The organism is Streptomyces sp. NPDC005141 (assembly GCF_053599975.1).
This window is the reverse complement of the sequence record NZ_JBSFYW010000005.1, coordinates 106,585-163,612: the sequence shown is the minus strand read 5'-3', so window position 1 is coordinate 163,612 and position 57,028 is coordinate 106,585. Positions and strand designations below refer to the sequence as shown.

Below are 57,028 nucleotides of genomic sequence, written 5' to 3'. Positions count from 1 at the left end.
ACTCAGTCGTTGCCGTTGCCCGGCGACGGCGTGGTCTTCTGGATCTGGAGCAGGAACTCGGCGTTCGACTTCGTCTGCTTCATCTTGTCGAGCAGCAGCTCGATCGCCTGCTGCTGGTCGAGCGCGTGGAGCACGCGACGCAGCTTCCAGGTGATGGCGAGCTCGTCGCTGCCGAGCAGCAGCTCTTCCTTGCGGGTACCGGACGCGTCGACGTCCACCGCCGGGAAGACGCGCTTGTCGGCGAGCTTCCGGTCGAGCTTGAGCTCGGCGTTGCCGGTGCCCTTGAACTCCTCGAAGATGACCTCGTCCATGCGCGAGCCGGTGTCGACGAGCGCGGTGGCCAGGATGGTCAGCGAGCCGCCGTCCTCGATGTTGCGCGCGGCACCGAAGAAGCGCTTCGGCGGGTACAGCGCGGTCGAGTCGACACCACCGGACAGGATGCGGCCGGAGGCCGGGGCGGCGAGGTTGTACGCACGGCCCAGACGCGTGATCGAGTCGAGCAGCACGACCACGTCGTGGCCCAGCTCCACCAGACGCTTGGCACGCTCGATGGCGAGCTCGGCGACCGTGGTGTGGTCCTCGGCCGGACGGTCGAAGGTCGAGGAGATGACCTCGCCCTTGACCGACCGCTGCATGTCGGTGACTTCTTCCGGACGCTCGTCGACCAGGACGACCATCAGGTGGCACTCGGGGTTGTTGACGGTGATCGCGTTGGCGATCGCCTGCAGGATCATGGTCTTGCCGGTCTTCGGCGGGGCCACGATCAGACCGCGCTGACCCTTGCCGATCGGCGCGACGAGGTCGATGATCCGGGTCGTCAGCACGCCCGGGTCGGTCTCCAGGCGGAGCCGGTCCTGCGGGTACAGCGGCGTCAGCTTGTTGAACTCCGGTCGCCCGCGCCCGGATTCGGCCGCCATGCCGTTCGCCGAGTCGAGGCGGACCAGCGCGTTGAACTTCTCGCGTCGCTCGCCGTCCTTCGGCTGACGGACCGCACCGGTGACGTGGTCACCCTTGCGCAGGCCGTTCTTGCGGACCTGGGCGAGGGAGACGTACACGTCGTTGGGACCCGGAAGGTAGCCCGACGTACGGATGAACGCGTAGTTGTCGAGGATGTCGAGGATGCCCGCGACGGGGATCAGCACGTCGTCGTCGGCGACCTGCGGCTCGGCGATCTCGTCGCGTCCGCGACGCCCACGGCGGTCCCGGTAACGGCCCCGCCGGCCGCGGCGGCCGCCCTCGAAGTCGTCGTCGTCCTGCGGGCCGTTGTCGCGCGGGCCGCTGTCACGCGGACCGTTGTCACGCGGCTGCTGGCGGTCCTGACGGCCGCCGCCCTGCTGCTGACGGTCCGGACGGTCCTGGCGCTCCTGACGGTCCGGGCGCTGTTGCCCGCCGCCCTGGCCGCCCTGGCCGCCCTGCTGCTCGTCACCCTTGTTGCCGCGGCGGTCGCGGTCACGGCCGCCCCGGTCGCGGTCACGGCGCTCGCGACGCTCACGACGGCCGTCGGCACCCTCGGCGTCGCCCTGCGGCTGCGCCTCGGCCTTCGGCTCGCTCTTCGCCTCGGCGGCGACCGTCTCGGGGCTGCCCGCGTCGGCGGTGGCACGGCGACGGCGGCGCTCGGCGGGGGCGTCGTCTCCCCCACGCTCGGCTTCGCTCGCGCGGGAGGGGCCGCCGGCCGGCTGGCCGGGGATCTCGATCTGCTGCTGGGCCACGGCCTTCTCGGCGGCGACCTTCTCGGCCTTCGTCTCGGCCGGGGCGGCGGCCTCGTCGCCCGTGCGGGCCTTCGAGGTGGTCCGGCGCTTCGGCTTGGTCTCGGCGGCGTCGTCGGACGCCGTCTTGGCCGGAGCACCTCCTCCCGCCTGCGCCTCCTTGATGACCTCGATCAGCTGGCTCTTGCGCATACGCGCGGTGCCCCTGATTCCGAGGCCGGATGCGACCTGCTGCAGCTCGGCCAGCACCATGCCTTCGAGGCCGGTACCGCGGCGTCGCCTGGAGCCGGCACCGGTGGCAGGCGCGGAGGCGTCCGTGGCGGGCGCGGCAGCGGTCTCCTCGACACGTGCGCCCATCAGATCGGTGGTGTCGCTCACGAAGGGTCCTTCCCTGGAGCGGACGTCGGCCTGTCTGGCTCGGCGACCGGTTGTGCTGTCCGGCTTTGGTCCTTGCTATGTGGACCGTGCCGGGGCGGTGGTCCGCCAAAGCGGCGGAAGAAATATCTGGTGATGACGATTACGGAGCCGTGGCACTGAGGTTCGGTGTCATCGGCTCGGTCACGCCGGTTCCGGAGCGTGCTCAGCACTGCTCAGCGCATAGCACCCAATGCAAGGCACAAAGCAGTTTGGGAGGCTCCCGGAAGAATGGGTGTCCCGGACGGGGACGCGAAGCACCTCGCCATGGTGGGGTCGGGTGCAGACTTGAGGTTAACACTACCGGATCCAACAAACATTCCCCCTCTCCAAATCCGGCAACCGTGCGTCGTCAATTGACCCCGACAGGTGCGAGCGGCAATACGCACGCCCCCTGGGCGTCGAGGTCCAGACGGTTGGCGGCCCAGCTCTGACCTGCGAGATCGGCCACCTTGTCGGCCGACGCGCGGTCCGCCAGCGCGAGGACCGTGGGCCCCGCGCCGGAGATCACCGCCGGAATGCCGTCGGCGCGCAAGCGCTCCACGAGAGCCGCGCTCTCCGGCATCGCGGGAGCACGGTATTCCTGGTGCAGCCGGTCCTCTGTCGCGGGCAGCAGAAGCTCGGGGCGCCGGGTCAGGGCCTCGACGAGCAATGCGGCGCGACCCGCGTTGGCGGCGGCGTCGACATGCGGAACGGTGCGCGGCAGCAGACCGCGCGCGGTCTCGGTGAGGACGGGCTTTCCCGGTACGAAGACCACCGGAACGATGGAATCGGTGGGCTCCATCCTGATCGCCCGCGCGGCGCCGGACTCCATCCAGGAGAGCGTGAAACCGCCGAGCAGACAGGCCGCGACGTTGTCGGGATGCCCCTCGATCTCGGTCGCGAGCTCGAGGAGCGCGGTGTCGTCGAGCCTGCTGTCCCCGCCTATCGTCACCGCGCGGGCGGCGACGATGCCGGCGCAGATGGCGGCGGAGGAGGAGCCGAGACCCCTGCCGTGCGGAATGCGGTTGGCGCAGACGATCTCGAGGCCGCGCGGCTGTCCGCCCAGCAGATCGAAGGCGGTGCGCAGGGAACGTACGAGGAGATGCTTCTCGTCGCGCGGCAGCGTCTCGCTGCCCTCACCCGCGATGTCGATGTGCAGCCCGGAGTCGGCCACCCGGACGACCACGTCGTCGTACAGCCCCAGTGACAGGCCGAAGGCGTCGAAGCCCGGGCCGAGGTTGGCGCTGGTGGCGGGGACGCGCACCCGGACGGCGGCGGCGCGGAACGCTGGACCGGCCATCGCTCGATGACTCTCCTTGAGCTGCGTGATGTACGAGATTCTCGAAGAACTGCGGAATGAACTGACTGCGACGGGCGGGCACCAGGACCCGGAGGCCGCAAGGACGGCGCGGCACCGCGGCATATGCGGCGGGCGGGTTCGGTACAGCTTATCGAAGGAAGGTTCTGTGGCGACATAGGGCGCACAGGAGGCGCACGATGCGTGTCGTAAGCCCCCCGTGCACCCCCCCGTCGGGTCGCCGTGGGGGCGACCCTCCGGGGGCGGGCGGATTCCATCTGCTTTCCGACGGTTTTCCGCCCGCCTTCGGCGCGTTCTGCCACGTTCGGCGGGTTCCGCCGTGTCCGACGGGACCGGCGGCCCCGCCTGGCGGGTTCACGCCTGGCGGGTTCACGCCTGGCGGTTTTACGCCAGACCGAGCCGCTCCGCCGCCGTCGCCGCGTCCACCGGGACCGTGACCGGCTGCGGGGCGCCCGCGACGGCCCAGTCGGGGTCCTTGAGGCCGTTTCCGGTGACGGTGCAGACGATGCGCTGCCCCGGGTCGACCTTGCCCTGCTCGGCGGCCTTCAGCAGACCGGCGACGGACGCGGCGGACGCGGGCTCGACGAAGACGCCCTCCTGAGCGGCCAACAGCCGGTAGGCGCGCAGGATCTCACGGTCCGTCACCTCGTCGATGAGGCCGCCCGACTCGTCCCGCGCGGCCAGCGCGAACTTCCACGAGGCCGGGTTGCCGATCCGGATCGCGGTGGCGATCGTCGACGGGTCCTTGACCACCTCGCCGCGCACGATCGGCGCCGAACCGGACGCCTGGAATCCCCACATGCGCGGAGTGCGCCGGGCGATGCCGTCGGCGGCGTACTCGGTGTACCCCTTCCAGTACGCGGTGATGTTGCCCGCGTTGCCCACCGGAAGGACATGGATGTCGGGCGCGTCGCCGAGCATGTCCACGATCTCGAAGGCGGCGGTCTTCTGGCCCTCTATACGCACCGGGTTGACCGAATTGACCAGCGCCACCGGGTAGTTGTCGGACAGCGAGCGCGCCAGTGTCAGACAGTCGTCGAAGTTGCCGTCGACCTGGAGGATCTTGGCGCCGTGGATGAGCGCCTGGCCCATCTTGCCGAGCGCGATCTTGCCCTGCGGCACGAGGACGGCACAGACCATCCCGGCGCGTACGGCGTAAGCGGCGGCGCTCGCCGAGGTGTTGCCGGTGGAGGCGCAGATGACGGCCTTCGCGCCCTCTTCCTTCGCCCGCGTGATGGCCATGGTCATACCGCGGTCCTTGAAGGACCCGGTCGGGTTGGCGCCCTCCACCTTGAGGTGGACCTCGCAGCCCGTGCGCTCGGAGAGCACCTGCGCGGGCACGAGCGGCGTGCCGCCCTCACGGAGCGAGACGACCGGCGTGCTGTCGGACACCGGAAGCCGGTCCCGGTACTCCTCGATGATTCCGCGCCACTGGTGGGTCATTGCTGGTTACTCTCCTTCAACCCGCATGATGCTGGCGACACCCCGCACGGTGTCGAGGCTGCGCAGCGCCTCGACGGTCCCGTCCAGGGACGCGTCGGACGCACGATGAGTGACGACGACGAGGGAGGCCTCGCCGTCCTTGCCCGACTGACGCACGGTGTCGATGGACACGCCGTGCTCGGCGAAGACGGTGGCGACCTGAGCGAGAACACCCGGTTTGTCGGCCACGTCGAGGCTGATGTGGTAGCGCGTGACGACCTCGCCCATGGGCGAGACGGGCAGCTGGGTGTACGCGGAGTCGCCGGGCCCGGTGGCACCGCCGAGCCTGTTGCGGCAGACGGCCACCAGGTCGCCGAGGACGGCGGAGGCGGTCGGGGCGCCGCCCGCGCCCGGCCCGTAGAACATCAGCTGTCCGGCGGCGTCCGACTCGACGAACACGGCGTTGTATGCGCCACGCACGGAGGCCAGCGGGTGGGTCAGCGGAATCATCGCGGGATGCACGCGCGCCGTCACCGATCCCCCGTCGGCGGCCCGCTCACAGAGGGCGAGCAGCTTGATGGTGCAGCCCATCTCCTTCGCCGAGGCGAAGTCGGCGGCGGTGACCTCGGCCATGCCCTCGCGGTAGACGTCGTCGAGGCGCACGCGCGTGTGGAAGGCGATCCCGGCGAGGATGGCGGCCTTGGCGGCGGCGTCGAAGCCCTCGACATCGGCGGTCGGGTCGGCCTCGGCGTACCCGAGCGCGGTGGCCTCGTCGAGGGCTTCCTGGTAACCCGCCCCCGTGGAGTCCATCTTGTCGAGGATGAAGTTCGTGGTGCCGTTGACGATGCCCATCACCCGGTTGATCTTGTCTCCGGCGAGGGACTCGCGCAGCGGCCGGATCAGCGGGATGGCGCCGGCGACGGCTGCCTCGTAATAGAGGTCCCTGCCGTGCTGCTGCGCCGCCGCGTGCAGGGCGGCACCGTCCTGGGCGAGCAGCGCCTTGTTCGCGGAGACGACGGAGGCGCCGTGCTCGAACGCGGCGGTGATCAGCGTACGGGCGGGCTCGATGCCGCCGATGACCTCGACGACGACGTCGATGTCCCCGCGTTTGACGAGGGCGGTGGCGTCGGTGGTGACGAGATCGGGGTCGATGCCCTCGCGCACCTTGGAGGGGCGGCGGACGGCCACGCCCGCCAGCTCGACGGGGGCACCGATCCTGGCCGCGAGGTCGTCGGCGTGCGTCGTCATGATGCGCGCCACCTCTGAGCCGACAACCCCGCAGCCCAGCAGCGCCACCTTCAGCGGACGCGTACGCATCATCCGACCTCGTTTCCTCATACCGTCTTCGGTTGGACCAGTCTCACTCACCGGACGGGAGTTTCTACCCTTCGTCCGGATCGTGAGACGTCCATTTCATTTTTCTGCTAGGTGACGACAGGAGATCTTCCACCCGATACACCCGGTACTTCCGATCACCCGCCGTCACCTCCAGGCACCCGCCGTCACATCCGAGGCGCCTGACGCCTCACTTCGCCCGTCAGCCCACGTCGAGACGCAGAAGGTCCTCCTCCGTCTCGCGGCGGACGATCACCCGCGCCGCACCGTCCTTCACCGCGACGACCGGCGGACGCAGCGCGTGGTTGTAGTTGCTCGCCATGGACCGGCAGTACGCGCCGGTCGCCGGGACCGCGATGAGGTCGCCCGGGGCCAGATCGGCGGGGAGGAAGGCGTCCTTCACGACGATGTCACCACTCTCGCAGTGCTTGCCCACGACGCGCACCAGCATCGGCTCGGCGTCCGAGGTGCGCGAGACGAGAGACACGCTGTACTCGGCGTCGTACAGCGCGGTCCGGATGTTGTCGGACATGCCGCCGTCCACCGAGACGTACGTCCGCAGCCCGTCGAGCGGCTTGATCGTGCCGACCTCGTACAGCGTGAACGCGGTGGGGCCGACGATGGCGCGCCCCGGCTCCACGGAGATCCGCGGCGTACGCAGCTTCGCGGCCTCGCACTCGCGCGTCACGATCTCGCTCAGCGCCTTGGCGATCTCGTGCGGCTCGCGGGGGTCGTCGTCGCTGGTGTACGCGATACCGAGGCCACCGCCGAGGTCGATCTCGGGCAGCTCGACGCCGTGCTCGTCCCGCACCGCGGCCAGCAGCGCGACCACCCGCCGGGCGGCGACCTCGAACCCGGCCATGTCGAAGATCTGCGACCCGATGTGCGAGTGGATCCCCACGAGTTCGAGCGCGTCGAGCGCGAGCGCCCGCCGTACGGCCTCGGCGGCCTGCCCGTCGGCGAGCGCGATCCCGAACTTCTGGTCCTCGTGCGCCGTGGCGATGAACTCGTGGGTGTGCGCCTCCACGCCCACCGTCACCCGGATCTGCACCCGCTGCCGCTTGCCGAGGGACTGCGCGATGTGGGCCACCCGCACGATCTCCTGGAAGGAGTCGAGCACGATCCGCCCGACGCCGGTCTCGATGGCCGTACGGATCTCGTTCTCGGACTTGTTGTTGCCGTGGAAGGCGATGCGGTCGGCGGGCATCCCGGCGGAGAGGGCGGTCGCCAGCTCGCCCCCGGAACACACGTCCAGGTTGAGCCCCTCCTCGTGCAGCCAGCGCACGACGGCGCGCGACAGGAAGGCCTTGCCCGCGTAGAAGACGTCGGCGTCGTGCCCGAACGCGGTGCGCCAGGCACGCGCCCGCTCCCGGAAGTCGGTCTCGTCGACGAAGTACGCCGGCGTGCCGAACTCCTCGGCGAGCGCGGTGACTTCGAGCCCTCCGACGCTCACGACACCGTCGTCCGTACGGCTGACGGTGTGCGCCCACACCTTCGGGTCGAGGGCGTTGAGGTCGGCGGGCGGCGCGCTGTAGTGGCCCTCGGTGAGGACATCGGCGTGACGGGGCCCGGCGGGGTGTGCGGAACGGCTCATGTCTGTAGGGCTTTCTGCTGTGTCATCTGCTGAGTCAGAGATGTTCGGGTGCACTGATGCCGAGCAGGGACAGGCCGCCGGCCAGCACCGTCCCGGCGGCTTCGGCGAGCGCGAGCCGGGCGCGGTGGGCGGCCGAGGGTTTCTCGTCGCCGAACGGCAGAACGACGTGCTGGAAACCGAGAAGGGCATCAGCGGTGACGACCAGATGCCGCGCCAGCCGATCAGGCGCCCGATCCCGCGCGGCAACCCGCAGGACATGCGGATACTCAGCGAGAGCGACGAGGAGCTCCGCTTCGTGGGGAGGGCTGGGGAGGGCGGGGGTGGCGTTGCCCGCCGCCGAGGAGGCAGAGGGACGGCCTTCCTGGCGGGCGGCGGGGAGGTCGGCGATGGATGCGGAGGCGGGGGTGGAGGTCCCGGGGGTGGAGGTCCCGGGGGTGGAGGTGCCAACGATCGGACCGTCCGTAGGGCGGTCCGCGGGGCGCGCCCCACTGTGGGCACCGATGAAGCCGAGGGTGGCTGCGTTCCGGCGGAGGGCCCGGGTGCGGGCGTGGGCGTAGCGGACGCGGAAGAGAGGGTTGCTCTCGCGCTGGAGAAGGTGGTCGGCGCTGATCCGGGGCCGGTCGTGGGGCGCCGTGTGAAGCAGCGCCCAGCGGGCGGCGTCGGGGCCGAGGGGGGCGGGGTCCTCCGGCGCGGGCACGGGCCGGAGGTTCACGGGCTCGGCGTGGCGGACCTCGGCGCGTCCGCCCTGGGTGGCGACGATCCGTACGACGGTGTCGGCGACGACTTCGGCCCGGGTGTCGTAGGGCACGCGCAACTCGAGGACCTGCCCGGCGAGGGTGTCACCGTGCCCGTACCGCGTCCCCTGCTTCAGTACCTCTTCCACCAGTGCGGCGGACGCTCCACCACCGAGGGTGATGTTGAGGAAACCCGGGCCGGTGACGGTCACGTCGGCGACACCGGGAGCATCCGCGATGTACGGCCGGAGGACGTCCGCGACCTCCCGGGCCGGTCGCCCGGCCGGACCGGCCAGCCGGAGCGCGATGTTCGTCGCGTAGTCCCCACACCCACCCGGCCCCGGCGGGGAGACCACGGCGCCCGCGGGCACGGAGACGCCCAGTTCCCCCACGTCGACAGCACGACGCACCGCGCGCAGCACGGTACGGGAGAGCTCGACGGGAGTCACGGGACAAGCCTAGGGGAGGAGGGGGGTGGGTATGCGAGCCAGTTTGGGCGATGGTCCGGGATGTGGACGGGAGGGGTGGTGGGCGGAGCGGGTGCCGGGGTCTTTCGGGGTGGGCTCCCCGGGGGCGGGGACTCCGAGGGGTTGGGCTCAAGGGGGGCGGCTCGAGCGGTTCGGGGCCGAGCTCCGGGGCTTGGGCCTTGGACCGGAATCTGGGGCTGGACTCTGGGGCTGAGGGTTCCCAGGACAGGGGCTGCCCCGGAACGCAGGCGGCTCCGGTGGCCGCCCCTCGGTGACAGAGGGGACAGAGGGGACGGGCGCATCTCATTGATCGGCGGGTCCGGCGGAGCCCATAGCTCACCCGGGACGCCGGCCACGCCCGGTGGCCGACCTCGGCACCAGGGACCGGGCACTCCTCACCCAGCCGGTCCGGTACAGGCCGACGACCGGATCTGACCAGGTTTCTCCACACGGGTCGGGCCGGCCCGACCATCTGATGGGAGCGCTACGGCAACCAGCCCAGCGCGTAAGGCTCAATGACCGGTGCGTCCCGCACCCTCGGTCTCCTCGACGGCGCCGCCCAAGACGCCACCGCCCACCTCACTCCGCTCCATCAACTGCCTCACGAGCCGCACGAGTTCGGAAGGCTCGAAGGGCTTGGCGAGAAAGGCGTCGACACCGACGTCGAGCCCGCTCTCGACCTCGTACTGAGTACAGGCGCTGACGATGGCGATGGGGAGCTTCCGCGTCCGGGGATCCGCACGCAGCCGAGAAGCGGTTCGCAGTCCGTCCAGCCGAGGCATCACGACGTCGAGCGTGACGACATCGGGCCGAACCTGGTGAACGACGTCCAGACACTCGGCACCGTCAGCCGCGGTCACGACCTCGAGACCCTCCAGCTCGAGGTTGACCCTGATCAGCTGCCGGATGACCTTGTTGTCGTCCACAACAAGCACCCGGCCGGACGCGCCTGGCACAACTCGAGAGTAGGTCCGCGCCCACCGCCGCGTCCGGGTTTTCCCCACTTCCACCCCGTGCGGGCCCCGTTACCCACCGCAGACACACCCCGCTCCCCCAAGCGCTCCCCCACGCCCCGCAACGCCACCCGCCACGGCCAAAACACGTGGCGATCACCCCGGAAAGAGCTGGTAGGGTTCTACCCGTCGCCGCACACAACGCGCCCGACACGCCCCCGTAGCTCAGGGGATAGAGCAACGGCCTCCGGAGCCGTGTGCGCAGGTTCGAATCCTGCCGGGGGCACCTTGATTCAGGTGCCCAAAGACCCCGCCACCAGCGCTTACGCTGAGGACGGGGTCTTGGCGTATGTGCAGGCAGATGCAGCCCGAAGCGGCTCTGTGTCGGGGTCTGTGGACGAGGCGTGGACGGGATCTTGGGGCGTTCCCCCAGGTGGGCCCTACCAAAGCGACGCAGCCCCGGACGAGTACGGGGCCGCATCGCGAAGCGGTATCGGTCCCCCTAGTCGGCGGTGACCCCCCAGTAGCCGATCTGCGCAGGCCTGCCGTCGCGGTAGAGCACTGTGCAGTTTCCCTGGGCGCGGCTCGGGAAGCCCAGTTGCTCGGAATCAAGAGCTGCGTCCCACTCCTCGTAGGTGGGCCGGCCGTGAGGAGCCCACGCACGCACCTCCCCATCGGTCAGGGGCCGCATGAACGGACCGTCATCGGTGTCCGCGGCTTCGATCATGAGAGGAAAGTCGAGCACGGTGCACGTGCCGCCGGTGAATATGTACTCCTGCCACTCCGGGTCACGCCACAGTTCCTCGACGGACTGGCCCTCGAAACCGTGGTTGTCCCGCGCCAACTCGTCCTCCTGAGCCTGCCGGAACGCGGCCACCAGATCACGCTGATAAGGGCCCGTGTGGCTCCACTCGTTTCCGCCCATCCCTATCCCCTCCCCATCCGAACTGCTTGATCAGGAGCGGAGCGTAAAGGACGGCACTGACAGGGCGCCCCACCCCGGCGCCGGTCACGCCATGAAGGCTCCCCCACAGCTCATGGAAAGGCCGACACTTCACCGAGAAGAGCTGGCTGAGGCCCCAATCCACGCTTGGCGATGACGGGCGACGTCGTACACCTGCTCGATCTGTTCAGCCGTCAGCACCCCTGAGAGCGGCGCCAGTGCCGACACCTCACGCTCCCGGTACACGCGCACGCTGAGCTGCGTGGCGACCACCCTCAGATCGGTCACGCCGACGAAGACGAGCACAGGCTGCACCGGTACGGGAAATCCGCAGTAGCGCTCAAGCACTCGGGCTACCCGCTTGGCCTCAGCCTGGCTCTTGCGCGCATAGGGCGTCGGCTTTCCGTGATCGACCTTCACGGAGTCGTCGCCGACCCATACGGCCTTTTTGTGATGGTGTTTCGTATTGATGCTGAACACGCCACCGGGCCCGATCAGCAAGTGGTCCACGTCCACCTTGTCGGCCAAGAGGATGGAATGCAGGACGCGCCAGCCGTGCCGCTCCAAACGGTTCAGCTCGGCTCCCACCCTCTGCTCCCCCTCAAGGCCCTTCCGCCAGGAGTCCCATTCGGCGGGGCGCCGCAGGAGCTGTGAGACGAATCGCTTGATCAGGCCTGGTCCAGATTTGTCGAGCAGAGACTCACCGGGACAGTTGGCGGACAGGTCGTCGGCAGCCGTCAGCGGCGGCAGCATCGGGGGCGCCTCAACCTCGTGCGTCCTGGGCGTCTTCTGCGGCAGGACCGGTTCGGGGTTGTTCCGTAAGTGATCTGTCAGCACGGCGATCACGTCGTCGCAATACTCGGCGACCAGGACTGTGATGTCCCCCGTCTTCACATCCGCCCAGCCGACCGCCGTGCCATCAGGCAGGTTCGCGTACAGACGATCATGTCCGTACCGCTTCCAGCGCGTGACCTGCAGCTCCACGAGTTCCCCCTCGTCCACTCTCGGCTCGAAGCATCGCAGCAGGTAAGGCTCAAAACGAGAGAGACCCCGGACAAGATGCCCGGGGCCTTGGTGGGGTGCAGGGTGTCTCACTCGTACTCGCGCAGAAGGTCCTCGATGCGCCGGTTGGCGACGTCCTGCCGTCCGTCGAGGCACTTCGCGTAGCGGGTCAGCAGCACCTCGACGCTGTTGCCGGCACGCTCTGCGACCTCGGTCGGGTCGACGCCGGCGTTGAGCCACGTGGACAGTGCGGAGTGACGGAGGTCGTACGGCCGACTCGCGAGAGGCGAGGAAGCGGCGGCTGGCGGGAGCGCGAGGAGCCGGGCCTCTTGCCAGACGCGGTAGTAGGTCGAGGACGGGACGACCGAGCCCTTCTCGCTGAAGAAGAGGCGCCCGTCGTCCGCTGTACCGAAGGTGGCCAGGTGCTCACGGAACACGGCGACGAGGTGAGGCGGAATGGGTACCCGCCGGACGTCCTCGGTCGGCCGGTTCTTCAGCCCGCGGTCATCGTGGGTCTCCCCAGAATCGGTCCACTGCTTGCCGACCGACGGACGCGTTCGGTGAAGCACCGCCGAGCCCCAGCCCTGTTCGGGGAGGATCAGGTCTGTCTCCGCGAGGCCGACCGTTTCAGCCGGCCGAAGGCCACCGAAGTACATCGCGGCGAACAGACCCACGAGACGACGGCCGCGGGCACGCCGGTATCCACCCACGTAGGAGACGGCCGCCAGGAGGTTACGAGCCTGCTCCGGGTTGGCGACTACGCGCGGGTCCACCTGATTGGAGACCTTCGGTTTCTGCCAGCGAACCGCAGTGATGGGGTTCTCTCGCAGCTCCCCCAGGTCGACCGCGTAGTTCGTGGCATTGACGAGCGTCCGACGCTTGCGCCGCACGGTCTCCGCCGCTGCCGCTGTGCCGTCGAGCTTGAGCTTCAGCGAGTCGAGGACCGCTCGGGCCGTGGCTGGATCAGCAAGATCGGCGAGCGGCCGGGAGGCCTTGGACACCCAGTGCAGAACGTTCCGCACGTCGTCCGGGACTTCCCGATCGTCGGGCCCCGGCAACACGAAGGCCCAGTTGCGCAATGCCTTGCGGATCACCTCATCGGACGGCCGTCCGGCACGCTCGTCGAGGAGCTCCAGCGTCACGCTGGTGAGGGATTCATTGATGCCGTCCCTCGTATTGGGGGCGGCATGGGGCCACTTCATGGCCAGGTATCTGAGGGCGAAGGCGTACCAGGACACGGCCGACTTCTTCTCTTCCATCGAGGCCGGGAGGCCCGACTCGGTGTCGAACTCTTCACCGTCGCGCATCGCTCGCATGAGCTTCGTGCGGAAGTGGTCGGCGAGCGCCTTCGTGCGGAATGACTCCGAGAGCACGTTGCCGGCAACGGACCAGCGGACACCGTACGAGGGCGTTTTGGTGTCCCGCTTGCGAACCGCCCAGACCTTCACGTCAAGGGACTTCACGCCGCTGCCTCCAGCTGTCGAAGCCACGTGGTGAAGTCGCTACGCCATACCCGGAGCTCTCCGTTGGGCAGCTTGAACGCGGCCGGCCCGTATCCCAGCTCCCGCCAGCGGTAGAAGGTGCGGCGAGAGACGCCGCCCAGCTCGGCGAGGATCTGCGGGACGGTCATCAGTTCGTCTCGTCGACGGTCCACAACGAGTCTCCTTCCGTGTCCGGGGTGTCGGGTCGCCGTGAGGTGGCGAGCCAGGATTCAGCAGCAGTCAGGCCGGTGCCGGCGAAGCGCCAGTGCGAGAGGACAAGGACGGTGTCCGGATCGGGCATGGGGTGGCCGGCGAGGGCTGCGCGTTCGCGGGTGAGTGCTTCGTTGTGGTCGGCGCGTTCCTGGCGGAGGGCGCCGAGGGTGACGGAGTACGCGCGGGATTTCGTCGAGAAGTGGCCGCGGAAGCCGAACATGTGGGCCCACTTGCGCAGCCGGAGTTCTTCGAGTTCGGGGAGTGCGCCGAGGTGCCAGCAGGTGAGGATCATCTGCCGGGCGTGGTCGGTGACGTCGGTGCCGATCAGGTCGGTGATGGGGTTGCGGATCGGGCGGTCGATGGTGCCCGTCGCGCTCTCCGCGCCCTTGGTGGCGTACTTGGCGATGTAGGCGGCGACGGCCCGGCTGGTCAGGTCGGTGGTTCCGGTGAAGTCGGCGGAGCGGATCGGGCGGATGTCGAGCTGTTCGCCGAAGCGGAAGGTGTGGGCGCGCCCGTCGAGGGTTGGGCCGGGGGTCTCGGCGAGCCGGACGGCGGAGCGGATCGCGTCGGTGAGGAGTTCTGTCGTGGCCCAGACGGGCGGGGGGTCCTCGGCACCTTCGGGGCCGTCGAGGCGGATCACGGCATGGAAGTGCACGGCTCCGCGCCGCTGGTATTCGGCGACCTTGGCGTACGAGAGCTTGAGGCAGTGGCGCAGTTCGGAGCGGGTGATGTTCGCGCGCGTCGCGATCTGTTGGCGTAGGTAGGTGGTGAAGCGTGCCCACAGGGCACCGGCGTGCGCGTTCCAGAGAACGGCACCGCGGTAGTCGTAGCGCTCCGGGTTCAGCGGGGTTCCGAGGGCGGGGTCGTCGTCGGGGTGGAGGCGTCCGCAGCGGCAGCGGCCGCCGCCGGGCCGGTTGTGGACGGGGCCGAAGGACGGGGCGGTGAAGGTGGCGAAGACGCGGGGGTGTTGGGCGACGGCCGGGCCGATCCCCTTGCCACCGCTCAGACCGGCCGTGACGAGGTGGAACGTGTCCTTGCGGTAGACCTCGGCGCAGGCGGCGCAGCGGGTCGCGCGGCGGTTGTTGCAGCGGATGAGGAGCTGTCCGGCGGGAAGGTCGCGGTCGAAGATCTCGCGGACGATCTCGCCGGTTGCCGCGTGGACGTCGAGGCGGTGGCCCTCCATCCGTACGGGCCGCTCGCAGCCGCTGAGGCGCTGAACCTGGTGTGCGTAGGTGCTGAGGTCGCCGTGCTGGGCGAGGGCTGCCAGTTGGCGGATGGCTCCGGTGGGAGCCTCGGGGCGCATGTGCGGGTGCCTCCTTGGAGGGGCGGAAGTTCGGGACGGGCATCCCAGCCTGCATAGGGGGCTAGACGGCGTGGGCAGGCCGGGATGTTGCGCAGACGAGGTCAGCGGCGGTCGCTCTTGAGGATCGAGCGGATGACGACCGCGCAGACGGCCACGGAAGCGGCGGTGACGGCGACCGCGAGGAGCATGGAGACCAGGACCGCGCCGACGACCAGGACTAGGGCTCCCCCACCGGCGGCGAGGGTGAGCACGCTGCCCGGGGTGAGTTGGACCGCCGGCCGGTTGGAGGAGGGAGCCGCCGGAACCGGGGCCGGGGCATAGGCGGTGGGTTTGTAGGCCGACGGGCTGTAGATCACCGGGGGCGTGCTGGCGGGCATTGGGGCGGTGTCCGGGCGGGGGTACTTGGGGGTGAACACGGGGTGGTCCCTTCGGTGGTCAGTCGAGGAGCGTGGCGACGGCGGGGGCGAGGACGCTGTTGGCGACGAGGTAGCCGCCGAGGAGGAGCAGGGCGACCAGCCACCAGGGCGGGCGAGCAAGCTGGATGCCGAGGACGGCGACGACGAGCACGGCGAACCAGAGCGGGACGGTCATGGCAGCGGTCTCCTGTCAGGCCTTGCAGCGGTGGGTGCGGGCGGCGAGTTCGGCGGCGGCACGGCTGTCGCACTCGGTGGAGAAGTCGCAGCGGGGTGCGGTGCAAGCGGCGAGGTGGCGGTTGCGACCGCGGGCGATGTACGAGGCGACCTGCACGGGGCCGATTCGGCGGACGTTGCGGAAGCGCGGGTTCACGGTGTTCGTCCCTTCTCAGAGGTGGGCGGCAACAGCGGCAGTCATGGACGGAGGCAGGCCGAGCCGGGCACGGACGGCGTCGGGGTCTGCGGCGAGACCGGTGATGGCGCGGTGTTCCTCGGCCAGGGCATGGGCGCGGTCGACGAGGGCGGGCGGGAGGGGGACGGCCGGGGCAGGCGTCGGGGCGGGGGCAGCCGCGACTGGTTCGGGGAGTGCGGCCGGCTCCGAATCGGATTCCGGGCCGGTGACCAGGGCCGGAAGCGCGTCGCGTTCGGGCGCGTCGACCGCAGCCGGAACGTGGGCCGGTTCGGTGTCCGTCTCGGGCGTCGCCGTGGCCGTCGATGCGTCCGGGGTGCGTGGTGTGTGGGCGAGCAAGGTTCCGCCGAAAAAGGCGACGGCGGGCCAGCCGGCCACCACGACGCGGAGCGACGCGGGGACGTCGTCCAGGTCGAGGAGCCCGGCAGTGGCGATGTTGGCCCCGAGGGATGCGGCCAGGGCGATCAGGAACCACAGTCGTGGTCCCCCGGCCGGTTGTCCGGCGCGCTGCTGTTCGCGCATCCGGCGCCAGGCGGCGACGAGCAGCAGGTCGACGGAGACGGGGTAGGCCCATGCCTTCCAGCCGCCCTGTCCGGCCGCGTCGGCGAGGTCGTGGAGGTGCGAGAAGGACAGTGCACCCGCGATGACGGCTTGGACGATCACGGCGTCCACACGGGCCAACTGGGCGCGCATCGGCTCGGGTTCCTTCCTGTTCGAGGCATGGGAGGGGTAGGGATGCGGCGCGAGGCGGTCACGCCGACCGTGGGGAGGGCGGTGCGGCTACTCGGTCACCGGGCGCGCGGTGGGCACGCCGGCCGGGATGAGTCCCTTGGAGGACTCGACGGCGACGACGGACCGGAAGGCGTCGAGGCGGGGCAGTTCCGGCACCAGGGCGGCCGTGTCGCGGCAGATGGCCGCCGCCTCGTCGAGGGACAGGTGCGGAGAGCGGGCGCGGGACCAGCCGCCGGAGGAGTCGCCGACGATCGCGACGCCGGGCCGTTCGGCCGGGATGGAGGTGGCGGCGAGGGCCGCTTCCGGAGAGATGTCGGCGAGCGCCATGTTCGCCGAGGACTCGTCATTGACGCGGTGGCAGATGCGACCGGTGAGCTGGGCGCGGAGCATGGTCGCGCCCTTGCCGAGTTCGGAACCGAAGCGCTGCCCGCACACTTCGAGATAGATGCCGGCCGCACGGCCGAGCTGGGCGATCCGGATCAGCTTGGTGACCATGGCGTCGCGTCGCTTCTCGTCGTCCCGGCTCGCGGCGAGGAAGAGTTCCGCGACCTCGTCGACGACGACCACGACCGGCACCGGCCGCACCGCATCCGGCAGCCCCCACACATCCGAGGTGAGCACGGCATCCGGGCCCGCAGCAGACGAGAGCCCGATCAGACGGAACCGTGCCTCCATCTCCTCCAGTAGGACGTCAAGAAGCTCGTTCGCCCGGTCCGGCGTGTCAGCAAGCGCGGACAACCGCGGCGCGAACGGAGCCAGTTCGACACCCCATTTGCAGTCGACGCCGACGAGCACGACCCGCTGCCGGGCCAGGCCGCACACCAAGTTTCGCAGGTAGACAGACTTGCCGGACTGCGTTGCGCCGAGGATGAGTTCATGCGGCACGGCACGGAAGTCCCGTACGTGCCACCGTCCGTCATCCCGAAGCGCCAGCGGAAGGGTGAGCGGCCCGCGCTGCTTCCATCGTCGTGCGGGCTGCACGTCGGAGAGAACGTCCCAGCCGATCAGGCGCAGTTCGAGCCAGCCCGGCCTGGTCGGGCGGATGTGCACGGCGTGCGCGGCCCAGGCATGGCGCAGCCGGTCAGCCGAGGCCATGAAGTCCTCAGGAGCCTGCCCGGTCGCCATACGCAGACGCATCACAAGCCCGGACCCGGTCGGCCACGGCAGCGACCGACGAGGCGAAACGGGGGCGGCTTCCCGCCCGATCATCCGGGCCGTGGCCCGACGGACGGCCGAGGCCGGGACCGTCAGGCCGCACGCGTCCATCGTGGCCCGGTAGGTGGTGAGCACCCGCAGCGCGACGAACGGATAGCCGACCAGCCACCAGAACGCGACCGGTGCACGGCGGCGCAGGACGAGCACGGCGACGAGTGCCAGCAGGCACAGTGCCAGCGTCCAGACGGTGTCAGTCATGGCGTTCAGCCCTGCACCGAAGCCGGAGCGTTGACCATGACGGCGTCCGCCCGGTAGGCGATGCCGTGACGCATCCGCCCGCCGAACTCGCTCTCCCACGGCCGGGCGATGAGGCCAGGCAGGATGACCGGAGCCCCCATCACCAGGCCCTCACCGATGCCCTTCTCGGGAACAGTGACCTTGATCATGTCCGAACCGCCCGCCGCGATGAACACCAGCTCCAGCACCATGAGCCGGTCATTGGTCACCGGATCGATAGCGATCTCACCGGTCTGACGGTCCTTCACCTTGACCTCGGGCAGCTTGGTGACGAGGAGAGTCGCGGCCGAGACGTCTACGGGGATGACACGCATTTCGTGAACCTCACTTGGTTGGCGATGCGTTCAGCCCGCATCGCTTGGATCTGGATACCCCCCTAGACAACAGAGGGTTGGCCCGCCCTAACTGTCTAGGGGGGTTGACGACTACGTTAGACCGACGGACCGTCAACTGTCTAGGGGGGTAAACGGTCGTGTCCTCATACGCACAGGCACGTCTGCCGCGCCAGGACAGCCGCCGCAAACGAGCAGGGGGTTCCCCTGTTAGGACCATCTGCGTCCGCGGCTGCGACAGAATGCGTCTTGTTTTCACCACCATGAACACATGAGCTCGCCACGTGGTGACCAGGAACCTCTCTCGCTCGACGACGTCCAAGCCCAAATCGGCAAACGGCTCGACGACGTCGCCAAGATCCTGGCTGGCGCTCTGGTCACAGTGGCCGGCGTCATGACCACACTGGGGCTGACGAGCGATGTCGTGTTCGTCGCGCTCAACAACGAGTCGTGGCCCATCTACGTGGCCGCGCTCAGCGCCATCCTCGCCATCGTTTGCAGCATCGTCGCTCTGCTCATCCACCCGACGCGGCGGGGCAACGTGTGGGAGACCGTAGTCCTGGGTCTCGGTGTCGTCTTCTACATGGTGGCCTTGAGCGTGGCGGTCGTCGGCGCGGCCCAGGCGGCGAGTGGGAGCGGGCGTCCGACGCTCATCGATGTCAAGCTACAGGGGCAGGGATCCCATCAGAAGCTGAGCTTCAGCCTCCACGCGGACGGGGTTGAGCGGTGGGCGAGTGTCAACGTGCACGTGACCGCCGTAGACAAAGACCAGAATGATCTACCTAATCTGAAGGACCTCTACTCCGTCAGCCTCAGGCCCGACGACAAGGGCGAGATCGACCACGAGATCAGCATGGCGCTCCCGGATCTCAAGAATGCCTGGGGAATCCAGATCATCGCCGCAAATGCCGACGGGAACGACCTGTGTGAGGGGCGGTCCTCTCAAGGCCCTTCATGCGCGGTGGTCCAGTTCTCCTGACCTCGCGACGACAGAACAAGGATCACAGCAACGGCAGCTCCCAGTGAAGGACTGTGGCATCGTCTCGCGATTTACCTCGCGGCCAACGCCGCCCCGCAGGGTCAGCGGCTTCCGACGCCCTGACGCGGCGGATGAGCTCATCCGGGCCGGACGAGCCGAGAAGGGACAACACCCCCTCCCAGGTCATGAGTTCGAAGGAGTCGACGAGGCGCGTCGCACCGTCACTCAGCAGGGTCACAGACGCCAGCGGCTCCAGTGGCACCGTCCCGGTGAGGGCGTGTTCGGCCGCTTGCGAATCGGGCCCGGCGATCCAGAAGCCGCCAGGTCGGTTGCGGAGTCTTGTCAAGGAGTCGCGGTACCGGGCCAGCGCGGCAGTGTGCTCGGGCGAGCCCGTGGCCAGTTCGTCGACCTGCCCGCGAAGTCGCTTGCCGACCTCGTCCAGGCGCTGGTCAGTGACGGCAGTAGTTTTCCCGTCCTGGTCGGCGAGGAGAAGGGTCGAGTCACCGAGTACGAGGTATTCCAGAGCTCCCGCGCCGGCCCGGACGGCGACCACGGTACTGGTCGGGCTAGCCCGATAGGTCAGGTCACAATCGTCCTCGTGCAGGGACCGAACAGCCCGGATCGAGTCCGCCAGGCAGTCGGCGAGCGGCCGGGCGGGGTGCGCGGTGATGGCGCTCAGCAGCAGCCCGCCCAGCGTCGAGGAGAACCAGGCGATGCCGTGCGTGCACCCGGTTTCCGCCCCGGCCACGCCGGCCCCGTCCAGGAGAACAGCCGCCCCGGCAGCCGCGGCGGCGAAGTCCTCGTTTTCCCGCCCTGGTTCAGCAGGCAATGAGGCGAGGGCGACGTTCACTCCGTCGTCTCCTCGTCGTGCCGGTAGAGGGGAGTGAGCAGTTCGACGGACTGCGGTTCGCCGGTCTCGGGGTCGTATTCGACGCCGACCAGCGTGGAGAAGCAATACTCCCCCACCTGGCCCCACAGCGTGCTCAGGTCTGAGGCGAGCAGCTGGACGACGCCGAGGGAGCCCTCGGTGTGGATACCGGCGATGGCAAGCACCGAGCCGTTGCCGTCCGGGCGGGGCAGCCGACCGAGGTATCCGACGTCGTAGGGACGGTTCGAGTCGGTGTCCTGTCCCGCGCGGTGCGCCGTGCCGGTACGGCGGTCCACCAGCGCCCACGGTTCGCCATCGGGGTGTTCCCAGCTGAGTACTGGGTCTTGGGCGTAGAGGTCGCTCATGTCCTGGGACATGCCTGGCCCGCAGACGACGACCAGGCCGTCACGGTTGAGGTCGACTTCACCGCTCACGAGCACGTTGCCGGAGCTGACATCGAGCCCGTATGACTTGGCCAGCTCTTCCAGGCGCTTCCCGGAGTTCACGTCAGCCATGGCGACGACCGTGCGCTTCTTGTCGTCGTCCCACCGAAGAGGAGTCACGACAGTGACGGCACCCGCACCGAGGAACGCACCCTCGGGCGCCGGGCCGGTATGCCGGATCTGATGGATCCGCCCGCGGCTCAGGCCGGCCTTCTCGGCGATCTGCGCGTACGACAGCCCTTGCGAGTGGAGATCCTGAACCACACGACGGCGGAGCCGGGCGAGTTCGGTCACCTCCTGCTGCGCGTCGGCCAACCGCGTCGTGACCTCACGCAGGAGCAGGTACGGATCATCGATCGCCATGATCCGTTGCAACTCGTCCGACATGACCACACCTCCTAGAAGTACCCAGGAGTCTAGGGCCCTAGACGGAATGGGCGGGAGTCGCCTGCCCGAATGAACACCGATCACATAGAACGCGGCCCTCCGCCGAGGCACCCCCCGAGGGCTCACCCGCCACTACCCACGAGACAGCTACGGATCACCGCCGCGCGTGAGCCCATCACGTGCCGTTCCGCGCCAGCTCGGCCCAGACGCAGCGCGCGCCGGAGGGCCGGTCCTTCACTCCCCAGTCTTTGGCGCAGGCTGCAATCATCATCAGCCCGCGACCGTCCTCTTCCACTCCTCTGGCGACACTTCGAACCTGGGGCTCCTCGTCGCCGCCCTGGTCGACGACTTCGACTCGGACCAGGTCGTCACGGAAGTGGACGACCACGAGGAACCATCCGCGGTACCAGCCACTCCGCGTGTGCCGGACGGCATTGGCCGCCAGCTCCCCGACGACCAGGACGGCGTCGTCGACGAGGTCTGAAGCCTCATCCTCAAGCAGGGCGGCGACGAAGTGACGGGCCTGCGCCACCTGCCAGGCCAAGCCGGGAAACATGCGGCACCAACTTTGGGGCATGGGAACACTCCTCCTCGTCTAGGGGGCTAGACGACACAGCGAGCAGAGTATTCCCATGCATGACCGATGAGCCAGGCATCTTGAGGAATTATTCCTCTAACGGGTGGCGAAGTCTTCCATCTCTCGGAACTCCTGCATCACCCGGAGCAGGAGCTCTCGCACCTCGCGCCCGAAGATCGCAGCCCCCTCAAAGCGCCGGAAGGTCTCCTCATACGCGGCAACCTCGTCGGAGTCGCCCACAACGCACTCACCGCGGAAGGTCTCGACGACGACCGCCCTCTGATCGCACAGAGTGAACCCGTGGCGAGGCATGACCGGCACCGCCCGACGCCAGGGGATCACCCCGAGGCGCACAGTGGTCAGACTCTCGACAGCCAGCAGCCGGTCGAACTGGGCAAGCATCAGCGAGGGATTCCCCGGCCAGGTCCGCAATACAGCTTCCGTCAGCACGAACACCGAGTCGCGCCCCGGCTCATACAGGAGGCTTTGCCGCTCGACGCGGGCAGCGACAGCCCGACCGACCACCTCAGGAGTCGAGTTCGGCGCACTCGCGAAAACGTGGCGGGCGTACTCAGCACTCTGAAGCATGGCCGGCAGGACAACGCACTGGAACGAGCGAACCAGCCGAGCAGACCGCACCGCCTCATCGAGGAGTGCGCCGGCAAGAACCTCCTCATCGGACAACTCGACCGTGTCCGGCGCTGCTTCCACGGCGACCAGGAGGTCACGCACTTCGCGAGAGACCGACTCGTCGAGACCAAGAGCCAGCGACAAGCGCCCCAGGACGTCGAGGCTGGGAACCATGCGCCCATTCTCGACCTTCGACACGGTCGGCTGCCCTACGCCGGCCCGCTGAGCCAAGACGGCACCCGTCAGACCAGCCTCTGCACGAAGCCCTCGAAGACGCATCCCGAGCGCCTTCATCAGCTCTCGCCGTTCACTCCCCATACCCAGGGTTCTACACCACGGAGCAACGGTCTCCCGATGCGCCAGGGTCCATCCGTCCCGCAGGCCTCAGGAAGCGTCCTCTTCCGATCGCACCCAGGCCAGTTGCACGTCACTGAGCTGCGGGGAGAACCCGTCGGGGAACGCCATCATGAGGGGCTGAGGCCACATGTTCTCGGCCCCGTGCCGTTCGCAGTGCAGGGCGATGAGGTGCGCTCCTTCGCCACAGCCGTCATACCGGTAGAAGCGGTCATGCGGTTGGCAGAAGTACGAGAACACTGAGCAGTCGTCCTCATCCACCGGTTCGTAGAAGTCCGGATCACACACAATCTGCGTCACGGGCTCCTGTCGGTTGAACCTGGGGATGGGTCTGGGATCACGCCACAGCAGTCGAGATGGGAGCACGCGACCATCTTCCCTCCAGGCCCAGCGTTGCAACGCTGCTTGTCTTGATCACCCAGGAACACGCCAGCAGCCAGACCATGATTCAAACTTTCCCTACTGGTTCAAGGCGGCTCGCTCCGCTCACCGCGCGCGGCCCGGCCCCCGGCCGGGCCTGCGCTCCTGTCTCCGCCCCGCTCCAGCCCGGCCAGCGCCCGTGCCGCGAACAGAGGACGGAGACGCCGAACAGCGTGAGGCGCGTCGGTGAGCCATAGTCAGAGTCGATTGGCCACAAGAGCCGGACCTCTCAAAGCGGTGCCTCCGGCGGGGGCGCTCCTGCATCCAGGATGGACGGGGGCCGCACGCAAGTGCCGACCGAGTGTGGCGTGCGCGGGGAGTTCCCATCCCGTCTGCCGTCGACCCAGGCAGAGCCGAGCAGACGTGGTCCGTGGCGTCCAGGTCGTTCGTACAGTGGCGCGCTCCACCTGGACGCCACGGACCACGCCCGCTCCACTGTGTGTGGGTCGACGGCAGACGGGATGGGAACAGGTGAGTACTGGGTGGAGGAAGCGAAGGTCCGCTCCGTCACCAGGCCTTCCCTCAAGACAACGGGGTAGCGGCCCACTCAAAGGTTCGGCGTCATCACGGTGCGCGCCGCATCGCTCTCAGCATGACTCAGACCAGGCGGACCGCCGGTCAAACCAACTCCACCAATCTCGTCATACACCGAAGCAGCTCACTGCACGGTCCGCCCCCGCTCTGCCCGCACCGCAGCACGCCGGGCAAAAGCGCCGTACACCCCCTCGGACCACAGGGACACAGGTTGTAGCCTTGCCCAGGTTGCGAGTTGACGATCACTCAGCCCGGGGGGGCACAGACGATGAGGTACGAGCTCTTCGACTATCAGGAGGAGGCGAAGGCTGCCACCCTTCGGGCCCTCTCCAGCATGGCACGGGCGCACTCGGACGACCCAGAGGAAAGAGGCGCCTTCGTGCTCGCGGCGCCCACTGGCGCCGGCAAGACCGTTATAGCGACTGCAGTGATCGAGGCAGCGCTGGACGGAGACGAGACGACACCCGGCATTGAGAACTCGACTTTTCTTTGGGTGACGGACGATCCTTCCCTGAATCGACAGACGCTACAAAAGATGGTAGCCGCGTCGTCCAACCTTACCCCCAACCGACTCATCACTATTGAGAACGATTTCGATCAGGAAATTCTAGAGCCCGGCCGTGTCTACTTTTTAAACATTCAGAAACTCGGCTCTAGCACCACACTATCTAAATCCAATATCGATGGCCGCAGATACTCATTCTGGGAGACAGTCGCAAACACCGTACGGAAGCGGCCGCACGGATTCGTAGTTGTAGTAGACGAGGCCCATCGAGGACTTAGCACCGCGCGCGATAGCCGGAACACGATTGTTTCGAGGATTATCGGCGGCGCAACCAATGGCGCGTCAGGCAACCCAAAGGTTCCCGCAGTATGGGGAATCTCTGCAGTTCCGCGCCGGTTCCGTGAGGAGATGGCCCAGCGTGGGCGCACCATACGTTCTCACTCTGTGGCAGTCGAAGATGTTCGAGCCTCTGGCCTCCTTAAGGATCAGATAGTACTCGGCCACACAAAAGGCATCGAGGCGGCAGAGTCAACCCTGCTACGTCGCGCGGTCGAGAAGATTCGCGAATATGAATCTCGATGGTCAGACTACTGCAAGGAGACCGGTGACGCTCGCCTCAATCCGATCCTAGTAATTCAAATCGAAGACAAACCCTCCGCTAAGGATCTTGCGGGCATTGTCGGGACGGTGCTTGAGGAGTGGCCCAGCATCAGTGCAACGAACGTCGTGCACACCTTCGCCTCTCATGCGGCGGAAAAGGTCGGTGCTCACCATATTGCATACTGCCCGCCGGAAGATATTGAAGGCCGACAGGACATACGCGTCGTTCTTTGCAAGACAGCCATTACGACAGGGTGGGACTGCCCGAGAGCCGAAGTTCTAGTTTCAATGCGTGTCGCCAAGGACGTTGACCTCATCACGCAAATCATGGGCCGAATGGTACGAACACCACTCGCTCGACGCGTGCTGACTGATGAATCTCTCAATACGGTCTATTGCATTCTCCCTAAGTTCGACGAGAGAGCAGTCGACCAAATTGCCCAGAAGTTCGAAGAGGGCAGCGAAGATTCACTTGCGAGCGGCACCGCTGTCATTACCAGTCCGGTTGAACTCGCTCGTAACCCGATGCTAGGAGGCAACCCTCCTCATCAAGCGGCCGGCACCACTCCACTTCATGGAACGGACGACCATGATGGAGGTGATGCTCAGCAAACGGAGACGAATTTCTGGGTTGCCCAAGAGCCGACCTCCCCTCAGCCTAGTGGCCAGGAAACTCGCGTCGCTACCAGCTCGACGCACCCCCTTTCGGTGACGCCTCCGAGGAAAACGACGAGCCAAGCAGCACCAGATCTATTCGATGAGCCTGACGTCACACAAAGTATTGCACCGCAAGGCAGTGACGACGTATTCAGACTTCTGGAATCCCTGCCCTCCTACACCATTCCCAGAAGAATTCGTCGATCAGGCATTTTCAGACTCGCATCGCTTTCGGTACTCCTTGCCGAAAAACACGATGGGCGGGCGATAGAACCGAGCGCTATTCGGCAAGCAAAGAACGAGCTGTTGGCCATCATAGACACTTTCCGCGCTAATCTGGAAGTGCGCGGAGAACTCGAATCCCGAATTAATTCGGTCACCAACACACAGTTTTTCGAACGCACCGTCTCATTTGGTACTCCGACTGTTGACCCGCACGAGAGCCAGACGCTTATCGAACTGGACAACCGTGGCATTTACATGCTCATGGAGAGGGCTAAACGGCTCCTGCCTGAGGGGTTGGCCATGGAGTACGTTGGCAGGCTTGCAGACGTCGACGAAGACGTAACTGAAGCAATGATAACTACGATCGCACTGGCACAAGACCCCGAACTTCCTCGCTTGGTTGAGGAACGAGCATCGCAAATCGTAGCGACGTGGCTACAGAAGCACAGCTCCGCCATTACAAGACTCAGCGCTGTGGACCAAGAAAAGTTTGATCGCATTCGACGGGAATCCGACCGTCCCCTTCCTACGACCTTCAGCCTGCCCGAAATGCGCACTGAAGATGCAGAGGGGGCGGAATGGGAACGGCATGTCCTATCCGATTCATCTGGGCTCTTCCGGGCGACGTTCGCGGAATGGGAAGAACACGTACTGCGAGAGGAGCTCTCGCATGGCGCTGTGGCCTGGTATCGGAATCCGGCCGGCGGGCAGCATTCGCTACAGATACCGTACGTTGCAGTGGATGGAACCAAGGGCCTATCGCCGGACTTTATATTCGTTCACCGCATTCGGGGAGAACTGCGTGCCTCGCTCGTGGATCCACATGGGACGCACCTAGCCGACGCAGTACCGAAACTGCAGGGTCTGGCGGAATATGCGCAGGAGCACAAGGATGAATTCCAGCGGATTCAATCTGTCGCGAAGGTTGATGGCACCTACTTGATGATCAACCATCAAGACGCTGCCACACGTGACGCCGTGAGGGCCCACTCCGGCACAGATGCAGCTGAAATCTTCCGTATCCACGGTAGCGACTACTAAAGCCCGCGACAGGGACAGATTCCGCATGGCACACATCGATAACCTAATTGCTTCAATAACTGACCAGGCACTGCGATCGGCACTGCAAGCAGAATATAGGAAGATCGCACGCTCGCGTCGCTTCGGACTCGTATTCGACAGGCATAAGCCAGAATCTGTCCTAGTGCCCGACTTTGCTATACGACGCGGCGATAAGGTGCGGGTCCTTCGGCAGGGAACAGAAGACCGCACGGAAATCGACGATTCTGGCGTCTGGCATGTCGTGAAGGTCTCCAACGGGCAGGCGACAATAAAATCAAAGGTAGACCCATCACAGGTTACTACCATCAGTCGCGAACAACTCGTAGTCATTCGCGAATTCGGCGACCCGATCTATCCAGGATTGCGGCCCATAGGGGAGGTTGCGAAGTCTGAGACCAGACCGCACCATGCCGTAATCAACGCAGAGAACTACCATGCTCTAGAAGCGCTCCTTTACCCCTATGAGGGGCAAGTCGACTGCATTTACATCGATCCGCCTTACAACACTGGAGCGACAGACTGGAAGTACAATAATGATTACGTCGACAATAATGATACCTATCGGCACAGCAAGTGGCTCTCTTTCATGGAGAGACGACTTGGTATAGCCAAACGTCTGCTCAGCAGGGACGGCGTCCTCATCGTAACCATTGACGAGAACGAGGTCCACCATCTGGGCATGCTTCTGGAGGAAATGTTTCCCACCGCTATTCGGCAGATGGTGACCATCTGTATAAATCCGAGTGGCGCATCTGGTGAAGGTCTTTCCCGAGTCGAAGAGTACGCCTTCTTTTGTTTCCTTGGGTCGGCTAGCTCGCAGCCAATCGATTGGAACCTCATGGAGGACCGCCCGGCAGGTGACGCAAAGGCCGGGAAAAAGGGCATTCGATGGGAGTGGCTGCTCCGCGGCGGGGGCACTTGGTATCGGGCAAGCCGACCCAATCTCTGCTATCCCGTTCTGTTGGACGAAAGGGGTGAGCGCATTGTTGGTGTCGGTACCCCCTGGGAGGGTGATGACGAAAACGATCGACCGCGCTTCATCAACGGACACCAAGCCGCTTGGCCAGTCCGAAGTGACGGACGTCTTGGCATCTGGCGTGTCGATGGAACCAAGCTAATGGAATTGGTCGGTAAAGGCTACGCTTGGGTATCGGATCATGACCCGCAACGCGGTACATGGACCCTCCGGTACCTAATGAAGGGAGCTATTGCGGCTATTGAATCCGGAGAGATTGAGGTAACCGGTCGCAGTGAACGTGGCCAGGTCGAGGTTTCCGTTTCCGGGAAGAACAAGGCGACAGCAAAGACTATGTGGAAGTCTGCCCGCCATATTGCTGGCGGAGCTGGAGGAACACAATTGGTTTCAGCTCTGCTGGGCCGACGAGGCGGGTTCACATTCCCGAAGTCGGTGTACTCAGTACTCGACTGTCTTGAAATAGCCGTCGGCAATAAACCTGACGCTTTGATACTCGACTACTTCGCTGGTACCGGGACTACACTGCACGCCACGTGTCTTCTAAACAAGAAGGACGGCGGGCGACGCCGTGCGCTCCTCGTGACGAACAACGAAGTTAATGGGGAAACGGCAACATCTCTGCGTGCTGCAGGTCATCATCCTGGAGACGAGCAGTGGAAGGAAAGTGGTGTATTCTACAGCGCCACTATGCCCCGCTGCAAAGCTGCCATTACCGGATCCTTGCCGGACGGTTCCCCCATCGCGGGAGAGTACTTCGACGGTTCACTCATACGAGAGGGATTCCAAGAGAACGTTGCATTTTTTGAGCTGACCTTCGAGGATCCCGCGCTCATCTCGCTCGGGCGACGATTTGAGGCAATCGCACCGCTTCTATGGCTCAAGGCTGGTGCCCGAGGCGAGCAAATCAACGAAGTAGCCTCCTGTGGATGGTCTGTTCCTGAAAAAGCATGCTACGGCGTCTTGTTTGACTCTCAAGTATGGTCCGATTTCGTCACGGCCGTAAATAAACGCCACGCTGAAGGCAGACCGATCAGTCACGTATTCGTAGTGACAGACTCAATTGCCGAATATCAACAGGTCGTTGCAAAGGTAGACCCCTCATTGGGCTCGACACGTCTTTACGCCGACTATCTGCGGACCTTCCAAATAAATACTCCGGACCCGGACTAGCTACGCACTCCAGAGGATCCGTCGTCGCTCTCTTCAAAACGCCGTAGCCTCACAACATGCGCCAGCCGCAGCAGTTCCGCCAGATGCTCCACGGTGGTCGGCGAGACGCGGCCCAGCTCGACCAGGCTATGCCCGAACGCGTTCAAGTCTGCTCGCAGATAAGGGAAGTCCTCATCTAGGCCGACGCGGAGCAAAGCGTCGTCCCAAAGGACATCATCGGGCACCCATAGTTCGTCTAGCTGAAGGCTTCCCAGATCGAGGTGACATGACAGCCCCAGTCGCTTTTCCTAAGAGTGATCAGCGAAATCTGTGTGCGATCTTGCTTAACCCTCCAATTCGTCCGGCAATAGAAACGATCTCGCACCGTAATCTCCTTGCTGCAGTACCACTGACCGGCTGCACCCAGCTGAGACTGGCCAATCTGATCGATCTCCAGTCCAGGGACCAGAAGCAGCTGGCCAGCCTCGCTGTGACCGAGCCGGACCTCGAAAGGTCCCGTCTGCAGCTGTCAGCAGCGATCGAAGGAGCTGACGAGATTCTGTTCGCATGGGGTACCGGGAGGATCACCGGCGTTGTGGGAAAACATCTCAGGGAGCAGGCAGCATGGGTGCGTGCGCGTGTGAGCGCCCGCAGCACTTCGAAAGTCTGGATGGTCGCTGGCACACCGAGACATCCTTCACGGTGGCGGCAGTTCGTCGGTCCAGAGAAGCGACGCGTCGAGGGGAGCTCGTTCGAAGAGCGGCTGGCCAAAGTGCTGACCAGGCATGAATCAAGCCCACTCCCGTAGCAATAGGCTTCTCGCCCGTCGTTGGTGACTGAACTATTTCAACGTGACCACTGATCGGGTGACGGGGTCGGTCTCCGCAGCGCACGAGGCTCCCGTGCCGTTGAGGGAGGTGTTCGAAGTCTCATCTCACCGGCGCAGGAGCCTCGTTAATTCCCTATCCTGCCTCACTCGTCCTTCCCCACGCCCTGGTCGAGTGGGTAACCATGCTCGTCGTCACCCGCGAGGGTGACCGCCCCTGCAAGCTCCCGCCACACCGGCGTGCCCTGGTCGGACTGGTGCACCTGCGCCGGCACGACACCCTCGCCCAGATCGCGGCGGGCTTCGGTATCGCCGTCGGCACCGCACACGCCTACGCCACCGCGGTCATCGACCTGCTCGCGGACCGCGCGCCGGGCCTGCTCAAAGTCTTGCGGGAGACCGATCCGGACTTCGTCCTGCTGGACGGCACCCTCGCCGAGTGCGAGCGCGTCGGGGATGGCCGCGCGGACTACTCGGCCAAGCACCGCCGACACGGGGTGAACGTGCAAGCCGTCACCCACCCGGCAGGCAGGCTGCTGTGGATCTCGCCCGCGCTGCCAGGTCGTGCCCACGACCTCACGGCCGCCCGCACCCACCGGTTCATCCGGATCTGTGAGCGCCAGGGGGTTCCGATCCTCGCCGACCTCGCTTGCATGGCGCCGGCACCTGGGTGACGACGGCCGTCAAACGCCGACCCGGACGCGACCTGGCACCCACCCAACGGACCCTCAACCGCGCCCTGGCCCGCACACGCGCACGGGTCGAGTCCGGTGTCGCCCGCCTGAAGTCCTGGCAGATCTTCCGTCACGCGCGCTGCAGCCCCAATCGAATGACGTCAATCGCCCGAGCCATCCTCACCCTGGAACGGCACCGCTGACGACGCTCAGTGAATGGCGGACAATGCTCGTTTGGGGTATGTCTCCGGTCGCAGCAAAGTCACCACCGGCCAAGGCGCACGCTTCAGTCTTCCTCAGCCCTTTCGCCGGAGTAGTCGCCTTCGTGGTTCTGAATTGTGCTGAGGACATGAAGGGCGGTGTCCCGGAGATCACTCCAGGCCTTGGCCGGGCCAAACAACGGAGGATAGGTCACGGCCTGACCGAGCTTCTCCAACTCGTCGACAGACGTCTTGGCATCTGTCAGACAGTTGGTTAGCACCCGGCGCCCCTCCTGGATTTGCTGCTCGACCGGCACTTCGGTATCCGCAGCCGCGTCCGACGGGTCTTCGTGCTGTCCGTCGTCGCTCCCGGTCGTCGACGGCTTGGACGCGTCAGATCCGTCGTTCGCATCCGTGTCCTCTTCTCCCCGTCCGTCGTCACCGTCAGCGTCTATCGGCTCGAGCACCTGGCGGGCGCGCGCCGGATCCGAAGCGACAGCGACGTCCCACTCCAGCAATAGGACCGGCTCCCCATCTTCCCGAAGAATGCGGTCGGACGCATCTAGATCGACCACAAGGTGCTTGTACCCGTCGTTCCCCTCACTGGCTTGGTCGTTGGGCAACCCAAGCTGCTGCCTGGTTCCCGAATTTCGGGGGAGTCGACCGTCTTCAAAGCGCTGCGCTGCCAAGGCCAGCGTCCAGAAGCCAAGCTCATTGCCTTTTCGAGCTAGCCCCTCGATGATCTTGTGCACGTCCCCACGGAATGGGACCTTGCCGGGGGCCCTGGTCCGACTGACGGACGAACCCACGTTCCTGGTCAGCATTTTGTCGGCAATCAGAGCCGTGCCGCCGGCCAAGGCAAGTGTCAGACGAGCCTCACGGCTACCTTCAAGCGCCGGCTTGATCAGGGTAGTGAAGTCGTTGGTCACCATCGGGGCCCAACCGTCCGCCAGTACTTCCTTGAAGAGGACGCCTCCATTGCTCCATGCGTTGCGCGCCTGCGGTGCGGCTGACTTCTTACTGGACCGCCAGGGGTGATCAACGATAGGGCCGAGCAGCCCAGCGTAGCCCTTGTCAGTCATCCGCCGGTCGCCTTTGATCTCCTTGGCCCTGCTCCTCAACTCCTCGAAGATGGCTGGCCGGGTCAGAGTGTGCAGCAATTGGACGGCACGCCACAATCCGTTGCCAGGGATACTCTGATTCCCATACACATTGGGAGTGTCCGATGCTTGCCGGAGGCCGACTGCTAGTTCGTACACCGCATGCAGCCCATTTTCGACCGTGCTCCCCGTACTGCCGTGGAGAACGCGCTTGAGTGCGCGGGCAGCAACCTCGACGTTCTGGGCGGCAGTGTCCCACGGCTTGAACTCAACGTGAACGGACGCGAGGATCGACCTCAGGGCGTCGTCGAACACATCCTCCGCTGGCAGGGCCGTGCGCTCGTGCGCCTGGACGCCGACCGTGACATGGGTTGGCACCTGGTAGGACTGGGCAATCTGGATGGCCCGCAAGGATGGTGGATTGCCCTCCCCTGCATTGACGATCTCTTTATCGAACTCTTCGCGAAGCTGCTTGCGCCTATTCTGCCGGCCCAATGCCATCCGCTGGGTGAGCGGCTTCGCTTGCTCGCTATCAGAAATCTGATATTGCGCGAAGAGGGTATTCGCAGCCAACTTGGCCGCCTCCTCTGGCTCAGTATCGGGCCCGGCCAACACCTTCCACGCGCTGGCCAAGCGAGTGATGCCGTCGCGTGCGACGAGACCGAAGATTGACTCCGTACCATCGTCGAAGTCATAGATGATCGGATGCACGATCAGGGCCCGTGTGACCCGCCTGGAGAGGATCGATTCCTCGTAGGAGTTCCGGTACAGCGTTGCCGTGATGGTCTGCCGAACGTGGCGTTTGAGATGATTGAGGCTTTCGTACCGATAACGTAGGATCGCCTGCGAATTGCCATCCGCAGCCATGCCCAGCACCTGCGGATCGTCGACAGCCAGAAGTTCCTGCCCAGTCCGCGGCTGAATAGCTGGGAACAGCTCGGACAACCACACCCTGGAGTGAACCGACCGCAGGGTGGCGCCATCCACATGCTCCTCCAACAGCAGGCTAGCGTGGGCATCGTGTGCCTCACGCAGCTGGAGCGCGACGGTGTCAGGTGTCACCGTGGCCCGGGCCACCGCATGCCATGCGTCCTCCGGCAACGACGCCAACTTGGCATTCATGCCGGCCTTGACCAGCTTGTTGCGGCCATCCACGGCGGAGGCATCAGGCAGTTGGTGGTCGACGGTGGATACTTCGATCTGCTGGTTACCCCAGTCGACAGTGATGGGTGCGCCAGCCTCGTATGCAGGCATTGAATCCCTCCTCATAGGTGGTTGGTGTGGAAGACTGGGGTCGCGGTCCTGGCCCGCTTCGCTCGGGTTCCAGGTCCGGCCCGGCTGGGCTCCGGCTACGTTCGGGGCCCAGCCCCCGCTTCTGCGTCGCTCAACTCACAGCGCACTGGGCCCGTGGGCACCTGGGAAGGTGGAACCAAACCAGTGCCACATGAACGCGCGGGACGGCTGTTTGGCGATGGACTGGTAGGCCGAGTAGGCCAACATGTCTGCACCCTGGAGCAGGTCCAGCTCTCGCGCAGGCCGGAACACCGGGTCGCCGATGATGTGGCGCCTTTCGTCCGGGAGGGCGCGATGGGCCCGTCGCAGAGCGCCTTCAGTACCATCGCCGTCGACGATGACCACCCCGTGGATGCCGGATTTTGCGAGCTCAGCATTGAGTTGGCGCAACAAGGCGGCATAGAGGGCAGGCCGGTCGCGCCCGTAGTTATCGGTCTCTCGGTAGACAACACGAACCCGCGCGCCAGGTACCTCGGCGATCGTTCGTAGCCCGCGCAGAATGACTTCCTGGCAGTGCCGTCGATGCGTCACGCGGTCGGTGCTTCGCGAGCGGTGAACGTGACGTCCACGAGCGCCCGCGAGCTTCACCGAGTGAAGAGAGGAGTCTGCCGGAATCTCCAATCGTGCGTCTGCATCCAGCTCAGCGCGAAAGGCCCGCCATTTTCGGTTCGCGGTGTCAACGTGCGCGAGATCAATCCCCAAGGATGCGAAGCAGACCGTCGTGCGGGCGTTGCCTCCATCGTCAACGAAATAGAGGCGCAGGGGGGCAGCACTGGACTCGGCGGCCATAGGCTATCAACTCCGTGAGCACGCTCAGGTCTTCCCCGGCACCATTGCCGGGGGCCCTTCCGCACTCCTCGAAACCAAGATCACTTTCGGGAGTAGCGGGCGCGGAGTGTCCCAATGCCGCGCGCCACGTCGTACGTCAACGGCTTCGGAAGTGGTTGCCGCGTCGACCCGGAATCAAACCCCATAGGGAGGTACCATCCGCGCCAGCGACAGCCCCTGATCCACCAACTACGGGAAATCAGAGGCCCCCAGGACTATTCCTGGTCCCATACGTCACGATGCTGCCTTGCACCACGTTCAGCGCAACTGTAGCGGTCCGACTAGATGCGCATCCAACAAATCCCGTACTCCTAGGGCGAGTTGGTCAATCTTGATCACATCGAAGACAAGCTTGCCAAGTACTGCTCACTAAATGATCTACAGGCATCGGCGGTCACTCCTCAACGTTGCTGCCGTCTGGCGACACAGCTTTGAGGTCGGCGAGTTGAGCCCGAATCATGCCGGTCAGGGTGGGGTCGGAGAGCACAGCATGGCGCCACTCCGGCACCGCCGGCTGCGGGGACTGTGCCGCCGGGATGACCGTGGGTGCCAGACATGCGGTGGCTCGGGCTGCCATCTCCGCGTGCTGGACGGCCTCCGGTCGGGTACCAGGCCGACCGTGACGCGGAGGATCACGAAGGCTGTGAGGTGAGGCCGCCTATGTTCCTGTGGACTGTGCGTGGACGGGAATCGTCTTCAACCCCCGTTGAATGCTCGCGACCAGCCCAAACGCCTAAGTCACAAGCGCCCTCCGGAGCCGTGTGCGCAGGTTCGAATCCTGCCGGGGGCACTCGCCTACAACCAGCACAGATCATGCGCTGACCAGGGCGGATGCCTAGACGAGAGAGCGGGAGTCAGTCTCACTGACTCCCGCTCTTTCTTGTTGTCTCTCAGTGTTCGCGACACATCTGCGACACACCTTGGTTCAGCAACGCCCTCTTGGCCACCTGTCGCAGCGCAGATGTGCTCTCACGCTAACCGCCATGCAGGCGATTGCAGTCGAACTTGGCGGTGCTGTGGCTACCCCCGGGCAGTACGCCTTGGGCTGAGCGATCGTCTGGGCAAGCCGTCCTCGACGGCCCTGCGGGTCGCGTCGTGGCGGCTGGGCCCTCGATTGCTGTCCAGACTGCGGCTCCCAGGAGCACCAACGCCGTGACGAGAAGTAGCACGCCTGCCCACCGATACCAAAAGTGGACTTTGTCGGGCAGCTCCACATTTCGCTGGGCATTCAATTGGCCGCTATGGTCTCGCTCAACCTCAGCGGCAATCCGCTGACACGGCTCCCAGGCAAGCCCGAGGCAGGCTGCGGTACTCAGGGCGCAAATCAGAAAGGCGAGGCGCAACCATGGGGCTTGGTTGAAGATCCCAGCCGCCATATCCCCAGCGCCAAAGATGCCCAGGCCAGCTAGACCTGCACCATAGTACGTAAGGCGCCTGATCTGATACTCGGCTTGGCGTTGCAGCCAGCCCCATGTGTCATTGGACAATTGAACCTACTCGGGACCGTCCGCTTGCGGCGGGGGATGCCAGTAGCTGTTGATGAAATCAGAAAAAATATGAAGGAATCTCTCGGTTTCCTTGGATTTCAGGGGTCGCTCCCCATAGACGATCCGGGAAGTCGCGCTGACGGCTACAAGCTCGATAAATAGTTCAACGGCACGCAGCGGCACATCTTCCTCTCGCCGAAGAGCCAAAATGGCTTCATCGACGGAACGGCTAATCTCTCGCCAAGGCATCTCGATCCCATGGCGAGAGAGACGTTCAGCTGCCGCGATTAGGCCGAACCGCACAGGGTCTTCACCAACATTTCCTCCCCCACCGCCTTTAGAATCCTCCGGTAAAAAATCGCTGCCGGACTCATGCCCCGACCACCACACCATTCTGACTCCCCTGCGCAAAAATTGAAGTACCGATCACATCAGCGGCCTACTCGTCCCATCGAGTACGAACGCTGTCAGCCTCCAACAGGCAGCGCGAGGCCGCTAGCGTTGAGGTCCGAACGGATTAGTCAGGGAGGCGCCAACCGCAACAGGCCTACTCCATTGGACTTCCCGGAAAAAGACGACCTACAGGCCCTCCCTCAAGCCGTGGCCGCCCTTCGGGCCCGCACTCACAAAGTCGATCACATCGTCATCCGTCCCTAGATAGTTTCAAGGCGCAACACCTCCTCAGCGCTAGTACCGGATTCAGTCCTGCTCCGAGGGTTGTCTCAGCAAGCACCGAGCCAACCCTCGTATCAGCTACAGGTGCCTACGACACGTCGCCTTCTTCCTCAAGCGCCTTTGTAATCTTGGGTCTGCTGCACGATCGGGTGACATCTTGACCTCGCCGAGCACCGTGGACGATTTCAGCCGACGACGCTGACCGTAAAGCGACGCGACACAGCCGACGATCGCCGGTTCGGCCAAACGGCGATTCTCCGGACCATTGATGCCTCCGCCCACTCCACTCCTGTGAGGAGCACCCGTATCCATCATCTGGAAGTGGCCTGCGGCTCTCACCGTGCCTCGACTCCGGATCCCTCCCACCGCACTACTGCTACGGTCGCGTCCATGGCGCTCTCGGTCTCCACTGGTGAGGTTGTCGACCTACGCGTGCAGCCGGTTGACGAGGTTCTTGATCGCGTCGAGCGGTCTCTGCAAGTGGGGCTGCTCCCGGACACGATGGTGCGCAAGCGCCGATCCGTGGGTGCCAGAACCGACCGTGAAACCTGGGTGCGGATCGAGCGGCGCCTGCTCGACAAGATCCCCGACCAGGGGTGGAACGGCACTGAAAGCGCCGCGCGTCTGGAAGGCGTCGCCCAGCCCGAATGGCACGGATGTGTGGTCTGGCGGGCTGCGGACGGGCCGGTGATGTGGCGCGCCGACGAAACCGAGCTCCTGCCTGGCGCTCCCGTCCGAAGCGCCATCTTGAGTGAAGCCCCGGAGCTACCGGACGACTGGTGGGCGGCGTTGAACGACTCGTTGGACGCGCTGGCGGCCCAGCGCACGAGGCGGGTCGCCACACCGGACACCGACACCATCACCCAGGCCCTCATCACCGAGTCCATCCGCAGTGTCTTCTCCGGCAATTTCGATACGGCCGTCGAGCGGTGGGCGCCCGCGCACGCGGATCTGAACTGGGCCAACATGACCGCTCCGGCGTTCAGTCTCTTCGACTGGGAAGACTGGGGCAACGCGCCCCTGGGGCTGGACTCCGCCTCTCTGTGGGCGAGTTCCCTTGCTGTCCCAGCTCTGGCCGATCGTGTACGGCACGAGCGCCGGTCCGACTTCGAGAGCCGGGACGGCAAGTTGATGACGTTGTTCGCCTGCTCGAAGATCCTCGGGCCGTACGCGCACCCGGAGGACCCTCGGCTGAAGCCCGCAGAGCGCATGGCCGAGCAGGTCATCAAGGAGCTTCAGGCAGGCTGATCGCGCGAACGATCCCGAAGGAGACTCCGGTACTCCTCGATGCTTCGCTCCTCGACTTCGCCGACCAGGGCGCCGACGAGTTCGCCCAGATGGGCGGGTTCATCGGTGCCCACAGCTACGGAGTCGACCCGCGGGAGGTGATACGCGGCTCTGAAGCCCGCTTGCATGCGGGAGAGCCGGTCGCCGTCCCGGAGAAAGACGCGTGGGTCGATCCTGGCCCACACCGGGGCACTGGTGCTACCCCCGAAGGGGCTCATACCCCACACCTCGCCGTCGCCCAGGTCCCATACCTTGGTGAGGGCATCCGCGGCATCCAGTGTTCTGGCTCCGACCAGCAGGCCGGCACGGATCATGAGGACTGACGGCCTCGGCACGGTCGGGTCGATCAAACTCACCAGTGGTGACGGGTCCCAGGACGCGATGCCCCAGGCGGCGCACTGGCCCTTGGCCATGGCGTCATCGAGGGCAGCGCACGCCTCTGCCAGCACCTCCTGGCCTCGAGCGGTGGCCTCGCGGAGTGAATGTTCCGGGTTGTGCAGGAAGACCAGCTCCGGCTCCCGTCCCAGGTCCCCAGCCGCTTGTTCGACGGCCTCGCGCAGCCGTGCGGGATCCAGGGAATGTTCCGCCCCATCCGGCGCCGAGAAATAGCCGACCTTCGTGGAGACCGTGAACTTCGGCAGCAGGTCGCCGGCTGTCCGCGCCAGTACCTGATGCGAATGGAAGCCGAGGTAGCTGGTGCTGGTGTCGAGCGCCGTGACACCGAGGTCAAGCGCCCCGGTCAGGAGACGGCGTTCGTGACGAGACCGGAGCAACCCGAGGACAACTCGGGGGTCAATAGCGCGCACAGCTCCTCCTTCACCAGGATCTCGGCGACCTCCGTCACTTCGGCCCCGACGACGGCTGCGGCCCGCTCGACCTCGACCGGCCTGCCGCTCAGGAGCAGACGCAGGGCGGGCAGGGCCTTCGCCGCGAGGGTGACCTTCTTCCCCGAGGTCACGACGTCGACGGTCTCTCCGTGTTCCTGGATCCGAGGAGGGAAGTGGGTGGTGCACACCACGGCGTCGAGTGGCCCGAGCACGTCGAGGAACGCCACGTGTCGAGGCAGCGTCGTCTCCTGCTCGTACGCGGCCAGGAAGTCGGCCAAAGAACGTTCACGGGCCAGCTGAGCGGCGGCTTCGGTCAGGGCTTCGCCGCCTGTTCCCTGCCAGCGGTCGAGGTCGTGGCGGAAGATTTCGTGCTCGCGGCACCAGTCGCCCAGCCACGCGAACCAGCTCGCCCCCGTGCGCCTGGTGATGCCGAACGTGACGTGAAGGCTCTTTCCGGACCCGCTGCCGGTCCGTGTCGCCTGGTGCCAGTGGCCCCGGGGGATGTGCATGACGTCGCCGGTCCGCATCAGACCGGACCAGATGATCTCGTCGCTCGGGGTGCTGTTGGGGTCGGCGTCCCGGTACATCGGGACCGCGCGGGAAGTAGCGCGCACCTCCCACTCCTTCTCACCCGCGAGCTGAACGATGACGACATCGTGGTCGTCCCAGTGCAGAGGAAAGCCGGAGGCGTCGTTCGTCGTCAGGTACGCGTTGACCTGGACTCGCTCACGGGACCACCACTGCAGCGCCCGGCAGGCGACCTCCATCGTCGGATCGAAGACGTTGGCCTGGTCCATGATCACCGTCGCGCCTTCTCCCAGGATCCTGCCCAGGCTGCGCATGTTGACCATGGAGATGCTCTGGCCCCGGGGACTGACGCTGTCGGTGTAGTAGATGGCCGGATGAACCTCCTCGCCCTTCTGGAAGCACCGGAACTGCGGGCGGTTCAGGCTCCTGCGCATCGCGATGTCGAGCAGGCGGTTCGGGGTCATGATGCGGGAGACGAGTGCGGGGTCGTCCATGCTCCCGCGTACAAAGTCCTTGCCTAACTCCTCGGCTCCGCTCCATCCGAGCGCTGTCTCGATGGCGCTGATCAACCGATGTTCCATCGTGCGTCCTCCATGCGTTCGACCACTGCTCGGACACAGTGAGGGCCGGCACGGCCGACCGCGCCGGCCCTCACCGCTTGGTACCTACTCGCTGTCGTGCAGGTTGCCGTCGCCACCCGGCCACGGCGCGTCGCCTGAACTACCCTGGTTGTCCGACCGGAGGCTGTCGTACCGGTCGTGGACGGCGGTCAGTTCCTGCACCGCCACCAGGAGGCCCCTCCGGGCCGGAGGCGGTGTCGTGTTCTCTGCCACCTCGTGCTCCTTCCTCTTCGGTTCTCCCGCCGGGGCTCCGACGGGAGGTCGATGGCCGCCCCAGGGCCGTGGGAGAAACGCGTTGCCGTGGGGCGGCGGTCATTGGGCGCGCGATGAGCCGCGGTCCGGCGCCGGATCAGGTCAGCGGTGAATCGGCAGGACGCCTGTGCCCTCGCGCATGTTGATCTCCAGAACGCGCTGGTCCAGTTCGTACAGACACGCACGGCAGGCGTAGAGGGCCGCGTGCATACCGCTCGACCGGACGGGCCCGATCCACGACCTCGACGTCGTCACGGCCGCACCACAGCCAGCACTCACCGCGTGCCTGCCATTGGTGGCGATCCCATAGCACGTAGTCAGTGGGTTCCCTCGTGACGGGGTCGATGTCGCGGCGGGTGGGCCGAAAGACCACATCGGGATCAGGAAGCGGGTTCGCTCGTAATGCGTGCCGTCCCATCACGCGACCGCCAGAGTGAGCGACTCGGGCTCGGCTACGGCCCCGCGCTTCGGCCGGCGCGCGAACAACCTGCGCAGGACGGCGGCTCGGAGGGCAGGCGCCGCCTTGGGGAGCTCGATCTCCGCCCATACGCGCTTGCCGCAGCCGGAGGGCTCCCAGGCAGACCGCGAAGCGAGAAGACCGACCAGCGCGAGACCGCGCCCTCTCTCATCGTCGTCGTGGGCACAACTCATCTGCGGAGCCAAAGGATTGCCGTCAACGACGTCGATCACCAAACTGCCGGGGCGGTGGCCAGCGCGACGGTGACGGGCCCCTCCCCATGGACCACCGCGTTGGTGATGAGTTCGGAAGCGACAAGGCGGATGGCGTCAACCGTCTCGTCGTCCACCGGCACACCCCAGGTACGCACGTTGTCGACGATCTGGCGCCGGGCAAGGGGCACTTCCCTTTCCGTACCCGCAAGGACGAACCGATGGACGAGCGTGGGCATGGCGGACGCCTCCGAAGAGTTGGAGAGCGGCTTTGTCCCCGACGGGGACACGGGGACGAAGCCGCCGATCTGAGGAACCGTTCCTGAAGCGGACGCCCCGCGCGTGCTCCGTTGGACGGCTGACACTCAGTCAATGGCCCCAGTGGGCAAGGCGGAACGTTTCTAGGGGGTTCCTCATGGGGACGCCCTCCCCATACACGGACACACGAAGTAGCCTCCCCACTACGCCGCGAGAGGATGACGGGAGTGATGACGTGCCTGGTGAGCCGCTGGCAGTCCACCCGCTGAGCTTTCTCCGCCACACGCGTGGATGGGGCAAGGCCGAGTTCGCCCGCCTCATGCAAGCGCACGGGAGATCACTCGGAATCCCGCTGGCGACCAACCGGACAACCGTATGGAAGTGGGAGCAGGGGCAGGAGCCCGACGCGGACGCCCAAGGCGTGCTCGCCGACTTGCTGCGCGTCCCGTACGAGCAGGTCCAGGAGGAAGAGTGGCCCCGGTGGCTTCCGGTCTGGGAGATCGCGGGGCTCGCCACTCCGTGGACCGAGGCCGGTACCGTTGAAACGTTGTCCGAACTCGTGGGGAGTGGCCGCATGGACCGCCGGGGCTTTCTCACCATCACCGGCGCCGCCTTGACGGGTCTCGCGGCGAGCTGGGCGGACGCGCCCTCCGCCTTCGCCTCGGCACTCAACGGCGACCAGGTCACGGACACGATGGTCTCGACGATCGAGCAGCGCATCAGCACGCTCCGCACTCTCGACGACCAACTCGGAGGCGCCCGGCTCCTTGAGCAGGCACGCGGCGACCTCGCCTTGGTGACCGGTCTCCTCGGCACCGGCCGGTACACGGACAGGATTCGCGTCCGCCTCTACTCTCTGGCGGCCCGGGTGTCGCACCTGACCGGCTGGATGGCCTACGACGCCGGCCTGCGGTCCGCCGGACAGCACTACTACGTCGGGGCCCTGCGCAGCGCTCGAACTTCCGGCGACGACGCCTTCGGCGCCTTCATCCTCGCGGAGATGGGAGTCCAGGTCTCCGAGGCCGGACGAACCGCCGAGCGGGTCGACCTCATCTCGACCGCCATCGACAACGCGCCTCGAACTCTGTCGCCGTACACCCATTCCTTCCTCTACCTGCACAAGGCTGAGGCACTGTCACGCGACGGCGACCACCGGAACGCCGGAACGGCGCTCAACCGAGCCACGTCCCTCTGGGAGCACGGCTCGGCGGAGGAGAACCCGGACTGGCTCAACTGGTTCGGCGAGGCACAGCTGAAGTCGACCGAGGGCAAGGTCCTGTTGCGTTCCGGGCAGGTGGAGCGCGCGACGAGTTCCCTGGAGACCTCCATGGAGACCGCGGCTCCTCGGGACAAGGCCGTACGGTCCAGCCGCCTCGCGGAGGCACGGCTCGCCGGCGGCGACCTGGAGGGAGCTCTGGATGCCGCGAACTACGGCGCCGGGCTCTTGGAGAGCAGTGTCAGCTCCGTACGAGCTCTGGACCGCATGAAGGAGTTCAACGCTCGACTCGATCCGCGCAAGTCCGTCTCCGCCGTCCGCGAGTTCCGCGAGCGTCTTCAGGCGCTTTCCATCGCGGCCTGACAGCCACCGTCTCGCACTTCGAGCGCCAGCCCGCCCCGCCGGAGTGGTCGATCCAAATGCCAGGATGGACGGCATGACGACGATCGACGGCGAGGTCGAGGCTGGATTCGAACCGGTGCGTGAGGCGTTCGAGGCGAACTTCTCCCAGCACGGGGACATCGGCGCGGCGGTATGCCTGTACCAGCACGGCCGACCGGTGGTGGACCTGTGGGGTGGCATCGCCGATCCGGAAACCGGTCGTCCGTGGACACGAGACACTCTGCAACTGGTCTACTCGGCCACAAAGGGGGCGACCGCGACAGCGGCGCACATGCTGGCCCAGCGCGGCGCGTTGGACCTGGACGCGCCGGTGGCGAAGTACTGGCCGGAGTTCGCGGCGAACGGCAAGGCGGACATCCCGGTGCGCTGGCTCCTGTCCCACCAGGCCGGGTTGATCGCGCTGGACCAACCGGTCCCGCTGGACGAGGCGTTGGCCTGGCACCCGATGGCGGCCGCCCTGGCCGCGCAGCGTCCCCAGTGGACGCCCGGCACTGCGCACGGGTACCACGGTCGAACGTGGGGCTGGCTGGTCGGCGAGGTGATCCGCCGAGTGTCCGGCCGAACGCCGGGCCGCTTCTTCGCCGACGAGATCGCCGCTCCCCTCGGGCTGGACTTCTTCATCGGATTGCCAGCGGATGAACGCGACCGGGTCAGCCGCATGGTGTACCAGCGACCAGCCGTGGACCTCACCACCGTGCCCGCCGAGTCGGTTCCCGAGGAACTCCGCGAACAGGTTGCCGCCTGGCGGGATCCGGAGTCATTCAGCAACAGGGCGTACGCGGTCACCGACCCCGCCGCGATCGACTTCGACTCGCCCAAAGTGCAAGCCGCGGAGCTCCCGGCCTCCAACGGCATCAGCACCGCTCGCGGGCTGGCGCGCATGTACGCCGCACTGATCGGCGAGGTGGACGGTGTGCGTCTGCTTACGCCGGAAACCCTGGAGGCGGCGGCTAAGGAACAGGCCAGCGGGAAGGACCGGGTGATGCTGATCCCTAGCCGATTCAGCTCCGGATACATGCTGTCCACGGAGACCAACCCCATGACCAGCACAAGCGCCTTCGGCCACACCGGTAGAGGGGGTTCACTTGGCTTCGCCGACCCGGAGCACGGCATCGCCTTCGGTTACGCGATGAACCACGTCATCGGGGGCTCCGACGATCTACGTGCGACGTCGCTGATTGAGTCGGTGCGACGTTCACTGGCGCAACTGGCTGAGGTGACCGCTTGGACTCGCTCGGGGCCTCACCCGGCTCGGTGACACCCGGCCACTGCCGAGCTCACGAGATTTCAAGGTCAAGGTAGCTGTCAGTGTCAGGGTGGGACCACGGCAGCCTGTCGTAGTCGCTCACTTGCCGCGCGATGTGGGCCTTGGCTTCTGCAATCAGCTTCTCGACGTCATGGACAACGCCACCGTGAGTTCGACGACGCCCATCATGCACCGTGTCCCACTTGCCCTTCTTGCTCTGGCGGGTCGTCGCCCCCTGCTCTTTGCTACCGAAGCCCTTGAGCTTGCTGTTCCAGACCGGCGTGTATCCGACGCGTGGTGCGTTCTCTCCCAGATCGGCGTGCACGTCAGGCAGCAGGAGGGCTCGGAACCGGAACTCGGCGATCGGTAGCCCGCCCTCCATAATCGACAGGCGGTGGTCCTTGAGCCTGCCATGGAGGGGATAGCGCTCCCGAACTCTCTCCCCAGTAGCGCTGTTACTACGGGCCTGCCCTGCGTAGACGGGGACTTGAAGGCTCGCGAGCGGGAGGTACAGGTCTACGCCCACTCCACGGTAGTACACGGCGTAGAGCCCGGAGCCCTCGAACCTCGGGATCTCGCGCGTCATGGAGACCAGGGGTTGCCGCTCGAAGGACTCACAGATGGTGTTCGCGATCTGCTCGACCCGCGAGCGAGTGACGGCGGTCCGCGTCGGTGGAAGCCCTGCCGAGGATGACCGTCAACGCGTCAGCGGACACAGGGAAAGCGGAAGCGCTCGGCGGACGGACGGGCGTTAAGGGGCGGCGGTGCCTGCCTTTTGCGGAGTGACGCGCCCTGGTGAGGGATACGGCGCGGCGGATACGGTTGAGCACGCTGGTCAGCTCCTATAGCTGATGGCCCGGTCCCCCGACATCGCCCGTCGTGGGGACCGTTTTGCGTACGACCGCCCAGAGGGTGCGGCCGTTTCAGGCTGGTGGCGAGGAGCCCGAACCGATCGGCCTCCGCACCACTTCCAGGACCTCCCGCCATGACTCGGCGGAGAACGATTCCGGCACCTCCGCTTCGACTGACGTGTGTAAGGCGTGCTCCTCCAAGCGCACGGGGAGCCCGAGGGCAGACAGCCGGGCAGCGAGGGCCGCCGCGCTAACTCCCGAAGCCGGCACAGGGCAGCCTCCGTCACCGGCAATCACTTTACGTAAAGCTAGTTAATTAGATTAGAGCTAGTGGACTAGATTTTCCACATGCCTGAGCAGCCGCCCTATCTCCGTATCGCCGACGAACTCCGGCGGCGGATCGCGGAGCACGTATGGGAGCCGGGGGACCGCCTCCCGTCCCGTGCCCAGATCGGCCAGGAATTCGGGGTGGGCGAGAACGTGGTGCGCAGGGCTCAGGAGTTGCTGATCTCCCAAAGAGTGCTGGAGGGACGCGCCGGATCGGGTACGTACGTCGCCGAACCCCGGAAGCGGGTGCGGGTGGTCCGTTCGTCGGCGCGCGAACAGCCCCAAGGGTCCCCGTTCCGCACGGACATGAAGGCGCTGGGCAGACAAGGCGGCTGGGAGAGCCGGACCGACGCCAAGGTACCGGCCCCAGCGGAGATCGCGGCCCGGCTCGGCGTCGCCGAGGGCGAGCTGTGCGTTCGGACGGTGTACGAGTTCCTGGCGGACGGCAGGCCCGTACAGCTGTCGACGAGTTGGGAGCCGTACGACCTCACCGCCGGCACCCTTGTCGTCCTCCCCGAGGGAGGGCCGCACGCCGGGGCGGGCGTCGTGAACCGCATGGCCGCGATCGGTGTCACCGTCAGCCACGCCGTGGAGCAGCCGGAGCCGCGGCAGGCGACCGCCGAAGAGGCGTCACTGCTCGGCATCCAGAAAGCTGCGCTCGTTACGCACATTCGGCGGACGTACTACAGCGACCAAGGGCGGCCCATCGAGACCGCGGACATTGTGGTGCCCGCAGCGCACTGCGAGATCGTCTACGAGATCCCCGTCAATCGTTAGCGAGACGGCTCCGAGCGGGCCATGCGACCTCGGCTCGTATCGTGCACGCATGCGCTGACCCGCCCTACTCCTCCCTCACTCCTTTCTTCTACCGGGGGCAGCGCTCCTACAGGGATGTCGGCCTACCGACCACTCCCCAGCAGAGTTGGTGACCTGCGGTTGTGCCACCGAGCATCGTGGAGCAACGGTGCGCCGACAGCGGGGATATCAGCCCCGTCCACGGACAGTTTGTCGGAGGAGTTATCGCCATGTGACAGGCCAAGGCATTGGTGGTCGATGGTTTGGTCAGGGTTGCCTGATGCCGTAGTCCCCATGCGCGCCACCAACCCAGGTGGGCGCGAGATCGAATGAAAGGGGATCGTGGCGATGATTGTTGCGGATGCTTTGGACGGGGATCGATTAGCGCTCGCGGTGCTGCTGCAGTATCGGATGGCGACGACCGAGCAGATGCACCGGGTGTTGGCGCCTGAGGTACGGATCGAACAGACCCGTCGTCGGTTGGCCAAGTTGCGCGTTGAAGGGCTCGTTGAGCGAATCACGCTGCCGCAGGCTGGACGGCTACGGGCCTGGTTTCCCAGCGAGTTCGGGGTGCGGGTTGCCTTGGAGTGGCCGGAGTTGCGGGGGCGTCGCCCGCCGCGCCTGGTGTCCGATCCCACCGCTGCCCGGCTGCGCGCCGGCCACACCCTGACGGTTACCGAAACGGCGTTGTCCTTCCTTGAGGACTCTCGTCGGTGCGGAGAGGTGTGTGAACCGTTGGATTGGGTGCCCGAGGTCCACCACCCGATCGGCCATGGTGAGGCCGTCATCCCCGATGCAGTCCTGTACTACCGGCGCGCCGACGGGGCGATGTTGCGGGCGTTCGTGGAGATTGACCGAGCCACCATGGGCCCAGAACGCCTGGCGGCCAAGGTCGCCGCCTACGCCCGCCTCTATCGCTATGCGCCCACGCCCGTAACGCGCCGCTACCCCAACGATCAGGAGGCAATGGAAGGGTGGCGTCAGTTCTACCCGGTCTTTCCCCGGGTGCTGTTCGTCCTGCACGGCACTGGCCCCGTCGGCATCGAGAATCGCATACGGGCCCTGCACGCCATCACCGACGACTCAAGGGTGTCCACCTTCCTGCGGGACGTGCCCGTCCTGGCGGCCCCGTTAACTCACCTGCTCGAGCGCAGCCCCTCCGCGCCCGTATGGCGCCCCATCCACGCCCCAGAGCGCAAGCTCGACTGGAGGGGTGCAAGGCGCTCCTAGCCCGACCACGGCCTGCGCAATGCCCCAACCATGGACGCGGAGAAACAGTGCATTGCGCAGGCCCGCAGACTGCGCAGCCGCCCACCACCTGCGCACCGCACGGTCTGTGCACAGTCTGCTTGCGCAGGCGAGCACTCCATTGCGCAGCTGCCAACGCTGCACAACGGTCTGCGCATGGGAGCCAATGGCGCCCAGATGTCTCGCGCGCATAGCCGCCGGGCTGGGTTGGACAGCGCAACCTCGAATGTTCCGGACAGTTCCTTGGCCCGCTTCCAACGTTCGCTGACCAGGCTTTCGTCAGCGACGGGACGCCGAATATCGTCGGTCAGCCACAGCAGCATGCGCAATGGGTTGGCGCGGACGCCCTCGTGGTCGGGGCGACCAGGAGTCTCCCCCTGCTTCGGGGGCCGCCGCGCAAACCCGGAACGCTTTGCGGCGGCCGCAGCTGCGCCTGTGCAACGCGTCCGGGAGCCTGCGCAGTCCGTATAGGCAAGCAACTCAGCACTTTGGGGAGGCGGCCCCTCGGGTCTGCACGCTTGGCGAGGCTGCGCGCAAGACCCACCTGCCGCAGACGACCGGTCTGTCGGCAGCCTCTCCCAACTCGACGCTGGCCGACTCCCGGATGCGTTGCCGCAATGGCTGGAGCACAACAGGGGTGCCCAGCCCCTGTCAAGGACCCCCGGTTGGGCTCATGGTCGGGCCAGCCACGAACGCAACCACCGGCCTGTGTCCACATCGTGACCATGGTCGGGCCTTCACGGTCGGGAGTCTGGTCGGGGTCTGCAGGTACCCAGAGTCGCGAGCACGGATCAGCCGTACGGCGGTGACGATCCCCAAGTGGCTAACGGTTCCCAGATAGCCGACCTGGCGCGACTCACTGAGGAAGCCCTCCAGGGCCCGGGACTCGCCGACGACTCCACGACTCACGTCGACTGGCTGGGCACGCTGCTCAGTCCCCAGGCATCGAGGTCTGGGGCGAGAAGTTCGACGGGGCTCAACAACGAGGAGTACGACGTGCCCTGCCCCACGCGCGGCACCGAGAACTTCATCGTCTTCGGCGAGTGCGGCTTCTTCTCGACCACGGACGTCCATGGAGTCCTCCGCCGCGGCGGGACAAGTACCGTTGCGACCTCGGGCCCCCGCGGCGCTGGACGGGCTGGCCCAAAGGCTCCACTCCCGCGCCCTCGCAGACGGCCAGCCGGACATTGCCCGCAAAGTGACCTGCGTCTTCGGTGACGCGCAATGCGCCGAGTGCGCTGCGGTCTTCAGCGTCGAGGAAGCCATCGTCGCCCAGTGGGGCTGATGAGATCGCAGCCGTCCTCCAGCACGAGCCCTACCGATTGGTGTCATTCCGGGGACAGCTAAGCCCCTGGACAAATTTCCAGGGGCTGGCGTCGTGACAACCGCAGGCGGTTGTCTATGAACAAGGCTTGCTCAAGAACGAGTTCGGACGTTCACGTCGACGAGCAGGCCTCGGCCTCGCTCGGACGGCCGGTGGCCCGGCCTCAGGGTGTGTGGGGTCCGAGGGGCTGGAGCCGGGTGTGCAGGAGGCAGAATTCGTTGCCTTCCGGGTCGGCCAGGACGTGCCAGTTCTCGGTGCCGGTCTGGCCGACGTCGGCGGGTCTGGCGCCGAGAGCGAGCAGCCGTTCCAGCTCGGCGTCCTGGTCGCGGTCGGTGGCGTTGACGTCGATGTGCAGTCGGAGCTTCCCGGTCCGCGGGGCGCTGCTGGGGCTCAGGATGAGGGTGGGCTGCAGGCCGCCGAAGCCGGCGTCGGGCGGCCCGATCTCGATGCTTCCGTCGTCCTCCCGGCCGAGTTCGACGTAGCCGAGGACCTCGCTCCAGAACGCGGCCAGCCGGTCGGGGTCGGCGGCGTCCATGACCAACTCACTGATGCGGCATGCCATGCCGGTCAGTGTACGTAGGCAATCCGAAAGACGATCGTCGGCCGCGCGCTCGAGTCCGACGCCGTATGCGATCGAGGAGGACCGCCCTCGGCCCGGCGACTCCCAGGAGGAGTGCCGGGGTGCCGCGTGAGGCATCGGCTCTCTCGCCGAAGCCGATGGGCGACAGGCCGCAGGCCACGGACGGCTTCGGGAAGCCGTCCGAGACGCCCTCGGTACGCGGCTATCGGACGTCCACGAAGTCGCTGGTGGAGGTCACGGCCGGGGTGGTCGAAGTGCCGGCGAACTTGTAGCGGAAGTAGCCGTCCGCGGACGCGGTGACGGTCGTCTTCAGGGTGCCCGTCGAGGACGACGTGACCGTCTTGACGTCGGTGTACGTGCTGGAGGTCTTCTTGCGGTACTGCAGCGTCACCTTCTGCTGGGTGTAGCCCATGTACTTGTTGGTGTCCCAGTTGGCCCGGGACAGCAGGCCGGTGACCGTGATGGTCCTGCCCTTCTTGACGGGCTCGGGCGAGGCGTTCGTGGTGAGGCGCGAGTAACGCTGCACCTTGAACGTGGTGGCCGCGTCCCGGTGGATGTAGTCGTAGTCATCGGCGGAGACCAGCGTGCCGAGATTCCAGGTGGCCGCCGCGCTGTTGCCGACGAAGCCGGTCGAGGCCTGCGGGTCGAACGTCAGCGTGCCCGTGCAGGTCGAGGTGGTGGCGCTCGCCTTGACGCACGTGATCTCGCCGTCGTCGTACCAGATCTGCGCGTAGTTCGGTTTCGGACCGAAGGCGCTGATGTACGTGGTCTCGGCGATGCCCGAATCGTCCGACGCGGTCACCGAGACCTTGGCGGACACCACCTTGGTGGTACCGACCACGACCGGCTTGCCGCCGTTGACGACGACCTTGTCGATCGTGATGTCGCCTGCGCCGCCGTCCTCCGCCTGGGCGGCGGTGGCACCGATCCCGGTGGTGACCAGCGCGACGCTGGTGCCGAGCAGGGCAAGGCGCGTGGCTGCGCGCATGGTTGTGCGCATGAGTATCCCTCCGCGGGAGTTACTTGATCGATCAGACGGAGCGTACGGCGTTGGCCAACGCTTCACCACGGGGTTGTTTCAGGGCCTGCACGCCTGCCGATGCGGCGGTGAGCGAGGGGCAGGTACGGATGAGGGGCAGGTACGGATGGCGGATGTACGAGCAGGCATCCTGAGGCCCTTTGCAACCGCGGGTCCCGGCGCCGCCTCTTACTGAGAAGATCGAGGCGCGAACCATCAGGGGGAGATCCATGACCGTCATCGTGCTGCTCGGGGTTCTGCTGCTCGTCATCGCGGCATGCGTGTGCGTGGTCCGGGACGCCAGGGGTGGTGGCCCCCGATGGGTCCACATCGTGGCGGTCGTGACGATCACGGTCGGCGAGGTGCTGAGCAGCTCCAGCAAGCGCCGACGCAGCTTCGGTGGCAGTGGTGGCGGTGGTGGCGGCGGCGGTGACGACTGAGCACCGCCTGAGTAGCGCCCGAGGGGTTCTGGATCCTCAGGCAGCTGTCTCCTGGACCACACTTCGCCTTCGCGGGCCGGGTGATCGGTACCCGGTCGTCCTGTCGACCCGTCGACCCGTCGGTCACGACCGGCCCTGGACCGTGCGGTCAGATCCTGGAGGCGTGCTTCTCCTGGTCGACCCGAGCCGTTCCTCCCAGTCGGATCCGCTGCCCCCGGTGGCCGGAGGAGTGGGCCGTCGCGGTGATCGTGGCGGGGTTGCCGAGTGCGTCGCCCATGTCGATGGTGAGCTCTGCGGTGCCCGGTCCGGCCAGATGGGCGGCGAGGCAGGCGCTGCTGTTGGCGTTGGCGATGTCCTCCGGGACGCCGATCGACGGTGCGAACATGCGGGCCGCCAGGGAGCCGGAGGGCGACGGCGTTGAGTAGGCGTACGCACCCAGCAGGCCGAAGCGGTCGCAGGCGTCGCGGAGTCGGTCGAGGTCCGGGGTCAGCGCGGCGAGGGCCGCGCGGTCGGGAACGGGTACCAGGAGCCGTTCCCTGCCGAGCGCGGCCACGCGCACGTCCGAGCCGGACTCGTCCGGCACGAGGCCCAGGGCGGACAGGGCGAGGGCACGTTCGGTCCCGGTCGGTTCGCGCAGGTCGACGGGACCTGGGTCGAAGGCGGCGGCGAAGTGGGTACCCCGCGATTCGGACCAGCCGTCGAAGACGCGTGTCGATGTCCGCAAGGTGGCTCGGCAGGACGCCGGGGCGCCGTTGCGCGACGCGAGGTACGCGAGTGCGGCGACCGTTCCGTGGCCGCAGGCCGGCAGCTCCCCCTCCGCGGTGAAGAATCTCAGGTCCACGGTCGGTCCGCGGATCTCGCCGGGGTGCACGCGGACGAAGACGGCGTGCGACGTACCCGACTCCACCGGCACCCGGCGCCGCTCCGCGTCACTCAGGCTCGACGGCGCCTCCTCCAGCACCACCGCCGTGGGGCTGCCGCCCGAGCCGTCGCGCAGGCAAGCATGCACGAGGGTCACGAGCGGCTCTGTCACTGTTCGCCCCCGGCGTGGCTTGGCCCGGTCGCCCTCCAGCGTAGCGTCGCAGGTTCCCCTCCAGCATGGCGCGACCCGTTCGCCCTGCGCACCATGCTCTGGCCCGTCTTCGCACCCTGCTCCGCAGCGTGGGCACCCTCCTGGAGCGGGAAGGGGCAGCCACCGGGACCTGTGCCGACGGAAGGCACCGGCCCGAGGCTCCAGGTTTCCGAGTTACGGGCTCCGGGCTCCGGGGCTCCAGGTTCCAAGCGCAGAGCGCCGGGCTCCGGGCTCCGGGCGCTACGCGGACGCCCTCTTACGCGGTGCCGTCTTCTTCGTGGTCGTCTTCTTGGCGGTGGTCTTCTTGGCCGACGTCCGGGAGCCGGCCGTGCCGCCGGTCGACTTCGCGGTGGCACCGTCGGTCGTCTTGGCAGTCGTCTTGGCGGCCGTCTTGGCAGTCGTCTTGGCGGTCGACTTCCTCGCCGTCGACTTCTTTGCCGCGGTCTTCTTGGCCGCCGCCTTCTTCGCCGTGGACGTCGACTTCTTCCCGCCGACCTCCTTGGGCGCCGTACGGGCCGATCCGCGGGCGGCGGACTTGCGGGCCGGCAGGTGGGTGAACTCGGCGTCCTCACCGGTCCCGGTGGTCTCCTCGGCCTCCTCGCTCTCCTCGCCCCGCGATTCCTTGGCCGCGCGCACGCTCTTCTCCAGGGCGGCCATCAGGTCCAGCACCTTTCCGCCGGACTTCTCCCCGGAGGGGGCGGCGGGTGCCTCGTGGCCCTCGGCCTTGGCGGTGACGAGTTCCTCGACGGCTTCGCGGTAGTCGTCGTGCAGGTCCGCGAGGTCGACCTCGCCGAGGGTGGCCATCAGGGCGTCGGCCAGGTCGAGTTCCTTGTCGCGGACCGTCACGGCGGCGTCCGGGGCGACCTCGTCCGGGGCCCGGATCTCGTCCGGCCAGAGCAGGCCGTGCATGGCGATGACGTCGTCGACGACACGCAGCATGCCGAGCCGCTCCCGCCCGCGCAGCGCGAACTTCGCCACGGCGACCTTCTGGCTGCGTTTGAGTGCCTCGCGCAGCAGGACGTACGGCTTGGCGGCCGGCACGCCGTTCGCGGACAGGTAGTACGCCGTGTCCATCTGGAGCGGGTCGATCCGGTCCGCCGGGACGAAGGCCACGATCTCGATCGTCCGGGCCGTCGGGATGGGCAGCGAGGCCAGATCCTCGTCCGTGATCGGGATCAGTGTGCCGTCCGCGTCCTCGTAGGCCTTGCCGATCTCCGCGGTCGAGACCTCGCTGTCCTCCAGCTCGCAGACCTTGCGATAGCGGATGCGGCCACCGTCGTCGAGGTGGATCTGGCGGAAGGAGATCGCGTGGCTCTCCGTGGCGTTCACGACCTTGATGGGGATGCTGACCAGGCCGAAGGAGATGGCGCCGTTCCAAATGGATCGCACGTGCAGCACCCTTCCGATCACTTCGAGCCGTTTTCATGCCTTTTCCGTGGGATTCTCATCGTATGACGCCGATCACGGAGGTGGAGGGCAGAAGGCTCGCGCTCACCAACCTGGAGAAGGTCCTCCATCCGGCCACCGGCTTCACCAAGGGTGAGGTGCTGCACTACTACGCCACCGTGGCGGACGTACTGCTCCCCCATCTGCGGGACCGGCCGGTCTCCTTCCTCCGGTATCCCGACGGGCCGGACGGACAGGTCTTCTTCACCAAGAACGTGCCGCCCGGTACGCCCGCCTGGGTCAGAACGGCCGAGGTGCCGCGCACCGAGGGGCCCGCCCGCATGGTCCTCGTCCAGGACCTGGCCTCGCTCATGTGGGCGGCGAACCTCGTGACCGAGTTCCACACGCCGCAGTGGACGATCGGCACACCCGGAATCGCCGACCGGATCGTCTTCGACCTCGATCCGGGGGCGCCGGCGACGGTCGTGGAGTGCTGCGAGGTGGCGCTGTGGCTGCGCGAGCGGCTGGCCGGCGACGGGATCGAGGCGTACGCGAAGTCGTCTGGGTCGAAAGGGCTGCATCTGCTGGCCGCCGTCGCGCCGACCCCCTCCGCCGATGTCAGCGCGTACGCGAAGGAGCTGGCCGTGGAGGCGGAGAAGGCACTGCCCCGGCAGGTCGTGCACCGGATGACGCGGAGCCTGCGGCCCGGGAAGGTGTTCGTCGACTGGAGCCAGAACGCCGGCCGCAAGACGACGGCCACCCCCTACACGCTCAGGGCGCGGGCGGAGCCGACGGTCTCGGCGCCCGTGACGTGGGACGAGGTCGAGGCGTGCGGTACGCCGGAGCGGCTGGTCTTCCGAGCACCGGACATCGCATCCCGCGTGCGGGAGTTCGGCGACCTGCTGGCCCCGCTGTTCGACCCGGACCGCGCGAGCCCGCTGCCCTGAACGCGCCGGTGGAGGGCTCGCGGGGCGTACGCGTCCGGCTCATACCCGCAGCCAGGTGTGCCGGTCCCGGGCCATCGCGTGCAGGGCCTTCACGTCCGCCGGCTTGAGCACCCCGCCGAGCCGGGCGAGGTCCGCGAGGTCGGTGTCCCGCAGGACGCGGACCTCGCGCGGTGGAACCGGTGCGTCGAGGCCGGCGGGTTCGACCACGGCGAGGACGGCGCGGACCTCGGCCGTCAGGGCATGGGACGCGCGGTCGGCGCCCGCGCGGACCCGACGGAGCAGCGGGTGCGGTTCGCGGCGCCCGACCGAGACCATCGGGTCACCGACCCGGACGCGCTGCTTGCGGGCGTACAGCGCGTGGACGCAGAAGAGGCCGGCGGGGCCGATCGCCAGGTGGTGGACGCGGTCGCCGCCCGGGAGCGGGATCGAGTGCAGGGTGTGCCAGCCGCCTCCCTCCAGCCGGTCGAGGGCCGCTCCGACGGCCTGCTCGGCGGCGAGTGCGCGGCGGCGCGGGTCGGGGCGCAGCCGGTACGCAGGGCCCGGGTCGCGGTCGAGGGCGATCAGCAGTGCCTCGCCGGGCCGGTTGGGCGCGAGATCGTCGTCCGGGTGGAGTGCCAGCCGGGCCAGCTCGGCCTGGGTGGGGACGGGCGGCGGCCCGACCGTCACCGGGCCGGTCAGGAACGGGCCCAGCACATCGAGCACGTCCTCGCGCCGGTCCTCGCTGAGCAGGTTGACCCGGGCCGCCTCACGGTCGTACCAGGCGACGTTCCTCCCGTCGGTCAGGCACACGTACAAGCGCTCCTGTCCGTGGCGCCAGGCCGGTATGACGCGCAGTCCGTTCATGCACCATCACCCCATGACCATGGGAACAGGCGGGGTGCTCCAGGGGCAAGAACCCGGTTACCTTTGGGAGCAGTTGGGGGAGTTGGGTGGGAGGCGCCGTTGCGGACTCGCAGGAAGTATCCGGATGTTCCGTCCCCGGACAGCCCGTGGAGTGAGATCGTGCCCGGCCTATGGATGGGCGGCCACGAGTTCGCGGGGCGTTCGGGACAGCTCGAATCCGCCGTCGTACGCGATGAGTTCGACCTGGTCCTGACGCTGCTGCGGCTGCCGGGGCACGGGCCCGACCCGGGGGTCGAGCACCATGTGTGGCCGATTCCGGACGGGCCGCTGGACGGTACGCAGCTCACGGGGGTCATGCGGCTCGCGCGGGCCGCCGACGACGCGCTGGAGGACGGGCGCCAGGTGCTCGTCCGCTGCTATCACGGGTACAACCGCTCGGGGCTGGTCGTCGCGCACGCGCTCGTCCTGGCCGGGCACACCACCGACGACGCCATACGGCTGATCAGGGCGCGGCGGTCGCCCTGGGCGCTGCACAACGAACTCTTCGTGGAGTACCTGCGGGCCGGGCTCACCACGGCACGCCTCCTCGAGGAACTCGCGGAGTAGGAGCGCTCGGGCGCACGGCGACGACCCGGGCGAACAAAGAGGACTTCTGTGTTAATAAGGTGCACGGGGCGACGGCCGGTCGTCCCGAGCCGTGCCCGATGGCCCGGGGCGGGGCCCTCGTGGACGGCCACCGCGCCGACGGCAGCACTTCCTTCGCCGATCTCGTGCGGTAGCGGCGCGGCAGCGCCCGCGGACGGAGCGGCCCGGACACAGGAGCGCAGTGATCCACAGCCGCCTCGCGCGCGGGACGGGCGGACCCCGACGCGCCGTCCTCGGCGCCACCGTCGCCGCCGTGCTGGCGGCGGCCCTGTCGGGCTGCGGCGACTCGGGTGCTCCGCGCGGCGCGGGCGCGACCCCCACCGCCGTCGGCCCGACGAGACTGTGGCCGCAGCTGCCGCCCGCCTCGACGCCCGCGATGGACTACGGCGAGGCGGACACCGAGACCGTCAAGGGCGTCACCGCGCCCGGCGACGACATCCACGAGGTCGATCCGGTGGCCGTGGTGCGCGCCGAGGTCGCCGCCCATCCGGACGACTACAGCGGGCCGCACGCGATGTACGCCCAGACGGTCCAGCAGCTCAAGGACTGCGGGGAGCGGGGCGCGCGGGGCGGGAAGTGCCCGGTCCTCCAGGCGTACTACCGCGACCTCACGGGCGACGGGAAGGACGACATGGTGCTCGGCATCCGGTTCCCCGCCCACCAGTTGGCGGTACGCGTGTACGCGTTCCTGCACCACCGGCTGGTGCAGGTCATGGGCACCTCGGACAGCGTGGTCAGCGTGGAGCTCGCGGGCCGTGACGTGATCATCCGCTCACCCTCGACACTGCCGGGATACGAGTTCCGTACGGTCTGGTCCTGGGACGCGCACCAGAGCGCGATGCTGGCGGCCCGCGACGAGATCCTGCGGGTCGGATCGCCGACACCGCCGGGCTCACCCACCCGGGCACCATCGGCCTCCCGCTCCCCCTCCGTCCCCTCCCGCTCCCCCTCCGCCTCCCCCACGCTCTCCCCGTCCGCGACCGGTTCGTGAGGCGGCTCATGAGACAGCCCCTGCGCCTGCCGAGGTGGACCGCCACCCTGACCTGGAAGGCGACCGCGTTCATCGCGGTGATGTGCTGCGGTCTCGCCGCCCTGCTGGGCGTCCTCGTGCATGTCTCGGTGACCGACCAGACCGTCGGCGAGGCGCGCGGTCGCGCGCTGGACCGGCTCACCGACATCACTGCGGCCTACGAGGCGGGAGACCGGCTGCCGCCCGGCACGGGCGTCGACCCTCCCGGACTGCCCGCGCGGCTGCGGGAGCTGGCGGTGGACGGGAAGCGCGGTTCGATGGTCGGCGACCACGACACGCACCCCACGATGTGGGCGGCCGGGCCCGCCGACGGGGGACGCGCGCTGGCCGTCCAGTACGACTACGCCCAGGGCGCCCACACCATCGACGCGCTGGACCGGGCGATCGTCTGGTCGTCGGCGCTGGCGATCGGCGTGACACTGCTGGTGGGGGCGTTCGCGGTGACACGGGTGACCCATCGGCTGCACGCGACGGCGCGGGTGGCGCGCCGGATCAGCGCGGGCGACCTGGACGCGCGCGTCAACGACCCGCGCGCCCAGGACCCGACTCGTCCGCAGGACGAGGTGGCCGCGGTGGCCGGAGCGCTCGACACGATGGCGTCGTCCTTGCAGGGCAAGCTGCTGAGCGAGCAGCGGTTCACCGCGGACGTGGCGCACGAGCTGCGCACTCCGCTGACCGGGCTGCACGCGGCGGCCGAACTACTCCCGCCGGGGCGGCCGACGGAGCTGGTGCGCGACCGGGTGGCCGCGCTGCGCACCCTCACGGAGGACCTTCTGGAGATCTCCCGTCTGGACGCCCGCAGCGAGCGTCTGGAGCTGGACTCGGAGCCGTTGGTGCCGCTGGCCGAGCGGGTGGTGCGCGCGTCGGGGACCGACACCGCGGTCCGGGTGGTGCGGGGCGCACGGGTCGAGACCGACCGGCGCCGCCTGGAGCGGGTGCTCGGGAATCTGGTGGCCAACGCCCACAAGCACGGCAGGGGGCCGGTGGCCCTGACCCTGGACGGCCCGGTCGTCACCGTGCGGGACCACGGGGACGGCTATCCGGACTACCTCGTGGAGCACGGGCCGCAGCGCTTCCGCACCGAGGGCGGTTCGAAGGGCCACGGCCTCGGCCTGACCATCGCGCTCGGCCAGGCGGAGGTCCTGGGGGCGCGCCTGGCGTTCACCAATGCCCCGGACGGCGGAGCGGTCGCGACGCTGACGCTCCCTCAGGGCGGGCGGGAGGAGCCCGGCGTCTCCGATGGCGGAGTGTGAACTGCGCTCTCCGGCTCCCGATCCTAATGTGGCGATAAGTCAGGTTCACCCCCCTTTCCGGAGGAGCCCCCCATGCCCCTGCGATCCACGTACACGCGAATCGGCATAACGCTCGCCGCCGGCAGCCTCGTCGCCCTCGCCGCGGCCACCCCCGCCCTCGCCGACGGCGAGGGAGACTCCGGAAGCGGCGGCACCCACGAGTGGAGCAACAGCGGCGGAGGCGGCGACGACGGCGGAGGCCAGACATGGAACAGCGGCGGCACCGGCGGCGACGGCCACGAGCAGGGCACCGGTGACGGCGGCACCGGCC

52 protein-coding genes, 1 tRNA gene and 4 pseudogenes are annotated in these 57,028 nt (G+C 67.1%); 17 read left to right on the top strand and 40 right to left on the bottom strand.

The window, feature by feature from the left end:
- Window positions 1–2: 2 nt before the first annotated feature.
- The 7 genes from rho to ACWD68_RS06140 form a co-directional block, all read right to left on the bottom strand.
- Window positions 3–2,084: a transcription termination factor Rho gene (gene rho / locus ACWD68_RS06170; protein ID WP_451805288.1), complete on the bottom strand. Its 2,082-nt coding sequence runs from the start codon at window positions 2,082–2,084 to the stop codon at window positions 3–5.
- A gap of 388 nt (window positions 2,085–2,472) precedes the next feature.
- Window positions 2,473–3,402 carry a homoserine kinase gene (thrB, locus tag ACWD68_RS06165; protein ID WP_451805287.1) on the bottom strand — a complete coding sequence of 310 codons (930 nt, stop codon included), beginning with the start codon at window positions 3,400–3,402 and terminating at the stop codon, window positions 2,473–2,475.
- 402 nt (window positions 3,403–3,804) lie between these two features.
- Window positions 3,805–4,863 (bottom strand): threonine synthase, encoded by a 1,059-nt coding sequence (thrC, locus tag ACWD68_RS06160; protein WP_451805286.1) that lies wholly within the window; start codon window positions 4,861–4,863, stop codon window positions 3,805–3,807.
- A gap of 6 nt (window positions 4,864–4,869) precedes the next feature.
- Window positions 4,870–6,162, bottom strand: a complete 1,293-nt coding sequence (locus ACWD68_RS06155) for a homoserine dehydrogenase (RefSeq protein WP_451805285.1) — start codon at window positions 6,160–6,162, stop codon at window positions 4,870–4,872.
- 217 nt (window positions 6,163–6,379) lie between these two features.
- Window positions 6,380–7,771 carry a diaminopimelate decarboxylase gene (lysA, locus tag ACWD68_RS06150; protein ID WP_451805284.1) on the bottom strand — a complete coding sequence of 464 codons (1,392 nt, stop codon included), beginning with the start codon at window positions 7,769–7,771 and terminating at the stop codon, window positions 6,380–6,382.
- Window positions 7,772–7,805: 34 nt separating this feature from the next.
- Complete coding sequence (gene nrtL, locus ACWD68_RS06145; RefSeq protein WP_451805283.1) at window positions 7,806–8,954, bottom strand: ArgS-related anticodon-binding protein NrtL; 1,149 nt, start codon at window positions 8,952–8,954, stop codon at window positions 7,806–7,808.
- Between the two features lie 530 nt (window positions 8,955–9,484).
- Window positions 9,485–9,982, bottom strand: a complete 498-nt coding sequence (locus tag ACWD68_RS06140) for a response regulator (protein WP_451805282.1) — start codon at window positions 9,980–9,982, stop codon at window positions 9,485–9,487.
- Window positions 9,983–10,139: 157 nt separating this feature from the next.
- On the opposite strand from ACWD68_RS06140, the gene ACWD68_RS06135 reads away from it, so the two are divergent.
- Window positions 10,140–10,211, top strand: a tRNA-Arg gene (locus tag ACWD68_RS06135).
- 216 nt (window positions 10,212–10,427) lie between these two features.
- On the opposite strand, the gene ACWD68_RS06130 is transcribed toward ACWD68_RS06135, so the two are convergent.
- The 11 genes from ACWD68_RS06130 to ACWD68_RS06080 form a co-directional block, all read right to left on the bottom strand.
- Window positions 10,428–10,850 carry a hypothetical protein gene (locus ACWD68_RS06130; RefSeq protein WP_362274705.1) on the bottom strand — a complete coding sequence of 141 codons (423 nt, stop codon included), beginning with the start codon at window positions 10,848–10,850 and terminating at the stop codon, window positions 10,428–10,430.
- Window positions 10,851–10,979: 129 nt separating this feature from the next.
- Window positions 10,980–11,852 (bottom strand): nuclease-related domain-containing protein, encoded by an 873-nt coding sequence (locus ACWD68_RS06125; RefSeq protein WP_451805281.1) that lies wholly within the window; start codon window positions 11,850–11,852, stop codon window positions 10,980–10,982.
- Between the two features lie 107 nt (window positions 11,853–11,959).
- The gene (locus ACWD68_RS06120; RefSeq protein WP_451805280.1) at window positions 11,960–13,333 is read right to left on the bottom strand and encodes a tyrosine-type recombinase/integrase; all 1,374 of its coding nucleotides are present in this window, start codon (window positions 13,331–13,333) and stop codon (window positions 11,960–11,962) included.
- A complete protein-coding gene (locus tag ACWD68_RS06115) occupies window positions 13,330–13,500 on the bottom strand; it encodes a helix-turn-helix transcriptional regulator (RefSeq protein WP_451805352.1) in 171 nt (56 codons plus the stop codon). Before ACWD68_RS06115 ends, ACWD68_RS06120 begins: the two co-directional genes overlap by 4 nt.
- Window positions 13,500–14,867 carry a replication initiator gene (locus ACWD68_RS06110; protein ID WP_451805279.1) on the bottom strand — a complete coding sequence of 456 codons (1,368 nt, stop codon included), beginning with the start codon at window positions 14,865–14,867 and terminating at the stop codon, window positions 13,500–13,502. The genes ACWD68_RS06115 and ACWD68_RS06110 overlap by 1 nt, the downstream gene beginning before the upstream one ends.
- A 101-nt stretch (window positions 14,868–14,968) precedes the next feature.
- Window positions 14,969–15,283, bottom strand: a complete 315-nt coding sequence (locus ACWD68_RS06105; protein WP_451805278.1) for a SpdD protein — start codon at window positions 15,281–15,283, stop codon at window positions 14,969–14,971.
- A gap of 19 nt (window positions 15,284–15,302) precedes the next feature.
- Entirely contained in the window at window positions 15,303–15,458 is a 156-nt protein-coding gene (locus ACWD68_RS06100; RefSeq protein WP_167467581.1) for a hypothetical protein, read from the bottom strand.
- A 15-nt stretch (window positions 15,459–15,473) separates the two neighbouring features.
- Window positions 15,474–15,653 carry a mobile element transfer protein gene (locus ACWD68_RS06095; protein ID WP_451805277.1) on the bottom strand — a complete coding sequence of 60 codons (180 nt, stop codon included), beginning with the start codon at window positions 15,651–15,653 and terminating at the stop codon, window positions 15,474–15,476.
- A gap of 15 nt (window positions 15,654–15,668) precedes the next feature.
- Window positions 15,669–16,382, bottom strand: coding sequence for a DUF2637 domain-containing protein (locus ACWD68_RS06090; protein ID WP_451805276.1), 714 nt, complete (start codon window positions 16,380–16,382; stop codon window positions 15,669–15,671).
- Between the two features lie 87 nt (window positions 16,383–16,469).
- Entirely contained in the window at window positions 16,470–17,834 is a 1,365-nt protein-coding gene (locus tag ACWD68_RS06085) for an FtsK/SpoIIIE domain-containing protein (RefSeq protein ID WP_451805275.1), read from the bottom strand.
- Window positions 17,835–17,839: 5 nt separating this feature from the next.
- Window positions 17,840–18,187, bottom strand: a complete 348-nt coding sequence (locus ACWD68_RS06080) for an SCO3933 family regulatory protein (protein WP_451805274.1) — start codon at window positions 18,185–18,187, stop codon at window positions 17,840–17,842.
- Window positions 18,188–18,476: 289 nt separating this feature from the next.
- Here ACWD68_RS06080 and ACWD68_RS06075 point away from each other — a divergent pair, with 289 nt between their 5' ends.
- Entirely contained in the window at window positions 18,477–19,184 is a 708-nt protein-coding gene (locus tag ACWD68_RS06075; protein WP_451805273.1) for a hypothetical protein, read from the top strand.
- 22 nt (window positions 19,185–19,206) lie between these two features.
- Here ACWD68_RS06075 and ACWD68_RS06070 read toward each other — a convergent pair whose 3' ends face one another.
- The 5 genes from ACWD68_RS06070 to ACWD68_RS06050 form a co-directional block, all read right to left on the bottom strand.
- Entirely contained in the window at window positions 19,207–20,034 is an 828-nt protein-coding gene (locus ACWD68_RS06070; protein WP_451805272.1) for an integrase, read from the bottom strand.
- The gene (locus ACWD68_RS06065; protein ID WP_451805271.1) at window positions 20,031–20,882 is read right to left on the bottom strand and encodes a sigma factor-like helix-turn-helix DNA-binding protein; all 852 of its coding nucleotides are present in this window, start codon (window positions 20,880–20,882) and stop codon (window positions 20,031–20,033) included. The genes ACWD68_RS06070 and ACWD68_RS06065 overlap by 4 nt, the downstream gene beginning before the upstream one ends.
- A gap of 175 nt (window positions 20,883–21,057) precedes the next feature.
- Window positions 21,058–21,459, bottom strand: coding sequence for an ATP-binding protein (locus tag ACWD68_RS06060; RefSeq protein ID WP_451805270.1), 402 nt, complete (start codon window positions 21,457–21,459; stop codon window positions 21,058–21,060).
- A 96-nt stretch (window positions 21,460–21,555) separates the two neighbouring features.
- On the bottom strand, window positions 21,556–22,407 hold the full coding sequence (locus ACWD68_RS06055; RefSeq protein ID WP_451805269.1) for a helix-turn-helix domain-containing protein: 852 nt from the start codon (window positions 22,405–22,407) through the stop codon (window positions 21,556–21,558).
- Between the two features lie 66 nt (window positions 22,408–22,473).
- Window positions 22,474–22,743, bottom strand: coding sequence for a hypothetical protein (locus ACWD68_RS06050; RefSeq protein WP_451805268.1), 270 nt, complete (start codon window positions 22,741–22,743; stop codon window positions 22,474–22,476).
- A gap of 922 nt (window positions 22,744–23,665) precedes the next feature.
- On the opposite strand from ACWD68_RS06050, the gene ACWD68_RS06045 reads away from it, so the two are divergent.
- Together ACWD68_RS06045 and ACWD68_RS06040 are read left to right on the top strand one after the other, a co-directional pair.
- Window positions 23,666–26,425, top strand: a complete 2,760-nt coding sequence (locus ACWD68_RS06045; protein ID WP_451805267.1) for a DEAD/DEAH box helicase — start codon at window positions 23,666–23,668, stop codon at window positions 26,423–26,425.
- Between the two features lie 25 nt (window positions 26,426–26,450).
- On the top strand, window positions 26,451–28,592 hold the full coding sequence (locus ACWD68_RS06040) for a site-specific DNA-methyltransferase (RefSeq protein ID WP_451805266.1): 2,142 nt from the start codon (window positions 26,451–26,453) through the stop codon (window positions 28,590–28,592).
- Here the strand turns inward: ACWD68_RS06040 and ACWD68_RS06035 are convergent.
- A pseudogene (locus ACWD68_RS06035) lies at window positions 28,589–28,792 on the bottom strand (hypothetical protein); the annotation flags it as partial. The gene ACWD68_RS06040 and the pseudogene ACWD68_RS06035 overlap by 4 nt on opposite strands.
- A 65-nt stretch (window positions 28,793–28,857) precedes the next feature.
- Between ACWD68_RS06035 and ACWD68_RS06030 the strand changes: the two are divergent.
- Window positions 28,858–29,379, top strand: coding sequence for a DUF1643 domain-containing protein (locus ACWD68_RS06030; protein ID WP_451805265.1), 522 nt, complete (start codon window positions 28,858–28,860; stop codon window positions 29,377–29,379).
- 203 nt (window positions 29,380–29,582) lie between these two features.
- A pseudogene (locus tag ACWD68_RS06025) lies at window positions 29,583–30,274 on the top strand (transposase family protein).
- 83 nt (window positions 30,275–30,357) lie between these two features.
- Here the strand turns inward: ACWD68_RS06025 and ACWD68_RS06020 are convergent.
- The 3 genes from ACWD68_RS06020 to ACWD68_RS06010 all read right to left on the bottom strand — a co-directional run bounded on the left by ACWD68_RS06020 (window position 30,358) and on the right by ACWD68_RS06010 (window position 35,372).
- Window positions 30,358–32,625, bottom strand: a complete 2,268-nt coding sequence (locus tag ACWD68_RS06020) for a hypothetical protein (protein ID WP_451805264.1) — start codon at window positions 32,623–32,625, stop codon at window positions 30,358–30,360.
- Between the two features lie 135 nt (window positions 32,626–32,760).
- On the bottom strand, window positions 32,761–33,453 hold the full coding sequence (locus tag ACWD68_RS06015; RefSeq protein ID WP_451805263.1) for a DUF3800 domain-containing protein: 693 nt from the start codon (window positions 33,451–33,453) through the stop codon (window positions 32,761–32,763).
- A gap of 1,532 nt (window positions 33,454–34,985) precedes the next feature.
- On the bottom strand, window positions 34,986–35,372 hold the full coding sequence (locus ACWD68_RS06010) for a hypothetical protein (protein ID WP_451805262.1): 387 nt from the start codon (window positions 35,370–35,372) through the stop codon (window positions 34,986–34,988).
- A gap of 672 nt (window positions 35,373–36,044) precedes the next feature.
- Between ACWD68_RS06010 and ACWD68_RS06005 the strand changes: the two genes are divergently transcribed.
- Window positions 36,045–36,902: a hypothetical protein gene (locus ACWD68_RS06005; RefSeq protein WP_451805261.1), complete on the top strand. Its 858-nt coding sequence runs from the start codon at window positions 36,045–36,047 to the stop codon at window positions 36,900–36,902.
- On the opposite strand, the gene ACWD68_RS06000 is transcribed toward ACWD68_RS06005, so the two are convergent.
- The 5 genes from ACWD68_RS06000 to ACWD68_RS05980 form a co-directional block, all read right to left on the bottom strand.
- Window positions 36,890–37,747, bottom strand: coding sequence for an aldo/keto reductase (locus ACWD68_RS06000; RefSeq protein WP_451805260.1), 858 nt, complete (start codon window positions 37,745–37,747; stop codon window positions 36,890–36,892). The genes ACWD68_RS06005 and ACWD68_RS06000 overlap by 13 nt on opposite strands.
- A complete protein-coding gene (locus tag ACWD68_RS05995; RefSeq protein ID WP_451805259.1) occupies window positions 37,681–38,877 on the bottom strand; it encodes a JmjC domain-containing protein in 1,197 nt (398 codons plus the stop codon). The genes ACWD68_RS06000 and ACWD68_RS05995 overlap by 67 nt, the downstream gene beginning before the upstream one ends.
- A gap of 84 nt (window positions 38,878–38,961) precedes the next feature.
- Window positions 38,962–39,129 (bottom strand): hypothetical protein, encoded by a 168-nt coding sequence (locus tag ACWD68_RS05990; protein WP_351295229.1) that lies wholly within the window; start codon window positions 39,127–39,129, stop codon window positions 38,962–38,964.
- A 141-nt stretch (window positions 39,130–39,270) separates the two neighbouring features.
- Complete coding sequence (locus ACWD68_RS05985) at window positions 39,271–39,423, bottom strand: hypothetical protein (RefSeq protein WP_451805258.1); 153 nt, start codon at window positions 39,421–39,423, stop codon at window positions 39,271–39,273.
- A gap of 431 nt (window positions 39,424–39,854) precedes the next feature.
- Complete coding sequence (locus ACWD68_RS05980) at window positions 39,855–40,076, bottom strand: ATP-binding protein (protein WP_451805257.1); 222 nt, start codon at window positions 40,074–40,076, stop codon at window positions 39,855–39,857.
- 254 nt (window positions 40,077–40,330) lie between these two features.
- Between ACWD68_RS05980 and ACWD68_RS05975 the strand changes: the two genes are divergently transcribed.
- Together ACWD68_RS05975 and ACWD68_RS05970 are read left to right on the top strand one after the other, a co-directional pair.
- Window positions 40,331–41,674 (top strand): transcriptional regulator, encoded by a 1,344-nt coding sequence (locus ACWD68_RS05975; RefSeq protein WP_445071778.1) that lies wholly within the window; start codon window positions 40,331–40,333, stop codon window positions 41,672–41,674.
- A gap of 73 nt (window positions 41,675–41,747) precedes the next feature.
- The gene (locus tag ACWD68_RS05970) at window positions 41,748–42,971 is read left to right on the top strand and encodes a serine hydrolase domain-containing protein (protein WP_451805256.1); all 1,224 of its coding nucleotides are present in this window, start codon (window positions 41,748–41,750) and stop codon (window positions 42,969–42,971) included.
- Window positions 42,972–42,990: 19 nt separating this feature from the next.
- Here the strand turns inward: ACWD68_RS05970 and ACWD68_RS05965 are convergent, their stop codons facing one another.
- Window positions 42,991–43,545, bottom strand: a complete 555-nt coding sequence (locus ACWD68_RS05965; protein WP_451805255.1) for an Eco29kI family restriction endonuclease — start codon at window positions 43,543–43,545, stop codon at window positions 42,991–42,993.
- Window positions 43,546–43,801: 256 nt separating this feature from the next.
- A pseudogene (locus ACWD68_RS05960) lies at window positions 43,802–44,080 on the bottom strand (hypothetical protein).
- Between the two features lie 78 nt (window positions 44,081–44,158).
- Between ACWD68_RS05960 and ACWD68_RS05955 the strand changes: the two are divergent.
- Together ACWD68_RS05955 and ACWD68_RS05950 are read left to right on the top strand one after the other, a co-directional pair.
- On the top strand, window positions 44,159–44,914 hold the full coding sequence (locus tag ACWD68_RS05955) for a GntR family transcriptional regulator (RefSeq protein WP_451805254.1): 756 nt from the start codon (window positions 44,159–44,161) through the stop codon (window positions 44,912–44,914).
- A 366-nt stretch (window positions 44,915–45,280) separates the two neighbouring features.
- Window positions 45,281–46,162, top strand: coding sequence for a replication-relaxation family protein (locus tag ACWD68_RS05950; protein WP_451805351.1), 882 nt, complete (start codon window positions 45,281–45,283; stop codon window positions 46,160–46,162).
- Window positions 46,163–47,085: 923 nt separating this feature from the next.
- On the opposite strand, the gene ACWD68_RS05945 is transcribed toward ACWD68_RS05950, so the two are convergent.
- The 3 genes from ACWD68_RS05945 to ACWD68_RS05935 all read right to left on the bottom strand — a co-directional run bounded on the left by ACWD68_RS05945 (window position 47,086) and on the right by ACWD68_RS05935 (window position 49,072).
- Window positions 47,086–47,244 (bottom strand): hypothetical protein, encoded by a 159-nt coding sequence (locus tag ACWD68_RS05945; protein ID WP_451805253.1) that lies wholly within the window; start codon window positions 47,242–47,244, stop codon window positions 47,086–47,088.
- 423 nt (window positions 47,245–47,667) lie between these two features.
- Window positions 47,668–48,066, bottom strand: a complete 399-nt coding sequence (locus tag ACWD68_RS05940; protein ID WP_451805252.1) for a VOC family protein — start codon at window positions 48,064–48,066, stop codon at window positions 47,668–47,670.
- A 220-nt stretch (window positions 48,067–48,286) separates the two neighbouring features.
- Window positions 48,287–49,072: a calcium-binding protein gene (locus tag ACWD68_RS05935; protein ID WP_451805251.1), complete on the bottom strand. Its 786-nt coding sequence runs from the start codon at window positions 49,070–49,072 to the stop codon at window positions 48,287–48,289.
- Between the two features lie 260 nt (window positions 49,073–49,332).
- On the opposite strand from ACWD68_RS05935, the gene ACWD68_RS05930 reads away from it, so the two are divergent.
- Complete coding sequence (locus ACWD68_RS05930) at window positions 49,333–49,542, top strand: hypothetical protein (protein WP_451805250.1); 210 nt, start codon at window positions 49,333–49,335, stop codon at window positions 49,540–49,542.
- 148 nt (window positions 49,543–49,690) lie between these two features.
- Here the strand turns inward: ACWD68_RS05930 and ACWD68_RS05925 are convergent, their stop codons facing one another.
- Together ACWD68_RS05925 and ku are read right to left on the bottom strand one after the other, a co-directional pair.
- A complete protein-coding gene (locus ACWD68_RS05925) occupies window positions 49,691–50,560 on the bottom strand; it encodes a PhzF family phenazine biosynthesis protein (RefSeq protein WP_451805249.1) in 870 nt (289 codons plus the stop codon).
- A gap of 294 nt (window positions 50,561–50,854) precedes the next feature.
- Complete coding sequence (ku, locus tag ACWD68_RS05920) at window positions 50,855–52,003, bottom strand: non-homologous end joining protein Ku (protein ID WP_451805248.1); 1,149 nt, start codon at window positions 52,001–52,003, stop codon at window positions 50,855–50,857.
- Between the two features lie 62 nt (window positions 52,004–52,065).
- Between ku and ligD the strand changes: the two genes are divergently transcribed.
- The gene (gene ligD, locus ACWD68_RS05915; protein ID WP_451805247.1) at window positions 52,066–52,947 is read left to right on the top strand and encodes a non-homologous end-joining DNA ligase; all 882 of its coding nucleotides are present in this window, start codon (window positions 52,066–52,068) and stop codon (window positions 52,945–52,947) included.
- 39 nt (window positions 52,948–52,986) lie between these two features.
- Here ligD and ACWD68_RS05910 read toward each other — a convergent pair whose 3' ends face one another.
- A complete protein-coding gene (locus ACWD68_RS05910) occupies window positions 52,987–53,790 on the bottom strand; it encodes a nuclease-related domain-containing protein (protein WP_451805246.1) in 804 nt (267 codons plus the stop codon).
- 99 nt (window positions 53,791–53,889) lie between these two features.
- On the opposite strand from ACWD68_RS05910, the gene ACWD68_RS05905 reads away from it, so the two are divergent.
- The 4 genes and pseudogenes from ACWD68_RS05905 to ACWD68_RS05890 form a co-directional block, all read left to right on the top strand.
- Window positions 53,890–54,396 carry a protein-tyrosine phosphatase family protein gene (locus ACWD68_RS05905; RefSeq protein ID WP_451805245.1) on the top strand — a complete coding sequence of 169 codons (507 nt, stop codon included), beginning with the start codon at window positions 53,890–53,892 and terminating at the stop codon, window positions 54,394–54,396.
- Between the two features lie 220 nt (window positions 54,397–54,616).
- A complete protein-coding gene (locus ACWD68_RS05900) occupies window positions 54,617–55,426 on the top strand; it encodes a hypothetical protein (RefSeq protein ID WP_451805244.1) in 810 nt (269 codons plus the stop codon).
- Window positions 55,427–55,434: 8 nt separating this feature from the next.
- Window positions 55,435–56,718 (top strand): ATP-binding protein, encoded by a 1,284-nt coding sequence (locus ACWD68_RS05895; RefSeq protein ID WP_451805243.1) that lies wholly within the window; start codon window positions 55,435–55,437, stop codon window positions 56,716–56,718.
- A 72-nt stretch (window positions 56,719–56,790) separates the two neighbouring features.
- Window positions 56,791–57,028 (top strand): annotated as a pseudogene (locus ACWD68_RS05890) (SH3 domain-containing protein); the annotation flags it as partial.

Coding starts and splice junctions, on each gene's coding strand:
- thrB (WP_451805287.1), bottom strand. CDS start 3,402: ATGGCCGGTCCAGCGTTCCGCGCCGCCGCCGTCCGGGTGCGCGTCCCC.
- thrC (WP_451805286.1), bottom strand. CDS start 4,863: ATGACCCACCAGTGGCGCGGAATCATCGAGGAGTACCGGGACCGGCTT.
- ACWD68_RS06155 (WP_451805285.1), bottom strand. CDS start 6,162: ATGATGCGTACGCGTCCGCTGAAGGTGGCGCTGCTGGGCTGCGGGGTT.
- lysA (WP_451805284.1), bottom strand. CDS start 7,771: ATGAGCCGTTCCGCACACCCCGCCGGGCCCCGTCACGCCGATGTCCTC.
- ACWD68_RS06130 (WP_362274705.1), bottom strand. CDS start 10,850: ATGGGCGGAAACGAGTGGAGCCACACGGGCCCTTATCAGCGTGATCTG.
- ACWD68_RS06115 (WP_451805352.1), bottom strand. CDS start 13,500: ATGACCGTCCCGCAGATCCTCGCCGAGCTGGGCGGCGTCTCTCGCCGC.
- ACWD68_RS06110 (WP_451805279.1), bottom strand. CDS start 14,867: ATGCGCCCCGAGGCTCCCACCGGAGCCATCCGCCAACTGGCAGCCCTC.
- ACWD68_RS06100 (WP_167467581.1), bottom strand. CDS start 15,458: ATGACCGTCCCGCTCTGGTTCGCCGTGCTCGTCGTCGCCGTCCTCGGC.
- ACWD68_RS06090 (WP_451805276.1), bottom strand. CDS start 16,382: ATGCGCGCCCAGTTGGCCCGTGTGGACGCCGTGATCGTCCAAGCCGTC.
- ACWD68_RS06085 (WP_451805275.1), bottom strand. CDS start 17,834: ATGACTGACACCGTCTGGACGCTGGCACTGTGCCTGCTGGCACTCGTC.
- ACWD68_RS06080 (WP_451805274.1), bottom strand. CDS start 18,187: ATGCGTGTCATCCCCGTAGACGTCTCGGCCGCGACTCTCCTCGTCACC.
- ACWD68_RS06075 (WP_451805273.1), top strand. CDS start 18,477: ATGAGCTCGCCACGTGGTGACCAGGAACCTCTCTCGCTCGACGACGTC.
- ACWD68_RS06065 (WP_451805271.1), bottom strand. CDS start 20,882: ATGTCGGACGAGTTGCAACGGATCATGGCGATCGATGATCCGTACCTG.
- ACWD68_RS06060 (WP_451805270.1), bottom strand. CDS start 21,459: ATGCCCCAAAGTTGGTGCCGCATGTTTCCCGGCTTGGCCTGGCAGGTG.
- ACWD68_RS06055 (WP_451805269.1), bottom strand. CDS start 22,407: ATGGGGAGTGAACGGCGAGAGCTGATGAAGGCGCTCGGGATGCGTCTT.
- ACWD68_RS06045 (WP_451805267.1), top strand. CDS start 23,666: ATGAGGTACGAGCTCTTCGACTATCAGGAGGAGGCGAAGGCTGCCACC.
- ACWD68_RS06040 (WP_451805266.1), top strand. CDS start 26,451: ATGGCACACATCGATAACCTAATTGCTTCAATAACTGACCAGGCACTG.
- ACWD68_RS06030 (WP_451805265.1), top strand. CDS start 28,858: ATGACAGCCCCAGTCGCTTTTCCTAAGAGTGATCAGCGAAATCTGTGT.
- ACWD68_RS06020 (WP_451805264.1), bottom strand. CDS start 32,625: ATGCCTGCATACGAGGCTGGCGCACCCATCACTGTCGACTGGGGTAAC.
- ACWD68_RS06015 (WP_451805263.1), bottom strand. CDS start 33,453: ATGGCCGCCGAGTCCAGTGCTGCCCCCCTGCGCCTCTATTTCGTTGAC.
- ACWD68_RS06010 (WP_451805262.1), bottom strand. CDS start 35,372: ATGGTGTGGTGGTCGGGGCATGAGTCCGGCAGCGATTTTTTACCGGAG.
- ACWD68_RS06005 (WP_451805261.1), top strand. CDS start 36,045: ATGGCGCTCTCGGTCTCCACTGGTGAGGTTGTCGACCTACGCGTGCAG.
- ACWD68_RS05995 (WP_451805259.1), bottom strand. CDS start 38,877: ATGGAACATCGGTTGATCAGCGCCATCGAGACAGCGCTCGGATGGAGC.
- ACWD68_RS05980 (WP_451805257.1), bottom strand. CDS start 40,076: ATGCCCACGCTCGTCCATCGGTTCGTCCTTGCGGGTACGGAAAGGGAA.
- ACWD68_RS05970 (WP_451805256.1), top strand. CDS start 41,748: ATGACGACGATCGACGGCGAGGTCGAGGCTGGATTCGAACCGGTGCGT.
- ACWD68_RS05965 (WP_451805255.1), bottom strand. CDS start 43,545: ATGACGCGCGAGATCCCGAGGTTCGAGGGCTCCGGGCTCTACGCCGTG.
- ACWD68_RS05955 (WP_451805254.1), top strand. CDS start 44,159: ATGCCTGAGCAGCCGCCCTATCTCCGTATCGCCGACGAACTCCGGCGG.
- ACWD68_RS05950 (WP_451805351.1), top strand. CDS start 45,281: ATGATTGTTGCGGATGCTTTGGACGGGGATCGATTAGCGCTCGCGGTG.
- ACWD68_RS05940 (WP_451805252.1), bottom strand. CDS start 48,066: ATGGCATGCCGCATCAGTGAGTTGGTCATGGACGCCGCCGACCCCGAC.
- ACWD68_RS05935 (WP_451805251.1), bottom strand. CDS start 49,072: ATGCGCGCAGCCACGCGCCTTGCCCTGCTCGGCACCAGCGTCGCGCTG.
- ACWD68_RS05930 (WP_451805250.1), top strand. CDS start 49,333: ATGACCGTCATCGTGCTGCTCGGGGTTCTGCTGCTCGTCATCGCGGCA.
- ligD (WP_451805247.1), top strand. CDS start 52,066: ATGACGCCGATCACGGAGGTGGAGGGCAGAAGGCTCGCGCTCACCAAC.
- ACWD68_RS05910 (WP_451805246.1), bottom strand. CDS start 53,790: ATGAACGGACTGCGCGTCATACCGGCCTGGCGCCACGGACAGGAGCGC.
- ACWD68_RS05895 (WP_451805243.1), top strand. CDS start 55,435: ATGAGACAGCCCCTGCGCCTGCCGAGGTGGACCGCCACCCTGACCTGG.